50 protein-coding genes are annotated in these 57,671 nt (G+C 59.3%); 24 read left to right on the forward strand and 26 right to left on the reverse strand.

The features are described 5' to 3' along the window. Positions 1–329, forward strand: a 329-nt coding sequence (locus ACIQJ2_RS32870; RefSeq protein WP_400675866.1) for a hypothetical protein, incomplete at its 5' end; no start/stop codon positions are given. Between the two features lie 156 nt (positions 330–485). Next, positions 486–2,237, forward strand: a complete 1,752-nt coding sequence (locus tag ACIQJ2_RS32875; protein WP_400675864.1) for a phospholipase D-like domain-containing protein — start codon at positions 486–488, stop codon at positions 2,235–2,237. A gap of 140 nt (positions 2,238–2,377) precedes the next feature. Here the strand turns inward: ACIQJ2_RS32875 and ACIQJ2_RS32880 are convergent, their stop codons facing one another. The 6 genes from ACIQJ2_RS32880 to ACIQJ2_RS32905 all read right to left on the reverse strand — a co-directional run bounded on the left by ACIQJ2_RS32880 (position 2,378) and on the right by ACIQJ2_RS32905 (position 8,972). After that, entirely contained in the window at positions 2,378–3,289 is a 912-nt protein-coding gene (locus ACIQJ2_RS32880; RefSeq protein ID WP_400675862.1) for a carbohydrate kinase family protein, read from the reverse strand. Then, on the reverse strand, positions 3,286–4,320 hold the full coding sequence (locus ACIQJ2_RS32885) for an ABC transporter ATP-binding protein (RefSeq protein ID WP_400675860.1): 1,035 nt from the start codon (positions 4,318–4,320) through the stop codon (positions 3,286–3,288). The genes ACIQJ2_RS32880 and ACIQJ2_RS32885 overlap by 4 nt, the downstream gene beginning before the upstream one ends. After that, positions 4,320–5,834, reverse strand: coding sequence for an argininosuccinate lyase (gene argH, locus ACIQJ2_RS32890; RefSeq protein WP_400675858.1), 1,515 nt, complete (start codon positions 5,832–5,834; stop codon positions 4,320–4,322). The genes ACIQJ2_RS32885 and argH overlap by 1 nt, the downstream gene beginning before the upstream one ends. A gap of 3 nt (positions 5,835–5,837) precedes the next feature. Continuing rightward, a complete protein-coding gene (locus ACIQJ2_RS32895) occupies positions 5,838–6,689 on the reverse strand; it encodes a carbohydrate ABC transporter permease (RefSeq protein ID WP_199150153.1) in 852 nt (283 codons plus the stop codon). Continuing rightward, the gene (locus ACIQJ2_RS32900; RefSeq protein WP_400675856.1) at positions 6,686–7,630 is read right to left on the reverse strand and encodes a carbohydrate ABC transporter permease; all 945 of its coding nucleotides are present in this window, start codon (positions 7,628–7,630) and stop codon (positions 6,686–6,688) included. The genes ACIQJ2_RS32895 and ACIQJ2_RS32900 overlap by 4 nt, the downstream gene beginning before the upstream one ends. Before the next feature lie 94 nt (positions 7,631–7,724). Next, a complete protein-coding gene (locus ACIQJ2_RS32905) occupies positions 7,725–8,972 on the reverse strand; it encodes an extracellular solute-binding protein (protein WP_400675854.1) in 1,248 nt (415 codons plus the stop codon). Positions 8,973–9,266: 294 nt separating this feature from the next. On the opposite strand from ACIQJ2_RS32905, the gene ACIQJ2_RS32910 reads away from it, so the two are divergent. Continuing rightward, positions 9,267–10,475 carry an ROK family protein gene (locus tag ACIQJ2_RS32910; RefSeq protein ID WP_400675852.1) on the forward strand — a complete coding sequence of 403 codons (1,209 nt, stop codon included), beginning with the start codon at positions 9,267–9,269 and terminating at the stop codon, positions 10,473–10,475. Positions 10,476–10,492: 17 nt separating this feature from the next. Then, complete coding sequence (locus ACIQJ2_RS32915) at positions 10,493–12,895, forward strand: PIG-L family deacetylase (RefSeq protein WP_400675850.1); 2,403 nt, start codon at positions 10,493–10,495, stop codon at positions 12,893–12,895. Positions 12,896–13,165: 270 nt separating this feature from the next. Here the strand turns inward: ACIQJ2_RS32915 and ACIQJ2_RS32920 are convergent, their stop codons facing one another. Continuing rightward, positions 13,166–14,080, reverse strand: coding sequence for a DMT family transporter (locus ACIQJ2_RS32920; RefSeq protein ID WP_199150158.1), 915 nt, complete (start codon positions 14,078–14,080; stop codon positions 13,166–13,168). A 588-nt stretch (positions 14,081–14,668) separates the two neighbouring features. Here ACIQJ2_RS32920 and ACIQJ2_RS32925 point away from each other — a divergent pair. Beyond that, positions 14,669–15,361: a response regulator transcription factor gene (locus tag ACIQJ2_RS32925; RefSeq protein WP_400675848.1), complete on the forward strand. Its 693-nt coding sequence runs from the start codon at positions 14,669–14,671 to the stop codon at positions 15,359–15,361. A gap of 323 nt (positions 15,362–15,684) precedes the next feature. Continuing rightward, positions 15,685–17,640 carry a putative bifunctional diguanylate cyclase/phosphodiesterase gene (locus ACIQJ2_RS32930; RefSeq protein WP_400675876.1) on the forward strand — a complete coding sequence of 652 codons (1,956 nt, stop codon included), beginning with the start codon at positions 15,685–15,687 and terminating at the stop codon, positions 17,638–17,640. Between the two features lie 43 nt (positions 17,641–17,683). Here ACIQJ2_RS32930 and ACIQJ2_RS32935 read toward each other — a convergent pair whose 3' ends face one another. The 5 genes from ACIQJ2_RS32935 to ACIQJ2_RS32955 all read right to left on the reverse strand — a co-directional run bounded on the left by ACIQJ2_RS32935 (position 17,684) and on the right by ACIQJ2_RS32955 (position 22,243). After that, positions 17,684–18,775, reverse strand: coding sequence for a lactonase family protein (locus tag ACIQJ2_RS32935; RefSeq protein WP_400675846.1), 1,092 nt, complete (start codon positions 18,773–18,775; stop codon positions 17,684–17,686). Positions 18,776–18,839: 64 nt separating this feature from the next. Beyond that, the gene (kdgD, locus tag ACIQJ2_RS32940; RefSeq protein WP_400675844.1) at positions 18,840–19,742 is read right to left on the reverse strand and encodes a 5-dehydro-4-deoxyglucarate dehydratase; all 903 of its coding nucleotides are present in this window, start codon (positions 19,740–19,742) and stop codon (positions 18,840–18,842) included. A 37-nt stretch (positions 19,743–19,779) separates the two neighbouring features. After that, entirely contained in the window at positions 19,780–20,754 is a 975-nt protein-coding gene (locus tag ACIQJ2_RS32945; RefSeq protein WP_400675842.1) for a mannonate dehydratase, read from the reverse strand. A 64-nt stretch (positions 20,755–20,818) separates the two neighbouring features. Then, the gene (locus tag ACIQJ2_RS32950) at positions 20,819–21,535 is read right to left on the reverse strand and encodes a FadR/GntR family transcriptional regulator (RefSeq protein WP_400675841.1); all 717 of its coding nucleotides are present in this window, start codon (positions 21,533–21,535) and stop codon (positions 20,819–20,821) included. A 123-nt stretch (positions 21,536–21,658) separates the two neighbouring features. Beyond that, on the reverse strand, positions 21,659–22,243 hold the full coding sequence (locus ACIQJ2_RS32955) for an NADPH-dependent FMN reductase (protein WP_400675839.1): 585 nt from the start codon (positions 22,241–22,243) through the stop codon (positions 21,659–21,661). 401 nt (positions 22,244–22,644) lie between these two features. Here ACIQJ2_RS32955 and ACIQJ2_RS32960 point away from each other — a divergent pair, with 401 nt between their 5' ends. The 9 genes from ACIQJ2_RS32960 to ACIQJ2_RS33000 all read left to right on the forward strand — a co-directional run bounded on the left by ACIQJ2_RS32960 (position 22,645) and on the right by ACIQJ2_RS33000 (position 32,302). Next, on the forward strand, positions 22,645–24,123 hold the full coding sequence (locus ACIQJ2_RS32960) for a sugar ABC transporter ATP-binding protein (RefSeq protein ID WP_400675837.1): 1,479 nt from the start codon (positions 22,645–22,647) through the stop codon (positions 24,121–24,123). A gap of 55 nt (positions 24,124–24,178) precedes the next feature. Next, positions 24,179–25,183 carry an ABC transporter permease subunit gene (locus ACIQJ2_RS32965; RefSeq protein ID WP_199150166.1) on the forward strand — a complete coding sequence of 335 codons (1,005 nt, stop codon included), beginning with the start codon at positions 24,179–24,181 and terminating at the stop codon, positions 25,181–25,183. Between the two features lie 84 nt (positions 25,184–25,267). Beyond that, positions 25,268–26,257, forward strand: a complete 990-nt coding sequence (locus tag ACIQJ2_RS32970) for a substrate-binding domain-containing protein (RefSeq protein WP_199150167.1) — start codon at positions 25,268–25,270, stop codon at positions 26,255–26,257. Positions 26,258–26,319: 62 nt separating this feature from the next. After that, positions 26,320–27,093, forward strand: a complete 774-nt coding sequence (locus ACIQJ2_RS32975; protein ID WP_400675835.1) for an SDR family oxidoreductase — start codon at positions 26,320–26,322, stop codon at positions 27,091–27,093. Positions 27,094–27,126: 33 nt separating this feature from the next. Further along, positions 27,127–28,119 (forward strand): dihydroxyacetone kinase subunit DhaK, encoded by a 993-nt coding sequence (locus ACIQJ2_RS32980; protein ID WP_400675833.1) that lies wholly within the window; start codon positions 27,127–27,129, stop codon positions 28,117–28,119. A 12-nt stretch (positions 28,120–28,131) separates the two neighbouring features. Further along, a complete protein-coding gene (gene dhaL / locus ACIQJ2_RS32985) occupies positions 28,132–28,773 on the forward strand; it encodes a dihydroxyacetone kinase subunit DhaL (protein WP_199150170.1) in 642 nt (213 codons plus the stop codon). A gap of 125 nt (positions 28,774–28,898) precedes the next feature. Then, complete coding sequence (locus tag ACIQJ2_RS32990; RefSeq protein WP_400675831.1) at positions 28,899–30,995, forward strand: bifunctional sugar-binding transcriptional regulator/dihydroxyacetone kinase subunit DhaK; 2,097 nt, start codon at positions 28,899–28,901, stop codon at positions 30,993–30,995. A gap of 54 nt (positions 30,996–31,049) precedes the next feature. Continuing rightward, positions 31,050–31,712 (forward strand): dihydroxyacetone kinase subunit DhaL, encoded by a 663-nt coding sequence (gene dhaL, locus ACIQJ2_RS32995; RefSeq protein WP_400675829.1) that lies wholly within the window; start codon positions 31,050–31,052, stop codon positions 31,710–31,712. Between the two features lie 179 nt (positions 31,713–31,891). After that, the gene (locus tag ACIQJ2_RS33000) at positions 31,892–32,302 is read left to right on the forward strand and encodes a hypothetical protein (RefSeq protein ID WP_400675827.1); all 411 of its coding nucleotides are present in this window, start codon (positions 31,892–31,894) and stop codon (positions 32,300–32,302) included. 208 nt (positions 32,303–32,510) lie between these two features. On the opposite strand, the gene ACIQJ2_RS33005 is transcribed toward ACIQJ2_RS33000, so the two are convergent. Further along, a complete protein-coding gene (locus tag ACIQJ2_RS33005; protein WP_400675825.1) occupies positions 32,511–33,269 on the reverse strand; it encodes an SDR family oxidoreductase in 759 nt (252 codons plus the stop codon). A 169-nt stretch (positions 33,270–33,438) separates the two neighbouring features. Between ACIQJ2_RS33005 and ACIQJ2_RS33010 the strand changes: the two genes are divergently transcribed. After that, a complete protein-coding gene (locus ACIQJ2_RS33010; protein ID WP_400675823.1) occupies positions 33,439–34,329 on the forward strand; it encodes an SMP-30/gluconolactonase/LRE family protein in 891 nt (296 codons plus the stop codon). 100 nt (positions 34,330–34,429) lie between these two features. On the opposite strand, the gene ACIQJ2_RS33015 is transcribed toward ACIQJ2_RS33010, so the two are convergent. Next, on the reverse strand, positions 34,430–34,645 hold the full coding sequence (locus ACIQJ2_RS33015; RefSeq protein ID WP_199146619.1) for a hypothetical protein: 216 nt from the start codon (positions 34,643–34,645) through the stop codon (positions 34,430–34,432). A 331-nt stretch (positions 34,646–34,976) separates the two neighbouring features. On the opposite strand from ACIQJ2_RS33015, the gene ACIQJ2_RS33020 reads away from it, so the two are divergent. After that, the gene (locus tag ACIQJ2_RS33020) at positions 34,977–35,330 is read left to right on the forward strand and encodes a metalloregulator ArsR/SmtB family transcription factor (RefSeq protein ID WP_199146621.1); all 354 of its coding nucleotides are present in this window, start codon (positions 34,977–34,979) and stop codon (positions 35,328–35,330) included. 52 nt (positions 35,331–35,382) lie between these two features. On the opposite strand, the gene ACIQJ2_RS33025 is transcribed toward ACIQJ2_RS33020, so the two are convergent. After that, complete coding sequence (locus ACIQJ2_RS33025) at positions 35,383–36,489, reverse strand: aldo/keto reductase (RefSeq protein ID WP_400675820.1); 1,107 nt, start codon at positions 36,487–36,489, stop codon at positions 35,383–35,385. Positions 36,490–36,624: 135 nt separating this feature from the next. Between ACIQJ2_RS33025 and ACIQJ2_RS33030 the strand changes: the two genes are divergently transcribed. The 3 genes from ACIQJ2_RS33030 to ACIQJ2_RS33040 all read left to right on the forward strand — a co-directional run bounded on the left by ACIQJ2_RS33030 (position 36,625) and on the right by ACIQJ2_RS33040 (position 38,309). After that, on the forward strand, positions 36,625–37,524 hold the full coding sequence (locus ACIQJ2_RS33030; protein ID WP_400675818.1) for a LysR family transcriptional regulator: 900 nt from the start codon (positions 36,625–36,627) through the stop codon (positions 37,522–37,524). Positions 37,525–37,676: 152 nt separating this feature from the next. After that, entirely contained in the window at positions 37,677–37,925 is a 249-nt protein-coding gene (locus ACIQJ2_RS33035; RefSeq protein WP_199146627.1) for a DUF982 domain-containing protein, read from the forward strand. Between the two features lie 135 nt (positions 37,926–38,060). After that, entirely contained in the window at positions 38,061–38,309 is a 249-nt protein-coding gene (locus ACIQJ2_RS33040; protein ID WP_400675816.1) for a DUF982 domain-containing protein, read from the forward strand. A gap of 320 nt (positions 38,310–38,629) precedes the next feature. Here the strand turns inward: ACIQJ2_RS33040 and ACIQJ2_RS33045 are convergent, their stop codons facing one another. Further along, positions 38,630–39,871, reverse strand: a complete 1,242-nt coding sequence (locus tag ACIQJ2_RS33045; RefSeq protein ID WP_199146684.1) for a pilus assembly protein TadG-related protein — start codon at positions 39,869–39,871, stop codon at positions 38,630–38,632. A 536-nt stretch (positions 39,872–40,407) separates the two neighbouring features. Here ACIQJ2_RS33045 and ACIQJ2_RS33050 point away from each other — a divergent pair. After that, entirely contained in the window at positions 40,408–42,486 is a 2,079-nt protein-coding gene (locus ACIQJ2_RS33050; protein WP_400675814.1) for a putative bifunctional diguanylate cyclase/phosphodiesterase, read from the forward strand. Positions 42,487–42,567: 81 nt separating this feature from the next. Here the strand turns inward: ACIQJ2_RS33050 and ACIQJ2_RS33055 are convergent, their stop codons facing one another. After that, complete coding sequence (locus tag ACIQJ2_RS33055; protein WP_400675813.1) at positions 42,568–45,039, reverse strand: glycoside hydrolase family 3 C-terminal domain-containing protein; 2,472 nt, start codon at positions 45,037–45,039, stop codon at positions 42,568–42,570. A 317-nt stretch (positions 45,040–45,356) separates the two neighbouring features. Between ACIQJ2_RS33055 and ACIQJ2_RS33060 the strand changes: the two genes are divergently transcribed. Then, positions 45,357–46,031 (forward strand): transglutaminase-like cysteine peptidase, encoded by a 675-nt coding sequence (locus ACIQJ2_RS33060; RefSeq protein ID WP_400675811.1) that lies wholly within the window; start codon positions 45,357–45,359, stop codon positions 46,029–46,031. On the opposite strand, the gene ACIQJ2_RS33065 is transcribed toward ACIQJ2_RS33060, so the two are convergent. After that, positions 46,019–46,339 (reverse strand): hypothetical protein, encoded by a 321-nt coding sequence (locus ACIQJ2_RS33065; RefSeq protein WP_400675809.1) that lies wholly within the window; start codon positions 46,337–46,339, stop codon positions 46,019–46,021. The two genes, ACIQJ2_RS33060 and ACIQJ2_RS33065, sit on opposite strands and share 13 nt — an antisense overlap. A gap of 218 nt (positions 46,340–46,557) precedes the next feature. Between ACIQJ2_RS33065 and ACIQJ2_RS33070 the strand changes: the two genes are divergently transcribed. After that, complete coding sequence (locus ACIQJ2_RS33070; protein ID WP_400675874.1) at positions 46,558–47,526, forward strand: DUF1402 family protein; 969 nt, start codon at positions 46,558–46,560, stop codon at positions 47,524–47,526. A gap of 46 nt (positions 47,527–47,572) precedes the next feature. Here ACIQJ2_RS33070 and ACIQJ2_RS33075 read toward each other — a convergent pair whose 3' ends face one another. Continuing rightward, entirely contained in the window at positions 47,573–48,190 is a 618-nt protein-coding gene (locus tag ACIQJ2_RS33075) for a glycosyltransferase family 29 protein (RefSeq protein WP_400675807.1), read from the reverse strand. Between the two features lie 663 nt (positions 48,191–48,853). Between ACIQJ2_RS33075 and ACIQJ2_RS33080 the strand changes: the two genes are divergently transcribed. After that, a complete protein-coding gene (locus ACIQJ2_RS33080) occupies positions 48,854–49,732 on the forward strand; it encodes a glycerophosphodiester phosphodiesterase family protein (RefSeq protein ID WP_400675805.1) in 879 nt (292 codons plus the stop codon). 88 nt (positions 49,733–49,820) lie between these two features. On the opposite strand, the gene ACIQJ2_RS33085 is transcribed toward ACIQJ2_RS33080, so the two are convergent. The 7 genes from ACIQJ2_RS33085 to ACIQJ2_RS33115 form a co-directional block, all read right to left on the reverse strand. Continuing rightward, the gene (locus ACIQJ2_RS33085; RefSeq protein ID WP_184706998.1) at positions 49,821–50,276 is read right to left on the reverse strand and encodes an RpiB/LacA/LacB family sugar-phosphate isomerase; all 456 of its coding nucleotides are present in this window, start codon (positions 50,274–50,276) and stop codon (positions 49,821–49,823) included. 11 nt (positions 50,277–50,287) lie between these two features. Further along, positions 50,288–51,058: a triose-phosphate isomerase gene (locus tag ACIQJ2_RS33090; protein WP_400675803.1), complete on the reverse strand. Its 771-nt coding sequence runs from the start codon at positions 51,056–51,058 to the stop codon at positions 50,288–50,290. Further along, positions 51,055–51,831 (reverse strand): DeoR/GlpR family DNA-binding transcription regulator, encoded by a 777-nt coding sequence (locus tag ACIQJ2_RS33095; protein WP_400675801.1) that lies wholly within the window; start codon positions 51,829–51,831, stop codon positions 51,055–51,057. The genes ACIQJ2_RS33090 and ACIQJ2_RS33095 overlap by 4 nt, the downstream gene beginning before the upstream one ends. A 114-nt stretch (positions 51,832–51,945) precedes the next feature. Next, positions 51,946–52,884 carry a sugar-binding transcriptional regulator gene (locus tag ACIQJ2_RS33100; protein ID WP_400675799.1) on the reverse strand — a complete coding sequence of 313 codons (939 nt, stop codon included), beginning with the start codon at positions 52,882–52,884 and terminating at the stop codon, positions 51,946–51,948. A 127-nt stretch (positions 52,885–53,011) separates the two neighbouring features. After that, positions 53,012–53,944: a sugar phosphate isomerase/epimerase family protein gene (locus ACIQJ2_RS33105; protein ID WP_400675797.1), complete on the reverse strand. Its 933-nt coding sequence runs from the start codon at positions 53,942–53,944 to the stop codon at positions 53,012–53,014. A gap of 30 nt (positions 53,945–53,974) precedes the next feature. Then, a complete protein-coding gene (locus tag ACIQJ2_RS33110) occupies positions 53,975–55,486 on the reverse strand; it encodes a glycerol-3-phosphate dehydrogenase (protein WP_400675795.1) in 1,512 nt (503 codons plus the stop codon). 171 nt (positions 55,487–55,657) lie between these two features. Beyond that, positions 55,658–57,208, reverse strand: coding sequence for an FGGY-family carbohydrate kinase (locus tag ACIQJ2_RS33115; protein WP_400675793.1), 1,551 nt, complete (start codon positions 57,206–57,208; stop codon positions 55,658–55,660). Positions 57,209–57,671 lie beyond the last annotated feature (463 nt).

Consider the following 57,671-nt stretch of genomic DNA (forward strand, 5'->3'; position numbering starts at 1 on the left):
CATCAATCAGCATCGCAGCCAATCCAGGAAACACTAGAGCGAAGGACTTCGTCGCCAGCAGCGCCGCCGCCCTCGTCAGTGATCGGGCTTATAGAGAATGCACCGCGCCGCCGTCAATAGGAGTTCTGAGAGAAATTACGAAAATCTTACAAGATACTGATTTTATTATGTTTTCAAATGCACGTTTCAGACACCTCTCGCAAGGCGCCTCCCAGACGAGCTTTACAGGTGTTTGGAGCGGTCACCTCGCCGGCGATTGGGGCATCGCACATCGAAACTCGCCGAGAGCATCAGATATCCCGTCCTTCGCCGCACACCAATCCGGCTGATGCTTAGCCTTGAACTATCCCGGGAAGGAGACACATCTCAGTCATAGCCGGCACGGGACGGTATGCTTCGTCATCGGTCGGTCATGGAGCAGTGAGACGGTTTCATGAAGCGATGAAAGTGGAGGTTCATCGCGCAATCGCACGGAGGGCGATCCAATGTCTGATATTACAGTCTGGGCCAACAACGACGTCGTTCAAATAGCGTGGCGGTTCGAGAATCCAATCGCGGGCTGCCTTGGCTTTGCGATCGATCGAGCGGAGGTCTTGGCCGCGGGAGGAGATGGCAGCTGGGAAGCACTTCCGGCCTGGGTCGGCTTCACGGGCGAAACCAACCCGGCCTGGCAGATGAAGGACACCTGGATCTGGCCGATACAGAAGTTCAGCTGGAAGGATCTGACCGCAACACGGGGCAAAACCTATCGCTATCGCGTGACACCGGTCGGCGGCGAGATCGTCGAAGGACAGCGCCTGATGGCAATTACCGGGATCGGACCGCTCGAGAGCCAGCCAGTCACCCTCACGGAAAAGCATGGACATTGCAGCGCCTACTTCAACAGGGGAATTCTCTCGACCCAGTATCTCGCGCATCAGATCCCCGCCGGGCCGAGTGGCGCACCCAACTATATCACGCTGAAGGGCCGCATCGATCAGCCGGGAGATCCGTTGCGCGAGAACCTCGCCGGTCAGATTATCGACGGGCTGCTTTCGCTTCTGCGCCGAGCCGAGGCGGAGGGTGGCACATGCTATGCCGCATTATACGAGCTTAACGATGTGGAGCTGGAAAGAGCCCTACTCCAGGCTTCGAGACTGTCTATCATCCTCTCGAATACCGGTCCCGACGATCAGGAAAATCATCCGGCGCGGCAGGCGTTGCATGAAAAGGCCGCTAGCAATCCCAACCTGCAGATCTTCGATCGCTTCGTCCCCGGCGGCCATATCGGTCACAACAAGTTCATGATCTATGCGGACGGACAAGGGGTGCCCCAGGCAGTGCTTTTGGGCAGCACAAACTGGACAGACACGGCGGTCTGCGCCCAATCGAACAATGCGCTTGTCGTCGAGGACGCCACACTGGCGAAAGCCTACAAGGATTATTGGGATAGGCTCCTTGCCGACACCCAGAATGACGACGCCAAGCAAGGCCACGATTTGCGCAGCTCGGATGCGGAGGCCGGTGCGACGGATATCGCTTTGGACCAGGCAATGGCCACCGTGTGGTTTTCGCCGAACACGCCCCATCCGCGTCCAAGCCATCTGTCTGCGGATGCGCCGCCGCCACCCGATCTGTCAGTCGTGTACCAGCTCATGCAGCAAGCCAAGACGGCTATCGTGTTTCTCGCCTTCCAGCCGGGCAACCCCAGCATCGTGAACGAGCTTGCCCGCCTGGGAAATGCGAGGCCTGAATTGTTCATTCGTGGCGCCGTGACCGACCCCAACGCGGCTCAGACTTTCAATACGACATTGATCCACCGCTCGGGCGAACAGTCGGTCGATGTCGTGCCAGCCTCCGCCATCGACGATCAGTTCGGCTATTGGCAAAGGGAATTGCTCAAAGCAGGACCAAGCGCCCATGCCATCATCCATGACAAGATTGTCGTGATCGATCCGGGCCAACCAGGCTCTGTCGTGATCACCGGCAGCCACAATCTCGGATATCGTGCATCCATGAACAATGACGAGAACATGCTGCTCGTCTCGGGCCATGACGATCTTTCGAAGGCCTACGCCGTCCATGTTCTGGATGTCTATGATCATTATCGTTTCCGGTACATGATCCAGAAGGGCGGCACCCATGCCTTCTCCGGCCTAAGCCGCGATGCGAGCTGGCAGGACAAGTATTTCGCGCCCGACAGCAATGCACGCAAGGATCTGGACGTGTGGTTCCAGAACGGCATCGCAAAAGACTAGACATACGAGCCTTGCGGCCGATCGGAGAAGATCGAAACCATCCTCATCATGTGGAGGCTTTTCTAGCCTAGGTCCGCGCGAGGTTCATGACGGCTGACTTTTCAATCTGAAGTCAGCCGCCTACGGCTTCCTGCACCGTCTCAGCCCGTCGCCTTCTCTGGAGAGCGCAAGATCGCAGCGCCTCCCGCGGCCTGCACCGCGAGACTCCCATATTCGATGCCTGCGTCCAACGCCCTGTTCACATCGTGTCCTTCGAGCCAGGCATCGATAAAGCCGGCATTGAAGGCATCCCCCGCACCTGTCGTATCGATCACCGGAACATCTTTTGCCGCCAAGTGGGCCTGCGTGTCGGCGGAGCGAAGCCAAGCGCCCTCGCCGCCATCCTTCAAAGCAACGATCGGAAAGTGCCTTGCAAGAACGTCAAGAGCGGCGGCGGGTTCGCCGTGACCGGTAATCGCGTGAGCTTCCTCGCGATTGGGCAGGAATATATCGACGCCCTCGCAAGCCGCGAGGAGGTCCGGATCGTAGATCAGCGTCTCGTCCCAGCTCGGATCGAGCGAAACCGAAAGCCCCACAGACTTTGCCTGCCGCACCAGATCCGGTATTTCGTGCAGCGTTGCGAACTCGGCGATGTGCAGATGGCCAGCATCTTTCCACTGCAGCGCAGCCGAAAGCGTTGCGGGTAGCGCGGCACCGGCGCGGCGCGACAGGAATGCGCGATCATTTCCGATCACGCTTGCCACCGTCACCTGCGGACCGGCATCCTCGGCGCGCTCAAGAAAGCGCAGATCAAGACCATCGATCGCGAGATCCGGCTCGATCCCGCGCGACAGGCCGTCAAGGCCGAGACGGGCGACAAGCGCCGCCGCCCTGCCCGCGTGCGCGAGGTGTGCGGCCGAAATAAAGGCACCGCCGCCCGCTGCCATCTTCATGTCCTCGGCGAAAACCTCACGCCCCGCCTGCGGCAGAGACTGCAGGCCGGTGAAGATGAGGTCGCAGTATATCCGTCCTATGCTGAGGACCGCCGGACGCTTCAATTGTTGTGATGTCATAGACGGCCCAGGCTCTTTTCGGTCTTGGCATCGAAGAGATAGAGGCTGCCCGCAGGGGCAGAAACGGCAAGGGTGCTGCCGGTTTCCGGAATGACCTTACCCGGGGCAGTTGCGATCACCGATGCACCGTTGACATCGAGATGAACCAGTGTTTCCGCTCCGAGCGGTTCCACCGCCGTCACAGTGCCGCGCAGCGACAAGCCGCCAGATTGGCCCTCTTCAACCCTCAAGTCGTGCGGACGAACACCGACAAGCACATCACCGTCCGGAGCAAGTTCCACTCCCGTCCCGCTGCGGCGCCCCTTGGTCAGGTTCATCGACGGGCTGCCGATGAAGCGGGCTGTGAACACGTCGACCGGGTTCTCGTAGAGTTCGGTCGGCGTGCCGGTCTGTAGAATGCGGCCATCGCGCATGACGACGATGCGATCGGCCATGGTCATGGCTTCGACCTGATCGTGGGTCACATACACAGTCGTCGTCTTCAGGCGCTGATGCAGCCGCTTGATCTCGATACGCATCTGCGCACGCAATTGCGCATCGAGGTTGGACAGCGGCTCGTCAAAGAGGAAGGCGGATGGGTTGCGCACCATCGCGCGGCCGATGGCGACGCGCTGGCGCTGGCCGCCGGAGAGAGCGGCCGGACGACGGTCGAGATAAGGCTCAAGGCCGAGTGCCTTGCCGGCCTCTTCAATCCGCTGGTCCTTTTCCGCCTTGGACAGCTTCGATGTGTAGAGACCGAAACCGATATTCTGGCGCACGGTCATATGCGGATAGATCGCATAGTTCTGGAACACCATGGCGATGTTGCGCTGCTTGGGATCGCGCTCGTTGACGACGGCGCCACCGATCTTCAGGTGACCGCCGGAAATATCCTCAAGGCCGGCGATCATGCGCAGCGTCGTGGATTTGCCGCAACCCGAAGGCCCGACGAAGACGACGAATTCGCCGTCCTTGATCTGAAGGTCAATAGCCCGAACGGCTTCGACCTTGCCATAGCGCTTGACCAGCTTTTCGAGTTCGATGGTCGCCATCAGCGTGCCTCCACAAGTGCACTGAATTTCTCTTTAAGTTCCCGCGCAGCCGAGGCTTCGCTTGCTGCATGTTCGGACGCCAGCGCTTTGAAACGATCCGCCTCTGCCTTATGTCGGGCGAGCGCCTGGTCCATCGCCTTAGGCGACGGCCCGCCGAGCCGGTCGCGCACGGCGACGAAATGCTGCGGCGATACCAGCTCCTCGAACGTCTGACGGTCAAAAGACGGCTCGCGGGATGTAGCCTCGCGAAACGCATCGAGGAACGGCTCGAAGCCGTCCTTCTCCAGCCCGCCGCCACGCGCGACCACGGCGCGCGCCACTTTAGCCGCGATCTCATGGGCCTGCCGGAACGAGAGGTCCTCGATGCGGACCAGCGAATCCGCCAGCTCCGTGATGGTGATGCAGGAGCGACGAATATTTTCCGCAACGCGCAACGGATCGATGCGGATCGCACCGATAAAGGCCGCCAGCAGGTCGAGAACCCGGCCGGCCGAGGCAAAAGCTTCGTAGCCCATCTGCTGGGTCTCGCCCTCGCTGTCGTTCATGTCGGTGAATGGCGTGTTGTGCATGACGTCGAGAACCGTGCGTGCCCGGCCCATAGTCTGGCTCGCCAGATGCCGCATATGCTCGACCGGCACCGGATTGCGCTTCTGCGGCATGATCGATGAGATCTGCACGAAAGCATGGGGCACGTAGATCTGGCCAACTTCGAAGCTTGTCCAGAACTGGAAATCCTGGATGAGGCGGCCGAGGTGCAGGAACATCAATTCCAGCGCGGAATAGGTAGAGGTAATATAGTCTACAGCGGCGATGCAGCTATAGGAATTGGACAGGGGAGCCTTAAAGCCCAGCAGTTCGGCGACCCGCGCACGATCGATCGGGAAACCCGAGGTCGTGATCGCCGCTGCCCCCATGGGGGACAGGTCGACGATAGCGCGCGCAGCTTCAAACCGCTCAAGATCGCGAACGAGAACCTCTATCGCCGCCGAAAGATAATGACCGAATGTCGATGGCTGCGCCGGCTGACCGTGCGTATAGGCGACGATCAGGGTCTCCTTCTCACGTTCGGCAGCAGCGATCATCGCATCCAGAAGGTTGCGAACCTTTGATGTCAGCGTGTCGATACGCTCCTTCAGACCAAGCTTGAACAAGGTGTGATCGATATCGTTGCGCGAGCGCGCCGTGTGCAGGCGTCCTGCGATGTCGGCGCCGATGCGGGCCTTCAGTTCCTTTTCGATGAGGAAGAAAAAATCCTCGACCTCGCCGGTGTAGGTGAGCGTGGAGGGATCGATTTCCCTATCAATGGCCTCCAGCGCAACCGCGATTGCAGAAGCCTGCTCACGGTCCAGAATGCCTGTTTCGGTGAGCATCACCAGATGCGCACGGTCGATGCGGCGGAAGCCGTCGACGTGGTGGGTCTTGGCGCCATCGAAAAGCGGCCGAAGCACGGTTTCCTTGTAAACCGGATCGGGGAAGACGCTTTTGTCGGAGAGCCGGGGATCAAGATCGGACATGGTTCAACCCTTGAGGCCTGCGAGCATGACACCGCGGACGATGTAACGCTGTAGAAGAAGGAAGACGAGGAGCGTGGGAAGCGTGGCGATAGCGGCGCCCGTCATGATCATTTCCCACTGGATGGACTGCTCGACGGCAAAGCTCGAAAGCCCGACCGGCAGTGTGTAAAGTTCCGGGCTCGTGGATACGATCAACGGCCAGAAGAACGCGGTCCAGTTACCGAGGAAGGTGAAGATTGCGAGTGCCGAGAGCGCAGGTGTCACCAACGGCATCGCCACCTTCCACCAGATCTGGAATTCGTTGAGGCCATCGACGCGGGCCGCCTCGAGAAAATCGTTCGGAACGCCTTCGAAGAACTGCTTCATGAGGAATGTACCGAAGGCCGTCATCATGCCCGGGAACATGATGCCCCAATAACTGTCCAGCCAGCCGAGCTTGCTCGACATCAGATACCACGGGATCACAAGCATTTCCGTCGGGATCATCAGCGTCGAGAGAATGGCGAGGAAAATGAAATATCGACCGCGGAACTGGAATTTGGCCAGCGTGTAACCGACAAGGCTGTCGAAGAAGACGTTCGACAGCGTGACGACCACCGCGACGATCATGGAATTCATGAACCAGCGCAGGAAGCGCCCGTCGGCGAGAATGGTCACGTAATTCTGCAGCGTCGGTTCGGCCGGGATCAGGCGCAGATCGTAGACCTGCCCCGCCGTCTTCAGCGAGGTGGAGAACATGAAGGCCAATGGCGTGATCATGATGAGGCCGCCGATGAACAGCAGCGTCCATGTCAGGATGCGGCCGGGCCGCAGGTTCTGGAACGGCAAGGGCTTGGTTTGGGCTGACATTGTCATTTCTTTTCCCTCAGAATCCAGAGCTGCAGCAGCGAGACGCAAAGCAGGATGGTAAAGAGAACGACGGTCTGCGCAGCCGCATAGCCCATCGCATAGGAGGAGAATGCGGTCTGATAGATCATCAACACCAGCGGCTTGGTGGAGCCGAGCGGGCCACCCGGATCGTTCGTGGTCATGTTGTAGACCTGATCGAAGATGCGCAGGAAACCGATCGAGGAGAAGACGACGAGGAAAACCGTGGTCGGCTTCAGAAGCGGGATCGTGATCTTGCGCAGGATCGCCCATTCGCCGAGACCGTCGATGCGCGCCGCCTCGTAGAACGTATTGGGGATCGCGCGCAGACCGGCCATGAAGATGATGATCTGGAAGCCGAGGCCAGCCCAGATGGATGTTGCCATGATGGCATAGAGCCCTTGGTCGACCGAGCGCAGGAAGCCCTGCTGCGGCAAGCCGATAGAGTTCAGAATATTATTGATGAAGCCGATCGGCGCAGGCTGATAGAACCAGCGCCAGACCCATGCCATGGCGGCTGCCGTCGTCAGATAAGGCAGGAAATAGAGGGCACGAATGAGCCCATGCATGAAGTGCACACGATCCAGAAAATAAGCGATCGTGAACGACACCAGGAGGCTGATCGGCGTGCCGATCAACAGATAGGTGAAGGTGTTCTTGAACACCTTCCAGAATTCCGGATCGGAGAACAGCTTCTGGTAGTTGGCGATGCCGATAAATTTCGGCGGATTCATCAAGTCCCAATCGGTGAGAGAAAGCCAGAAGGCTTCCAGCGTCGGGTAGAAGCGGATCACCGAATAGAACAGGATCGGCAGAGCGAGAAAGCTCCATACCCAGATCAGCCGTCGCGTGCGCATGGAAAGGCGGTCCGTAAAGCGATTGCCCGAAGGCCTGTTCGCCATGCCGCCTGTTTCAGCCGTCATTGTCATGTTTCAAAACCCTTCGGCAGCGGAATATGCATTGCCGTGGACAGGCAGGAGAAGACGAAGCGGCATCCGCCGCTTCGTCGGGTTGCCGTGGCTCTTACTTTGCCGCGTCGAGTACCGTCTGCTCGGCCTTAGCGGCCTGATCGACGGAATCCTTGACCGGTTGCTTCTCGAGGATCACGCGGTTGGCCATATCGATCGCGATCTGGCGCTGCTTCTGCTCGTCTGCGAACATGGTCGTATGCGCATATTCCAGCCCCTTGAGGAATGGGCCGTAGATCGGGTCGGCCAAGTTCTTCTCGGTCATGGCAGCGGAGCGGCGGGCCGGCAGTTCACCTACATCCTGCAGCCAAATGTCCATGGCTTCCGGCGATGAGATGTAGTTCAGGAACTTCTCGGCAGCCTTCAACTTCTCGCCACTTGCCTTGGCGCTGATGCCATTGGCGAAATAGCTGGCATAGTTGGAGCGAACACCCTCGGCATTGGCCGGGAGTTCCGTCACACCCCATTCGAAGTCCTTGATGCTACGGAAGGATCCGAGGCGGAAGGTGCCGTCGATGGTCATAGCAGCCATACCGGCGCGGAAAGCCGCCTGGCCTTCGTCCATGAACTTGACTTCGCCGACCTTATGCTCCGTCTGGAGGCCGGTGTAGAAGGCGAGCGCCTTTTCGCCGGCGGCATCGTTGTAGGCGACCTTACGATCATGATCGGTGTAAGGCTGGCCACCAAACTGGCGTACCAGAACTTCGCGCCACCAATGCTGATCCTGACCTGGCATGTCGAGCGTGATGCCTTCGGCCACAAGATTACCCGAAGCGTCGCGCTTCGTGGTCTTCTTGGCGGCTTCGACCAGCTCGTCGAGGGTCTTCGGCGGCTTGCTCGGATCGATGCCGGCTTCCGTAAACGCCTTCTTGTTGTAGAACAGGGCGAGCGAACGCACGGCCGTCGGCAGCCCGTAATAGTCGTCGCCGCGCTTCATTGCCGAAACGATCGGGAAGAATTCGCTTTCGATCTTGTCGTGCGGGAAGGCATCCTTGGGCAGCGGCTGCAGAATGCCGCCAGCCACGAACTTGTCGAGCCAGCCATAGAAGAGCTGCATGACGTCCGGGCTCTTGCCCGCCATTTTCGCAGCGATCACGCGGGTCTGATAGTCATCGTAAGGGAACGTGACCTGCTTGACCTTAATGTCTGGATTAGCCTTCTCAAAATTTGCGATCAGCTTGTCCATCGCCTTGACGCGCGTCTCAAAGACATACTGCCAATATTCGATTTCAACAGCCTGAGCGGCATTGGCCGCAAGGGCACTGAACCCTGCAACCAGACCTGCCAATAACAGCTTACGCATAAAACCTCCCTTTTTGCCCCCACCCGCCGGTTTACCAAATGCGGTTGCCAGGCTTGGCTGCGGACAGGCGTTTCCCATCCGCACGTTCCACCACATGCCGCACAGCTAAAGCACGACACCAACTCCTTGCTCCATGCGAAAACCATCTTCCCGCAAGGACGCCAGGCAGCTTTCACCACCCTGTCCTTTACGCTTCAACTTTAGGTGCGCTTTGTCAATAAGATAATTTAGTTGAATTATTATATTGCTGTTAAAAACGCCCCGCGCTATTCGTTTGGAGAAGCAGGAGGACACATGACACAGCAACCGGCCAAGGTGCCGCTGGCCGTCACTCTCGGCAAGAACCCGGAGCGGATCCGCGACCACAATCGCCGCGTCGTGCTCGATGTGGTGCGCCGTCACGGCCCCCTGGGACGCATGCATATTGCCCGCCTCACTCACCTGACCGCGCAGGCCATTGCCAATATCGTCGACGAATTGGTGGCGGATAACCTCCTGATGCAGCTCGGCCGCCTCAAGACCGGTCGCGGCCAGCCACCGATCCAGTTCGCCGTCAATCCCGAGGGCGCGATGACCATCGGCGTCGAGATGGGCTCTACCCAAATGGTGACGACCGTGCTCGACCTTTCCGGCACACCGCGCCGACAACATGTTCGCCCCGTTCTCGATGTCAGTGCCGAGAAACTCTCGGCGCAGTTGCGGACTGAAGTCGATGCAGTCAAGGCAACCTTCCCCGCCCGGCTTCTCGGCATTGGCGTCGTCATGCCCGGTCCCTTCGATATTGAAGGCATGAGTTCAGTCGGCCCGACCACCTTGCCCGGCTGGTCCGGGCTCGATGCGGCCGAGGTTTTGAGCCAGGCCTGCGGTGAGCCAGTGCTCGTCGAAAACGACGCTAATGCCGCTGCCGTCGGCGAGCGCTTGTTCGGCGCCGGTCACGCGATCTCCAATTTTGCCATGATCTATTTCGGGGCCGGCATCGGCCTCGGCCTTATTCAGGACGGCGCGCCGTTTCGCGGCGCTTTCGGCAATGCCGGCGAAATCGGCCATGTCGTTATCACACCGAATGGCCGCCATTGCCCTTGCGGCCAGAAGGGGTGCCTGGAAACCTACGCCTCGCTCCATGCGCTGCGTGAAAAACTTCATGCCGCCGGCATTGAGAACACGGACTTCGACGGACTCGAAAAACTGCATGGCCAGCGCAACCCGGTGTTGATGGGTTGGCTGCAGGAGGCCGCCGACCACCTCGCGCCGATGATTGCCATGATCGAGAATATCCTTGATCCCGAAACAGTGATCCTCGGCGGCATGTTGCCGGATGCCATCATAGACGACCTGATCCGGCATATGGGCGAGCTGCCCATCTCGGTCGCAAGCCGCCGTGCTCGTGCTCTGCCGCGCGTCCTGCGCGGACAGACCGGCCAGTTCACCGCCGCACTCGGCGCAGCATCCCTGCCGATGTTCGAGGCGATGACGCCGAAGCTCGACATGAACTCAGAATTGTAAGAGATCCGCGAGGAACCATGCTCACCGCCCTTCAGCGCATCGACCGCCAGAAATCGTCCCCTGCCCTTGTCCGTCTGCACAGAGCCTTGAGCCGACTGCGATCGACGGTGACGCTGATGCATACGGGCGCGCATCCAGACGACGAGCAAAGCGGGCTGATGGCCTATTTCCGCTTCGCGCTCGGCATGAAGGTCGTTATCGCCTGCTCCACGCGCGGCGAAGGCGGCCAGAATGCGCTCGGGCGGGAACGCGGCGGCGCGCTCGGCGTGATCCGCAGCCGGGAAATGGAAGAGGCCGCACGCATCCTCGATTGCGATATACACTGGCTTGGCCATGGTCCTGATGACACCGTGCACGACTTCGGTTTTTCCAAGGATGGCGACGGCACCTTCGCACATTGGGGCGAGGAAAAGACCGTGGAGCGTCTGGTGCGCGCCTATCGCACCGAGCGGCCCGACATCGTACTTCCAACCTTTCTTGACGTCCCCGGTCAGCACGGTCATCACCGCGCCATGACACGCGCAGCAGAGAAGGCCGTGCGGCTTGCAGCGGATGAAAATGCCTTCCCCGAGCACTTTGCCGAAGGGCTGATGCCATGGCAGGTCGCGAAATTCTACCTGCCGGCATGGTCCGGCGGCGGCGATACCTATGATGACGAGCTGCCGCCGCCAGACGCAACCTTGAGCATTCGGGCAACCGGGCGCGACGAGGCGACAGGCGCGGACTATGACCGGATCGGCGAATGGTCGCGAGCCTGCCACGCCACACAGGGCATGGGTCGCTGGCCCGACGTGCCGAAATCCGAATGGCCGTTGCATCTGAAATTGCCTGCGAGCCATACGGAAGAAACGATCTTTGCTTCGCTCCCGCAGTCCCTCGCCACGCTCGCTGCCGCCGACGGACTGCCAGGGGACGTCAAGCAAGCGCTGCTCGGCGCGGACACGGCCATTGAAGACGCCATCGCCGCCTATCCGAGACGCGCGGTCATCATCGAGCGACTGGTCCATGCGGCGAAAAACCTGAAGTCCACTCTTTCCGGCTCACCTGACGATTTCCTGCAGCATCATGGACACCGGTTGAGGCGCAAGCTTCAGGAACTCGATGCAGCATTGATCGAGGCAGCCTTGTTGTTTGAGCGCGCTGGCCTCGACAGGCCCATCCTGGCATCCGGTGGCAAGACAAGCCTTGTCGTCGAATACGGAGCCGGCGCCAGCGATGTCGCTGTCACGGCCGAAGTCGTGTTGCCGGAGGGCTGTGCAGCTCTTTGCGAAAGGAAGAAAACGAGTCGCGAGGAATTTACAGTCTCCGTCTCGCAGAGGGCGGGGCTTTCACCGCTCTTTGCGCCGGCATGGCGCGCGCTCGGCGGCAATGGTCAGGGGTTTATCCGGCTCGAGGCGCAGTTTGGCGAGCACGATGCGGAGACTCTGGTTGATCTGGAGGAGCCCCTTATCGTCATCCCTGCGACATCGGTTCGACTGGATCCCTCTGCGCTTGTCGTTTCCACGCGCCAGCCTGAGATCGCCGAGTGGCGGGTCGAACTTGCCGTCGACGGGCTTGCGAACCAAATCACATTCAGGCCAGAGAACGGATGGCTTGCCGACGTGCAGGGGTCGGCCCTGACATTGCGCGCGCCTGAAGATGTGAAGCCTGGCCTTACGCGCCTGCTGCCTGCGATCGACGGAACACCCACCTGGCAGGCGACTGCAATGAACTATCGGCATGTCGGCACCGCGCTTTGGCGCGAACAAACCGCTCTGCAGATACTTGCGCTCGATTTGCGCCTGCCTGACGCCCGTATCGGCTATGTCGGCGGCGGCGCAGACAATACCGGTCTTTGGCTGAAGCGGATGGGCTTCGATGTCACCGATCTGGAAGAGCGTCATCTTGCAGGCGATCTCTCGCAATTTTCAACGATCGTGGTTGGTATCTTTGCCTTCGGACTACGCTCGGATCTGAACGCCGCCACAGACAGGCTGCACCGTTTCGTGGAGATGGGCGGACATCTGCTGACCCTCTATCACCGACCGTCCGATGGGTGGCATCCTGACCACACGCCACCGCGAAAGCTCGTGATCGGATCGCCTTCGCTGCGCTGGCGCGTCACCAATCCCGATGCCCCGGTCACCGTTCTCGTGCCGGAACATCCGCTGCTGACGGGACCAAATCTCATTGGCGAAGACGATTGGAATGGGTGGCACAAGGAACGGGGTCTATATTTCGCCTCGAGCTGGAACGATGCCTACCAGCCTCTGCTCTCCATGCACGACGATGGTGAGCAGCCTCTCTTCGGAGGGTTGGTTTCAGCAGAGATCGGCAGCGGGCGACACACCCATACGAGCCTTGTCTTGCACCACCAACTCGACCGCCTCGTACCCGGCGCCTTTCGCCTTCTCGCCAATCTGGTCCAGCCTGCCAGATAGAGCGTTTCTGCCTTTTTCTTGAATCGCGACAATGCGCTATCTTCTTATTTGCTAGCGCATTCCGGACGCAAACCTGCTGTGTACTTTTCCTGGACCGGCGGCCTCTCGGCACGGCTAGCGTGAGCTGAAACGCTCACCGACAAACGTCCTGCGATTCTCAGAGATCGTCACGGACGAGTTACGTCCACACGAAAAGAAGACGGCGCGCAGGGAGCGGCCTCCTTCGAGGGCGTTCATAACGGATGTGCTGGTTGGGCGACAAGCGCCGCGTCAATGCCCATCCCGCGCAATCGCATCCTTTGGAATGCTCTCGGTCAGACTCTTTCGATGGAAGATGAAAAGGCCGGCAAGCACGATGATGACGGATCCGACGATGATCTGCGCATCGGGAATATCGCCGAAGAACAGGAAGCCGAGCGCGATCGCCCAGATCAACAGGCTGTATTGGAGCGGTGCGAGCAAGGATGCCGGTGCAAGCTTCAAGGAGCGGGTGATCAGCATGTGGGCGGCGCCGGCAACAACGCCAAGCGCGAGCATGGCTCCCCAGTCGAGCGTCGACGCCGAGCGCCAGTTGCCGATGCTCAACACCAGACCTGCCGCAAGCGCGGCAACAGTCTGCCAGGCAACAAGCGTGGCATCGCTCGTATGCCGCAACCTTCGGCTGAGGACCAGCGTCATCGAGAAAGCAAGGCTGCCGCCCAGGCCGAAAATCGACGACCAGGACAGCATCGCCGCCGAAGGGCGCAGCGCGATCAGCACGCCGACGAAACCAACCAAAACCGCAAGCCAACGCCGCCAGCCTATTCTTTCGCCAAGGAAGAAATGCGAAATCGCCGCAACATAAATGGGGCCTGCCATGTAGAAGGTCATGACATCGGCCAGCGGCAGATAGGCAACGGCTGCGTAGAACAGAGCGACATCGGCGGTCGTCATGACGACCCGCAGGACCTGCAACGGCGGATGCTCGATCCGAAAGAGCGCGTCGCTTCCCTGCCGCATGATCATGGGTGCAAGGATGAGGAAGGCGCCGAACGAACGTATCACCAGAACCTGGCCGACGGAGAAACTCGCGACCAGCCATTTACCCATGGCATCATTCAGCGAGAACATGAAATCGCCGAGAACCATCAGAAGCACGCCGACAAGCACGAGATTGCCGTTCGTGACGGCCTTGCTGGGATTCATGATATGTCCTCTGCAGAATCTCGATTTATCTGGACGGGCTTTAGCCGGTTTTGCCCCGCTCCCGCAAGGCACGGCCGCACGCGGCGCAGTTGAAAGAAGCCCGGATACAGCCCGCTTTGCTGGAAGAGGTGCAGTCGGGCCTCAAATCCGGCTGAGCTCTCCGCTGCTTCGACTGTAAGGCGTTCACCTCGGTAACCATCCGCGATGAGCCGCCCGACCGCCAGCGGTTCGTCCCGCACCCCTTGATAGCGGCGATAGTTCCGATGCTAGCCGTACGGTTGCGACTGGACCGGTCTTCACCGGATCTCCTCCGTTTCTTGACAATGGCAAGCCACGATGCGGGCATTCCGATCTCCAGGAGAAGCAGCATGTGGGCATTTCCTTTGCAGTTTTCTGATCGCGTCACCGGCTCAGCCGAGCGGTGGCCGCGCAAGAGACGCCGGCGAGCCAACCATCATCGGCGGCATCCTCGTCCAGCCGCCCGCCTTCCAAAAAACAACCGGCCGGCTTTGGCGCGAGAGGCAACTCTCATCAACCGGCCGGTCTTGAACAGTGAACAACAGCTTTCACCCATCGAGTGAGACGCCCTTGAAAATTCTGCTACTTGAAGACGAACCCGGAATGAGCCGAGCCTTGCTTGAGGCGTTGAGGCGTCGTGATGTGCTGGCCGACCACGTTCGCACCATCGCCGACGCCGATGCGATGGTCTGCACGGGCACATATGATGCCCTCGTGTTGGATCGCTGCCTTCCGGATGGCGAGGGTCTGGATTTCGTCGTGACGCTTCGTCAACGCAGGCATCCCGTACCGATCCTCGTCCTGACCGCCCTCGGCAGTGTCGATCATCGCGTGGATGGTCTCGATAGTGGCGCCGACGACTATCTTGCCAAACCGTTTGCGATGGAAGAATTGCTCGCCCGCCTGCGGGCGCTCCGCCGGCGGGGTTCGATGGTTTCAGACCGGAACCTGGATTTCGGCAATCTCACCATCGATCCCAGGAGCAACGAGATCTGCATCGCCGGATCGGTGATCGAATTTTCACGACGCGAGTATCTGGTACTCGAGGCCCTGTTGCGCCGTCCGAACCGTATCGTCACGAGGCCTAGCCTGATCGAGGCGGTCTACACTTTGGAAGACGAAATCGAATCGAACGCGCTCGACGCTCACATCTCCCGAATTCGAAAGAAGCTTGTTCTTGCCGGTGCCGCGGTCGAGATAAGGGCCGTGCGCAATCTCGGCTATCTGATCCGATCGAGAGTACAGGCCGCCATCGCGTCCTGACGATCGAAAGCGCCCGGCGCGGAAATATTCCACCGCGGCAATCGGAGACGCGAACCTCAGCCCAACCCCAACTTCTCGCATATACGCTTTAACTCATTTTTTATGACAGCCTGAATCGATGCGCTTCTTTCACGGTTGAATAACTGGTTCTCGCTATTGTCTATCGACAAATGAGAGAGCCGCAGATGACGCGACAGCCGGGTAAACCGACGAAATCGATGAGCACTGGATCGAAAGAGGACGATCGGCGCCTCCGCCAACGGCTCGATGCACTGCAGGAGCAGTATCTGTCGCTCACCGAGCGATATGAATGGCTCGAAACAATGATCAACTATGTTCCGGACTTCATCTACGCCAAGGACAGAGATGGCCGTTTCCTTTTCGCCAATCGGGCCATTGTCACCAATAATGATTTCAACAACGTCGAAGAGCTGATCGGTCTTACCGACGCAGAAATCCATTCCGAGGCCGACGCTGAGAAAATCGACGAGGTCGAGCGGCGCGTCATGGAAACGGGCGAGCCCGATCTCGGTGTCGAAGAGAGGCGCATCCGGGGCGAAGGATGGCTGATGATGTCGCGTGTGCCGCTGCGGGACCGGAGCGGCAACATTATCGGCGTGGTCGGCGCATCACGGGATATTTCCGCTCGCAAGCGCGCAGAGGAATTGATGAGCGCGCAGACCAGGCTCCTGCAGGATGTGGCAAGAGGCGTCGATCTCGGATCATTTCTGAGGGACGCCCAAGCGCTTCTCGAGAGATTGCTCGATGGAAGGCGCGTCCATTTCCAAGTCGCTGACGGACAAGCGGAGGTCTTCACGGAGGAAGCCGGCGAATTTCCCATCCTATCGCGCGATGGCGGCCGGCATGGCGTTTTGATGGTCGCCAAGGCTGGAGACAATGATGATGCCGGCCTCATGGAATTCCTCGCAGGCGTGGCGCAAACAGCAGGGATTGCCATCGATCGGCACCAGGATATCACTCACATAGCCTATCTGGCGGAGCACGACGCTCTCACAGGCCTGCCGAACCGCACGCTGCTCGACCGCAAGCTCGGAGATCTCCTCGAAAAATCCTCTCGCCAGCAGAAATATGTCGCTGTCGCTTTCGTCGACCTCGATAATTTCAAGCTTGTCAACGACAGTCTCGGCCATGCGGCCGGCGACGAATTGCTGAAAGTGGTGGCAAGGCGAATATCGACACTGATCCGAAACGACGGCATCGTCTCACGGATCGGCGGCGATGAGTTCATCATCGTTCTGGAGGAAAGTTCCGACCCGATGTCCGAGCGCTTGCGTGCCATTCTCGACTCGATCTCGGCACCCTTGACGATCGACGGCGTCGAAATTCGGGTTACCTGCAGCATTGGAGTAGCATGTTCCGGCGAACACGGAGACACGGCGTCCGAGCTATTTGCCAATGCCGACATGGCGCTCTATCGCGCCAAGGAATCCGGCCGCGACCGCATTCAGCTGTTTACGCACGCCATGGGAGAGGAAGCACGCAACAAACTCCTCCGTATCGAGGAATTGCGGCGCGCCGTCGAGCGGGACGAGTTCGTACTCCATTATCAACCCCAAAAGGACATCCGCACCGGCAAGGTCGTCGGCGTCGAAGCGCTGGTGCGATGGCAGCATCCGGTCGAAGGCTTGTTGCTTCCGGGCGCATTTATCCCCCTGGCCGAGGAAACGGGGCTCATCGTTGCAATCGGCGATATCGTATTGCGCAAGGCTTGCCAGCAAAACCGAGACTGGCAAGACCGGGGCCTTGCCATGTTGCGAGTGGCGGTGAATGTATCAGCAAGGCAATTTCTCGAACGCTCGCTGACGGATCAGGTGTCATCAGCGCTGCAGTCCGCCGGGCTCGATCCCCGTTGGCTTGAGCTTGAACTCACGGAAAGTCTGATCATGCGCGACCTCGAGGGCGCCATAGAACGCATGCACGAGTTGAAGCTGCTGGGCGTCAGCCTTGCGATCGACGACTTCGGCACCGGATATTCAAGCCTCAGCACTCTAAGACGTTTTCCGCTTTCGCGGTTGAAGATCGACAGATCCTTTATCGCGGATATTCCCAACAAGGCTGGTGACATGGCAATTACCGCCGCCATCGTATCACTTGGCAGAACTCTCGAACTCGAAGTCGTCGCCGAGGGGGTGGAAACCGAAGAACAGGCGCATTTTCTCGCGGGCGCCGGATGCGAGATGTTCCAGGGCTACCTGCTTGCCAGACCCTTGCCTCCTTCCGAGGTCGAGGACCTCATTTTGGAGATGGCGACACGGTGAGATGGCGATTGACCATCATCACCGGCAACGCCAGCCGGCAGAGTTACTTAAACCTCACGATTTCGATCCAGTTAGCGCCGGCGCTGACCGGATATCGACCGACGACATCGAGTTCGCCACCAGCCTTATCTATCGCGTAGACCGAGAGCCGCTCTGACTTTTCGCCGGACGCCACCAGAAAGCAACCCGACGGGTCGATACGAATGCCGCGCGGCTGCTGCTCTGTCGGATAGCTGGTAACGTAGGTGAGCCTCCCGCTTTCCCCATGAACGCGAAAGAGTGCAATCGTGCTCGTGGTCCGCTCCGTCGTGTAGAGGAACTTGCCATCGGGCGTGATGCCGATATCGGCGGCCCAGACTTTCGGCTTGCCGTCATCCACCAGGCCCAAGGCCGACGGTGCGATGCCGGGAGACAGACCAGCCTCGCCTGGAACGGATGCGACGCTCTCGACTTCGGTCAGCGTTCCCGAGGACGCATCCAATGCATAGTGGATCACATGTCCCGTCAGCTCGGTCAGGACATAGAGATATTTGTTATCCGGCGACAAAACGATGTGACGCGGGCCGAAGCCCTGCCCTGTTGCAATCCTGGCCGGATCATTGGCTTCCAACATGCCGCTTTCCGGGTCGAAGACGAATTGCAATACGGCATCGGAACCAAGATTTGTCGCAAAAACGTATCTGCCGCTCCGATCGCAGAGGATCGAGTGGGCATTGCGTCCGGTGGGGACAATCTGTCGCTCGCCCTCTGCGACAAGCCCGTCCCTGCCGATCGGCAGGACCGCAACCTTGTTGCCACCGTAGGAGGCTGCGAGAAGCGTCCTGCCCGATGGTTCGGTCGAAATATACGCCATGCTATCGGACAAGGGCGCCTCTGCCCTCCGCTCCAACTTGCCGGTCGCCGGATCTATCGCCAAGGTCAACAGGCGATAGGGTTGTGAACGGATGGCGGCATAGAGATGCCTCCTATCCACGCCAACAGCCATCGGCATGACCATTTCACCGGCTTCGAAGGAGGATATCGGCGTGAGCGCGCCGGTTGCCTCCTCCATTTCATAGATGTCGATCATCCCTGCAGCCGATGCGGAAACATAGACGAAGGTCCGACTGAGGTCCGTGAGCGAAGACTGAAGCATTGTCCCTTTCCACAAGCTTTGGCGGTCGGCCGTTTGGTCGCTCGGGCGACCTTTCCAACGGATACTAGCTGGCGGCGGTGACGATTTTTTCCAATATCGCCATTTCCTCTGTGGTCAAATCGGTCAACGGAGGCCTGACGGGGCCTGGATCCTTGCCGAGAACACGCAACCCCGCCTTGATGATCGAAACGGCATAGCCTTTTCTGCGATTGCGCAGACTGACCAGCGGGAAGAAGAAGCCCTTGAGGATCGCGTCTACCGTTGCCTGATCTCCCCCGCGCAACGCCGCGTAGAATCGCTGAGCCAGCGCGGGCACGAAGTTGAATACCGCGGACGAATAGGTCGTCACGCCTGCGGCGAAATAGGCCTGTGCATAGACCTCGTGCGTCGGCATGCCGCCGACATAGACCAGCCGATCCTTGAGCGTCGTGGTAATCTCGATCACCTTGTCGACTTCTCCGACGCCATCCTTATAGCCAATGAGATTGGGGCACTCGTCGGCCAGTTTCGCCAGGCTCTCGGCTGTGAGTATGGCGTTGTCGCGATTATAGACGATGACGCCGATACCGACGGCCTTGCAGACCGCTTTCACATGCGCGATGAGACCTGCTTGCTCGGCGAACATCAGATAGGGCGGCAGCAACAGCAGGCCATCGGCACCCGCCTTCTCCGCCGACCTTGCGATTTCTACGGCAAGCGAGGTCCCGTAGCCGGTTCCGGAGATGATCGGCGTGTTGCCGGCCGCAGCCTTGGCGGCACGAACCACCTGCGGAACTTCCGCGGGATTGAGGGAGAAAAACTCGCCGGTACCGCCAGCGGCAAACAGTGCCGCAGCATCGTAGCCTGCCAGCCATTCGACATGATTGCGATATTTGGCCTCGTCGAATGAGAGATCCTGATTGAAATGCGTGACCGGAAAGGACAGCAGCCCACTGCCGACGGCTTGCTTCAGTTCATTCGGGTTCATGGCGAAATCCTCCTTTGTTCAACGGACAAATCCAGTCTCAGCCCTGACCGAGCGTCTGCAAAAGTGCGGCGATATAGCCATAGCAAAAGGCAAAGGCGACGCCTGTGGGATCGCGGCCGCTGATGGTCGGGACATGATCCGGCATCAGCATGTATTGATAACCGACCTCCTGATAGACCCGGACGGAACGGGCCATATCCATGTCGCCTTCCTCGGGGAAGGTTTCCATGAAAGACAGCTTGCCGCCCCGGATGTTGCGGAAGTGGACATTGAAGATCTTGTTGCGCGTACCGAACCAGCGAATGACTTCGTCGATCTCCGCGCCTGGATTGTCGAGCATCTCACCGACCGAGCCCTGGCAGAAGTTCAGTCCGTGATAGGGGCTCTCCCGCATGAGAACGAATTTCTTCAGCCCTTCCACGGAGCCCAGCACGCGTGTCACGCCGCGATATCCGGGAGGTGTATACGGATCGTGCGGATGACAGGCCAGCCGAACGCGATTGCTGGTCGCCACAGGAACGACGCGCTCGAGGAAATAATCGATCCGCTCCCAGTTCTCATCTTCCGACAGGACACCGGCAAGGCCGGATGCCGCCTGCTGATCGGTCCTGTTCCAGCGGAAACTTGCGTTCATTGAGCCGCCGCGGCCGGGCTCATCTGCCGTGCGTGGAATCCCGATGAGATTGAGATTGTATTTCACGGAAGGGATGCCAGCCGCCGCAACATCCTCGATCAGCTTGCACACCGCATCGATCTGTCGGTCACGATCGGGTCCAGCAAGCAGGATATCAGGATAGGAAGCTCTCTCGACAGGCTGTGACGGGAGGGGAAGCTGGATCATGTCCAGAATCAACCCGAAGCTCTCGATCTTGTCACGATGACGCTCGAGATCGGACAGCGCCCACGCATCGGGCGCCCCCGGAGGATCGGCGCAGATGTGCTTTACCCCAAGTTGCGCAAAGACCCGATAGTCATCGTCATCGCGCGCCTCGACTTGCGTTCCCAAATACACCCGCGGCATCTCCTGTGGAGCTCGTATCATATGACATAATATGACTTAAAAGAAGAGTCGAGCCCTATTGCGGCTGCCGATCCGCCAAGCGTCGATAGCGCCGCTGGCTGGCAATCATATGAGCCCGCATCGCCTGGCGCGCCCGATCGGGATCCTGTTCGGCGATTGCCGATAGGATTTCCGTGTGTTCGGCCTGGACCTTCTCGAGATAGGCGCGGTCATTGGCCTCCGGCAATGTCGGAAACTGGCCGCGCGGGATTGTGCGCAGCCCGAAATGCCTGAGAACGTCGACATAAAAGCGATTGTTCGTGGCAACCGCCACGGCCATATGGAACTCGTAATCCGCTTCGACCGTCGAAAGCCCCTGCTCTATCAGCGTCGCCATCTTGCGATTGGCGGCCGCAATTGCGGCTTCTTGCTCGGCGGTTCGGCGATAGGCGGCAATGGCGGCGGCTTCTCCCTCCGCCGCCATGCGAAATTCCAGCAATTCCAGCGTCTCCGGGATGCTTCTGATCTCAACCGGCGTCAGCAGCAGACCGGATCGTGCCGCCGCATCGGAAACGAATACACCCTTGCCTTGAACCGGAGTGACCAGCCCGGCGGCACGCAGATCGGCAATCGCTTCGCGCACGACAGTCCTGCTGACATCGAACGCGGCCTCAAGCTGCGGCTCCGTCGGCAGTTGGTCGCCTGCCTGGAGCTTGCCTGTCTCGATCTGCATCCGCAAATGGTCGATCACCCTTTGCGCCAGCCTTTGCCGCACCCGGGCATTTGTGGCCATTCAAAATCCTCAATTCCGCTGCCGCGATCGAAGTCCCACGGCCCTTCGCTTTCAACGAAAATTCATATTATGACTCAGTTTAAGCATGGTGCGTGGCGAATGCAAACAGAACGGATATCGAGACTAGATTTCCCAATCGGACGCATATGTTCTGGAGCTCAATCTGGATGAAAGCTCCAGCTTCACATCGACGGTTTTTCTCAGCCTTGCCGCCAGATTGTCGGACAGAATTGCTTCATCGTGCCAATCCCTATCCGTCGCATAAACGACATAGGGATTGATGACGCATTTGAAATCGAGCATCAGCGACATCGCCAGACTACCGTAAGCCATGTAGCTATGCGGAAGCCCGCCGGAACAGACGAAGGTGACGACTTGGTCGAACCAGGCCGACTTTCGCGCGCCCTCTCCAGTTGCTCCAGTCAACTCGATGAGGTTTTTGGCAGCGCTACCGACCGCCCAATTGTAAATCGGAACCGCGAGCAACACGCCGTCAGCATCGTGAATTGCATGATACAATCGTTCGTATGCGGGATGCACATAGCAGGTTGAGTTATCGAATGCCGGCAGCTCGATCTCGCGCAGGTCGATAAATTCGACCTCGCATCGCCTCTCCTGCAACAGCCTCTCCGCCTCGCGTGCAATCCGCCGGCTGCGACTTTCTGGATCCAGACTACATGACAGAATGGTGATCTTGGTTGGGTTCATCTCTGCCTCGTTGCCTAGTGATCGACATCAACTGGGTCGGCGCTGCACGCCAGAATTACGCAAAGTCTGCACGCCCACAATCAAATTTTCGGCACGTCCGATGTCGCGCATGCAAGCGAAATTCGCGACCGGCCTCCCTGCGCGAAACCCGCCGATTGCCGTTCTCCTGCAATTCGAGAAACCGAAATGCTCGAGAGAGCGTAATTATTACAATTAGTTACTCCATTCCTTCGAGAGCCGGCCTTGCGATCGTCGCCAGTGTCGAACGCCACGATTTGACGAATCCACAATCACGGTATTGACATTTGTCGAAAGCACTTCGAATATTGTCAACGTTGGTGCGGGACAAGGACGGACGACATGATCCGACTTGCTCCGGCATCCAGAGTGCGGAGGGGAACGTGGAATTCCTGCTTGAAGTAGAGGGGCTGAAAAAGTCCTTTGGCGGCGTCGCCGCACTGCGCGATGGTCGCTTTCAGCTGCGTCCCGGCTCGGTTCACGCCCTGTGCGGCGGCAATGGCGCGGGCAAGTCGACGTTCCTCAAGATCCTCATGGGCATCCACAAGCGCGATGCCGGCTCCATTCGCCGCCGCGGCAAGGAAGTGGAATATGCAAGCCCCGCCGAAGCGCTTGGCGCTGGCATTGCCATCATTGAGCAGGAACTCAGCCCCATTCCGCATATGACGGTTGCGGAGAATATCTATCTCGGTCGTGAGCCGTCCGCCCGCTTCGGCGGCATCGACTTCAAGACGATGAACCGCAACGCGCAGTCGCTGCTCGATCGGCTGCAGTTCAACATTCGCGCCACCCAATTCATGATGAACCTCTCGGTTGCCCAGGTTCAGCTGGTCGAGATTGCCAAGGCGCTCAGCCACGATGCCGAGGTGATCTTCATGGACGAGCCGACCTCGGCGATCGGCGAGAAGGAAGCGCAGCAGCTGTTTGCGACCATCGAAAGGCTGAAAGCGGAAGGCAAAGGCGTCGTCTACGTCTCGCACCGGCTGTCGGAGATCTTCCAGATCGCCGATTCCTACACTGCCTTTCGCGATGGCGCCTATGTCGGCAGCGGCGCCCTTGCCGATATCGATCGTCCCGGCCTCATCCGCATGATCGTCGGCCGCGAGCTTGGCGAGGAATACATCAAGACGAATGTGCCGACGGCAACGCCGGGGATGGAAGTCGCCGGCCTGACGGCCACAGGCAAGGTCAACGACATCTCGTTTACCGCCCACCAGGGCGAAATCTTTGGCATTTACGGCCTGATGGGATCTGGCCGCACCGAAATCTTCAACTGCATCTTCGGCGTGGACGCCGTCAGCAGCGGACAGATCAGGCTTGGCGGCGAACCCATCGTCGTGCGCAAGCCGGCCGAAGCCATGCGACACGGCATTGCCTTCGTGACGGAAGACCGCAAGCTGACCGGCCTCAACCTCATCGACAGCGTGCGCAACAATATCTGCTTGGCAAGCCTTCCCGAAATGAGCCCGCATTTCTCGATGGACCGCAAGGCGGAAGCCAGCGCCAGCCAGGATATGATTGAGCGCTTTGGCATCAAGGCGGCGCGCGACAGCATGCCGGTTTCCGGTCTTTCCGGTGGCAATCAGCAAAAGGTCGTGCTCGGTAAGTGGTTCCTGCGCAAGCCGAAAGTGCTGCTGCTCGACGAGCCGACACGTGGCGTCGACGTCGGCGCCAAGCGCGAAATCTACCGCATCATTTGTGAGTTCGCCGCCGAAGGCGGCACCGTCATCATGATCTCATCCGAAATAGACGAGGTTCTCGGCATGTCCGACCGCATCCTGGTGATGCGCCAGGGACGTGCTGCCGGAATTCTCAAGAGGGAGGAGGCCGACGCGCAATCGCTCGTGCACCTGTCGACCTGAACGCGGCAGAAGACGAAGCCCAGAATTAAGCGCCCGGCAACAAGAGGTATTTGCAATGTCCGCCACCGACAACAATCAGTCCAACTCCTGGTTCAGCTCGGACCGCCGCAGATTGATCATTCAGGAATACGGGATTTTTCTCGCCTTCCTGCTGCTCGCAGCCGTCCTCTCATTCTCGAACCAGTACTTCCTGACGGCCGGCAACATCTCCAACGTTTTGCTGCAGACCTCGATCAACGGCGTATTGGCGATCGGCATGACATTCGTCATTCTGACCCGCGGCATCGATCTTTCCGTTGGCTCCGTGGTCGCATTGACCGGCATCGTCAGCGCGAGCTTCGCGACGACCTCGGCGACGGCCGGGATCCTCGGCGCGCCCTACCCGCCCTATGTCGCTCTCGCAGTGGGGCTGCTGGTCGGCATCGCCTGCGGTGCCATCGTCGGCCTCATCGTTTCGCGCTTTGCAGTGCCCGCCTTCGTCGCGACGCTCGGCATGCTGTCCGCCGCCCGCGGCCTCACCCTCATCTATGGCGGCGGCAAGCCGGTTCCGGCCCTGACCCCCGATTTCCGCTGGATCGGCACCGGTAGCGTCCTGTCCATCCCGATGCCGGTCATCCTGCTTGCCATCGTCTTTGTCGTCGCCTGGTGGGTCCTCAACCGCACACGATTTGGCCGGTACATCTATGCCGTTGGCGGCAACCCGCATGCTGCCATCACCTCGGGCATCAACGTCAGCAAGCTGCGCTTCCTCGTTTATGTCATTTCCGGCGGTCTTTCCGGCCTCGCAGGCATGATCCTTGCAGCCCGTACCGGCTCTGCTCTGCCACAGGCCGGCATCGCCTACGAGCTCGATGCCATCGCAGCCGTCGTCATCGGCGGAACCAGTCTTTCCGGCGGCGTCGGTCGCATTACCGGCACGCTGATCGGCGCACTGATCATCGGCGTCATGAACAACGGCCTCGATCTGATGGGGATCCAATCCTACTACCAGCAGGTCCTCAAGGGCGCGTTGATCGTCGGCGCCGTCATGCTCGACCAAAAGAGAAATCTGGGCGGCTAGGCCCGAAGAAACTGCAGTGTTCGCACTCGCAAACCGAACGGCGCGTCACGATGGCGGCCGGACTTCCAACGGAGGAGAATTATAATGAAGAAATTACTTATAGCTCTTGCTGCTGCAACCGCGCTTCTCGCCTCGCCGTCCTTGGCACAGGAGAAGAAGCTGAAGATTGGCGCCGCCCCTTATGGCCTCAATGCCGAGTTCATGCAGATCTGGTCGGCAGCGCTGAAAGAACATCCCGCCGTCAAGAACGGTGACGTCGACCTGACGATCTTCGATGGCCGCTACGACGCGCTCGTTCAGCAGGAACAGGTCAACACGATGATCACGCAGAAATTCGACGCGATCATTTTCGTCCCGATCGATATCGAAGCTGCCGCAACCGCGGTTCAGGCAGCGCATGACGCCGGCATCCCCGTCGTCGGCTCCAACACCCGCGTGAACTCCGATCTTCTGACGTCCTATGTCGGCTCCGACGACACGATTTCCGGCTACATGGAAGCCAAGACCGTGCTCGACAAGATCGGTTGCAAGGGCAATGTCGTCATCCTCGAGGGCCCGATCGGCCAGTCGGCGCAGATCTCGCGCCTGGAAGGCAACAAGAAGGCTCTTGCCGAGTGCCCGAACGTCAAGGTCTTGGAAGACCAGACGGCCAACTGGTCGCGCGCCGAAGCCCAGACCCTTATGGAAAACTGGCTGACCTCGCATCCGGGCCAGATCAACGGTGTCATCGGCCAGAACGATGAGATGGCGCTTGGCGCGATCGAGGCGATCAAGGCTGCCAAGCTCAACGTCAAGGACTTCGCCATTGCTGGTATCGACGGTATCACCGATGCGCTTCATGCCGTGAAGGAAGGTACGATGACCTCCATCCTGCAGGACGCCAGCGCGCAGGCTCAGGGCGCGCTCGATCTCGCGATCTTTGCCGCCAAGAAGGGCAGCTACAAGCCGGAGTCGAAGATCTGGGAACAGTATCCCGCCATGCCCTTCAATGATGGCAAGGACAAGAACTACAATGTTCCGTGGACCCCGGTAACGGTCGACAACGTCGACAAGCTGCTCGAAACCCGCAAGTAACATCGATGCGGATGGGGCGAGATACTCGCCCCATCCAGTCCCCAGCTAGAGGCATGAACAAGATGACCGAGACATCCCCAGACATTGATTTGAACTTCCCGTTGTCAGGCAAGATCGCCCTCGTGACCGGCGGTGGCTCCGGCATCGGCGCAGCCGTTGCGGCGGCGTTTGCATCCAAGGGCGCCAAGGTCGCCGTTCTCGATATCAATGTCGACATGGCAAAGGCGAAAGCCGCCGAGATCGGCGGCGGAGCCGCGTCATTCGTCTGTGATGTCTCTGATCCTGCTTCCGTCAACAAGGCAGTCAGCGACGTCGTCTCGCATTTTGGCGGCATCGATATCGCCGTCAACAGCGCCGGCGTCGTCTTTCTGGCACCAGCTGAAGATCTGTCCTTAGACTATTGGGATAAAACGATAAATATCAATCTGAAGGGCTCGTTCCTGGTAACGCAGGCGGTCGGTCGCGCCATGATCGCTGCCGGTAAGGGCGGCAAGATCGTGAACCTTGCCTCGCAGGCCGGCACTGTTGCCATCGAAGAGCACGTCGCTTACTGCGCCTCCAAATTCGGCGTCATCGGCATGTCCAAGACCTTCGCTGCCGAATGGGGCAAGCACGGAATTTGCGTCAATACCCTGTCGCCAACGATCGTCCTTACCGAACTTGGCAAGAAGGCCTGGGCCGGGGAAAAGGGGGAAGCGGCGAAGAAGCGCATCCCGGCCGGCCGCTTCGCCTACCCGCAAGAAATCGCGGCTGCAGCCGTTTTCCTCTCCTCGGCAGGAGCGGACATGATCAACGGCGCCGATCTTCTGATCGATGGCGGTTATACAATTCTCTGAGCGCAAGCGCGCAATAATTCTACAGGAGGCACCATGCAGCGGTTCATCAACAATCCGGATGAAGTCGTTGAAGACACTGTAAAAGGCTTCATCAAGGCACATTCGGACATCGTCCGTTTGGCAGACAACCCGCGCGTCGTCGTCGCCAAGGATGCACCGCATGCCGGAAAGGTCGGTGTGATCACCGGCGGCGGTTCGGGTCATGAGCCGGCATTCATCGGCTATACCGGCAGGAACATGCTGGACGCAGTCGCAGTCGGCGAACTTTTCTCCTCTCCGACGGCCAAGAGCTTTCACGACGCCATTCGGGAAGCCAATGGCGGCCGTGGCGTGATTTGCCTCTACGGCAACTATGCCGGCGACAACATGAACGTGAAGATGGCCATCAAGCTTGCCGCCAAGGACGGGATCGAAGTTGCGACGGTTGTTGCCAACGACGATGTGTGCTCGGCACCGCCAGAGGAAAGGGAAAAGCGCCGCGGCGTGGCCGGCGAGATCTTCATGTGGAAGGTCGGCGGCGCCAAGGCAGCAACTGGAGCCAGTCTCGAAGAGGTTCGTATCACCGCGCAGAAGGCGATCGACAGCTGCCGCTCCGTCGGCATCGGACTTGGTCCCTGCACCCTGCCCGCCGTCGGTCATCCCAACTTCCAGATCGAGCCCGGCACGATGGAGGTCGGCATCGGCCATCACGGCGAGCCGGGCGTACGCGTCGAGCCGTTGAAGACAGCGGCCGAGATTGCAGACGCCATGTGCCAGATCGTTCTCGACGATCACAACCTGCCGGCTGGCTCCGAAGTCGCCGTGCTCGTATCGGGCCTTGGTGCGACGCCGGTGAACGAACTCTACATTCTGAATGACACGATCGAGACGAAAATCTCTGAGCGCGGTCTGAAGATCTACAAAACCTATGTCGGCAACTACTTCACATCGCTTGAAATGGTCGGCGCAACGCTGACCGTGATGGCACTCGACGAGGAACTGAAGAAGCTTCTCGACGTCGAAGTTCAATGCACGACGTTGCTCTGAGGGGATCGACTTATGCAGACATTCAAGAATGCGACGGCCGGCGACATCGTCTTGGCGATGGCCGACCGCATCATCGAAAACAGGGCCTATCTCAGCGAAATCGACGGCAAGATCGGCGATGGCGATCACGGCGTCAACATGGCCAAGGGCTTCGGCATGGCTTCGGAACGCCTGAAGGGCCAGAACCAGTCGCTGTCGGCTTCCCTCGACACGCTGGGCACCGTGCTGATGACCGAAATCGGCGGCTCCATGGGTCCGCTCTACGGCGTCATGTTCACCGAGTTTGCCGAAAAGCTCGATGGCATCGAGGCAATCGACAGCGCGGCGTACAGCCGGGCGCTTCATGCCGGACTTGAAGGCATTCAATCGATCGGCTCGGCGAAAGTCGGCGACAAGACCTTGCTCGACACGCTGGTTCCGGCCATCGAGGCCTTCGATGCTGCGAATGCGGCCGGCAAATCCTTCGCCGATGCGCTTGATGCGTTGGTGGCTGCCGCTGAGGCCGGCCGCGACTCCACGCTCAATCTGGTCGCCAAAATCGGTCGCGCCAGCAGGCTGGGCGAGCGCTCCCTCGGCGTGCTGGATGCAGGTGCAACCTCCTGTGCAATCATCCTGAAAGAACTTTCCGAGGGCGCGCGCGCTCGGCTCCAATAAGCGGGCTCTCCCAAGGCCGCGCGATCCGGCAATCTGCTGCGGGGTCGCGCGCCGTCCGAAGAAGCATTTGCAAACACGCATCATTGCTTCCATGTTCGGGCGGGAAAAGGGATATGTGACTCGTCATGACAGGCAAGGCAACTTCGGTCGGCAAAACTGGTGCAGGCAAAGCGGGCGCTCCGGATGCGATCGACGTCATGCCGTTGCGCTATGGCGACGATCCCTATGTCTGGGCTTGCTGGCTCTATTACGAAGACGGCAAGACTCAGGGTGAGATCGCCGACATCATGGGTATTTCGCGGGCAACCGTGAACAGCTACCTGGCCGATGCGCGCAGCCGCGGCATCGTCAACATCTCGCTCGAACCGTCACGGCTGAGCTCCCTTTCCATCGCACTGGAATTGAAACGCCATTTCGGGTTGCACGATTGTCTTGTCGTCCCGAGCGACGATGGGACACGCCCCTTGATCGATCGTCTGGGAACGGCAGGGGCGCAAGCCATCGCCAAGCTGCTCAAATCCGGTGATACTCTGGCCGTCGCGTGGGGGCGCACGGTCCTTGCCATCGGTGAACAGTCGAACGTGCCGAACCTTCAGGATGTAACCGTGGTCCAGGCGACGGGCGGCACGCGCGCGCGATTTGCTTATACGCCGGAGCTTTGCGCTGCAGCCTTTGCCAACGCGACAGAAGGCAGGCTCGTCAACATCACGGCTCCCGCCATCGTTTCAACCGCCGACGTGCGCAACATCCTGTTGGCGGAACCGTTGATCGAAGACCAGTTTGCCGTGCTTTCCAGAGCCAACAAGGCGGTCTTCGGCGTATCGTCCTTGCGGCCGAATTCGACGATCCACAGCAGCGGTTTCTTCGAATCCGTCTCGCTGCAAGACTATCTGGCCAAGAATGCGGTCGGCGTCGTCGCCGGCCGCTTTATCGATGCCAAGGGTCAGGCTGTCGCCGGCCCCCTCGATGACCGCACCATCGGCATATCGCTCGACATGCTGAAATCGATCGGGCTGCGCATCGCCGTTGCCGGCGGTTTCGACAAGGTGCCTGCAATCCTCGCCGCGCTGCGCGGCGGCTATATCAATGTGCTCATCACGGATGCCGCTACGGGTCGAGGCATTTTGAACGCCGATGGCGTTACCGCCCTCGATCAGAAGGCGACCCAGCGTCCACGGGCAGACAACAGCGTGGCGTTGCCGAGCAACTATCGCACACACATCAAGAAGTTCCTCAACAATCCCGATGACGTCGTCGACGAGATGCTGGACGGCGTCGTCAAGGCGCATACTTCCTACCTCACACCGATCAAGGGGTCGAACCGGGCGCTGGTGGCGCGGAATGGGCCGAGGCCCGATAAGGTCGGGCTCGTCATCGGCGGCGGCACGGGCCATGAACCCGGTTTTCTTGGCTATGTCGGCAAGGGCTTGGCGGATGCCGTTGCCATCGGCAACATCTTCTCCTCGCCGCCCCCGACACCGATCCTCGAATGCGCCAAGGCAGCCTCCGGCGGAAAAGGCGTGCTCTTCGTCTACGGCAACTATGCCGGCGACGTCATGAACTTCGAAATGGCCGCGGAAATGGCGCAGGAGCATGGGATCGACGTCCGCACAGTGCTGACGACCGACGACATCGCGTCGTCTCCCATAGAAGACAAAGAGGGGCGGCGCGGCGTCGCCGGCAATTTCTTCATTTTCAAGATTGCCGGCGCTGCCTGCGACAAGGGCTTGTCGCTCGATGCCTGCGAAGCCGCGACGCGCAAAGCCAACGATCGAACCTTTACCATGGGTGTCGCACTGGAACCCTGCTCAATGCCGCAAACACGGCGCCATAATTTCGAGATCGGCCCTGACGATATCGAGTTCGGCATGGGCATTCATGGCGAGCGTGGCGTTACCCGCGAGAAAATGATGAGCGCCGATGAAATCACGGATCGCGTCATGGACCGGATCTTTGCCGAGATGAAGCCGGCCGCCGGGGACCGGGTCGCGGTGCTGATCAACTCCTTCGGTGCCACGCCAATGATGGAACTCTTCATCCTGTTCCGCCGCGTCGAACAGAGGCTAAGCGCCAAGGATATCAAAATCGATGCAAATTGGGTGGGACACTACTGCACATCGCTCGACATGGTCGGCGCATCCATATCCATAATGCATCTTGACCAGGAGCTGACTGCGCTGTTGCACCATCCATGCGACACTTTCGCTCTAAGGGTCGGATGATCGTATAAGAATGAGCCCGGCAGCGACAGAACTGCTGGGACCGGGAGGAAGACGATGTCGGAAAATGCCGCTCGATGCCTGGGCAACATGTTTCAGCGCATATCCATCGCAATCAATGCCGAGAAAGACCGTCTCTCCGAGCTGGATGGCGCCATCGGCGACGCGGATCATGGGATCACCATGTCTCTCGGCTTCATGGCGGTCAATGCGGAACTCGCCAAGCTCGATCCAGCGCAAACGCTGCCTTCCGAGATATTTGCCGTCGCGGCATCGGCATTCCTGGATGCCGTCGGAGCATCGACAGGCCCACTTTACGCGACCGCCTTTCGGCGAGCATCGCAGGCGCTAAAGTCTGATGAATCGCTGTCGCCAGCATGCCAGGCCATGATCGTCGACGAAATGCGAGCCGGTATTCAGCAGCGCGGCAAGGGCCAACGCGGCGACAAGACCATGCTGGATGCGTGGATCCCGGCGGCCGAAGCCGCCCTCGACGCCAGAGCACGTTCGCTCGATGCCGCCGGCATGTGGAACGCCATTCTGGACGCTGCGGAAGACGGTGCGAACTCGACAAGCTCCATGGTTGCCGCCCGCGGCCGGGCGGCCCGCCTGGGGCAAAGATCGCTCGGACACATCGATCCCGGCGCTGCGTCGGCGGTGACTATTTTGCGCGCGATGCGCGACACCTTTGCAGAAGACCAGACGGGAGATCGATCCTGACGGGACTGATATCCGGTGCTTGCCTTGAGCTCAGGCTGCCTCCGCTTCAGCAGCTCTTTGACGCGAAATCCTCCCTTTATGCGTGATGTCGAAGATAGACATATTCCCGGTACGATAGTATCAATCTCACCTCGCTGATTTGCCCACCCCCTAGGTTCAATCAAAAAGGCTGTCAATTGATGCATACAAGGATAGGTTTTGCTTTCGCGCTCGCGCTTCTTTCAGCCTCCCCGGCTCTGGCTGATGCTTGCGCCAGCCACTACGAAAGCGACGGCGTCCCCTTGGTCACCGGCATCACCTACAAGACATGGGTGGCCTTTCCATCGGTCAATCCGAACACCGCCTTTGACAAGATCCACCGCGCCATTCTGGCCGATGGGTTTCTGGAGGTGAAGGCAGAGAAGAACCTCGGGACATTGACTGCCCAGCAGGAAACGAGCGGCTCCGGCCGACCGCAGACCCTACGCGCCGTTATCCGCAAGAACGGCAAGGGCAGCCGCGTCGATGTCCTCTTCATTGTCCAACCGGGACAAGTGGCTCCGAACATGAGCAAGAACCTCTGCCGCATTGCAAACGCAGCAGGCGAATGAGCCGCGCAATTCGCGCTTTCGGACGCGAATGCCGGAGATCGCGAACCAAGATACCGCTCAATGAAACGTGGCGCCGGCCATTGTCCGCGCCTCATCTTCGATCGGTGGCGCGTCACCGATGACGCGTGCTTCCCGGATAGGGGCAATCTCCTCTCGCCAAGCGACGGGGCTACCTCATGCGTGGCAAGCACCAGCTCCGTTGCAATGGTCAGAGCGACGCGGTAATGCCGCCATCGACGTAGAGGACATGACCGTTGACGAAGGAGGAGGCATCGGACGCCAGGAAGATACAGGCACCGATCAATTCCTCTACCCGCCCCCACCGGCCGGCTGGTGTGCGCTTTTCGAGCCATGCCGAAAAATTGGCGTCTGCAACCAGCGCGGCGTTCAACGGCGTATCGAAATAGCCGGGTGCGATGGCATTGCATTGCAGCCCGAAGCGCGCCCAATCGGTCGCCATGCCTTTTGTCAGATTGCCGACGGCACCCTTGGTCGCCGTGTAGGGTGCAATCGACGGGCGCGCCAGTGCCGTCTGCACGCTCGCAATATTGATGATCTTGCCGGCGCCACGCTTGATCATTTGGCGCGCAACCGCCTGACCGACATTGAAGATGCTCGAAATGTTGGTCCGCAACAACTGCTCGAAGGCGTCGGCCGGAAACTCCTCGAGCGGCGCGCGGAATTGCATGCCGGCATTGTTGACGAGGATGTCTATCGCGCCCGTCTCTTCCTCGAAGGCATCGACAGCCTGCCGCGCAGCCTGATGATCGGTTGCGTCGAACGCCAGTATGCGCGCCCCGCCCTCAAAGCCTTCCGCTGTCCTGACGAGCTTCTGTTCGTCGCGACCGTTGAGGATGACCTCCGCGCCGGCAGCCGCCAATCCCTTGGCAAGCGCAAGCCCGATACCCTGGGATGAGCCCGTGACAAGAGCACGTCGCCCCTTCAGATCAAAGAGACCAACAGACATCGTTTCCTCCGTTTGCCCGATTGCGATACCAGAGAGGGATCAGGGTGGGCACTACCATTCACGGCGGAATATGGCACATGCGCCATGCTCTTGGCTTGCGGAGTCATTTGAATACGGTATCGATAACACAACGAACGGACCGTGTAACTTTGCGGGAGGTATTGTCGCTATGTCGTTCTTCGAGACCATGGATCCCTTGTTCGGCACATTCGTCCTCGGCAATGCGCCTATCAAGCAGCTCGCTACAGGCTTTGACTGGGTGGAGGGACCGGTCTGGTTCGGAGACCAGAATTGTCTGCTTTTCTCGGACATTCCCAACAATCGCATCATGCGATGGATCCCCGGTCTCGGTATCAGCGTCTTTCGCGAGCCGTCCAATTTCTCCAACGGTCACACGCGCGACCGACAGGGTCGGCTCGTCAGTTGCGAGCACGGCGCACGACGCGTGACGCGCACGGAATATGACGGATCGATCACGGTGATCGCAGATCGCTACCAGGGCAAGCGGTTGAATTCGCCCAATGACGTCGTGGTCACATCGGACGGCGCCATCTGGTTCAGCGATCCGCATTATGGCATTGCAACGGACTACGAAGGGCATCGCAGCGAGCAGGAACTGCCTTGCAATGTTTACCGCGTCGACCCGTCCGGCGCGATGCAGGCGGTGCTGACCGACTTCAATTGCCCGAACGGCCTCGCCTTCAGCCCCGATGAGCAAAGACTGTTTGTCGCCGATACCGGGCGCATGCACCACAGCGATCCCCAGCATATCCGCGTTTTCAATGTCGGCGAAAACTGGCGGCTATCCGGCGGCGAGGTGTTTCACGTAATTTCGCCCGGCTGCGCTGACGGCATGCGATTCGATAGCGATGGCAATCTCTGGTCATCGGCGGCCGATGGCGTTCATTGCATCGCGCCCGACGGACACCTGATGGGCAAGATCCTGGTACCGGAAACGGTATCCAATCTGTGCTTCGGCGGCCGCGGCAAGCACAAGCTCTTCATAACGGCGACCACCAGCGTCTATGCGATTTCACTAAACCGCAGCGGCGCGCTCTAGGATCGGACAGCGCCAGAAATGGCGCCAATGAAGCGGTCCGCTCGACCGGCCACCCAACGCCAGCTACGGCGCTGGACCCGGCAAGCAGAGGACGGCGCCATCAGCGCAAATCAGCCTGCGGGATGGTTTGCGAAGCTGCGTTGGCGATCGGTGCGAGGTCGGCAAGCAGGGCGAACTCTTTCGTGCGCTTTTGCCTGCGCGCTGCATCCTGCAGCAGATTTGCCATACCGGTTACAGAGATATGGTCGGCGCGCATGATCTGCCGGATAAGCGGATCTTTGAGAACTTCGGTGATCGTCAGGTCCCTATGGGTCATCTTTATCTCCTGTTCGATAAGACACAAGATAAACGGCTTTATTTGCAGCGCGATGTCAGAAGCCTGACAAAAACAAGGCAGTTCGTTCGATTTTGTTACAGAATAATTGCAAAACCTCTCGCTGACATATTCACAAATCACAATACGACCCTAGTTGTCGATTAACGAAGGCGTGTTCCGTCGTGATCAGCCTAAGTGGGAGGTTCAGCCGTTCCGGGAGGATGCAATATATTTGCAATAGTTCGGAACACAATTTTGCGACTTTTGTGTTTATTGTCATCTGACGCCTGAACTTCGAAGATTAAACTTTTATCAGCGATCGGCCCGCGTCATGTACTCAGACCAAACTACAGAAGATGAGCGCCTCATCTACCATGCAGATCTCCTCAGCCAACTGTCGAATCCAAAACGCCTTGAAGTTTGTATTTACCTTTCCGGCCACGAAGAAGACGTCAATAGTCTGGCCAAGAAACTTGGAATATCGCAATCAGCGCTCAGCCAACATCTGACACGGCTTTATCATTCAGGCATAGTCAAAGTGCGCCGTCAGGCACAGTTCAGGTATTATACCTGCGATCATCCGGGAGTATTGCGGATCCTGCAAACTCTGTCGGAGGTCTTCGACCCCAACGCCGAGCGGTCGGCATCGAAGGCTGCGGACGAGGATGCGCATGACGAGCCTTGAGGTGACGCAGACCAACCTTTGAACCGACGTCCGGCCGTTGCGGCCTGTCGCGTCAACTGACTCCGGCGAATTTCCCGGAGATGGTGAGATCCGGATGGTAGCCGGACGGTTTGTCGCCGACCGTCTGTCCGCCGGTCATCGAGCCCTGGATCTCCGGCCCAAAGAAGGAATAGGGGAAGGTTGATTCCAAGGCACTCACCTCGTCGAGCCTTTGGCGCAGGTGCGACGGGATCACAAAATCCAACGCGCCGAGATTGTCCTTCAATTGCTCGAGCTTGGTGGCTCCGACGATGACCGAGGCGATGCCTGGCTGCGTCATCGTCCAATTGACCGCCACCTGCGCCATGCTGCGTCCGAGCTCGACCGAAACCTTCTCCAGTTCTGCGACAACAGCCCAATTGCGCTCGGTGAATTTCTGGAAGCCGGGATTGGTGGTGCCGCGGACCGTCTCCAGCCGGCCATCCACCTGCCCAATCTCGCCTGTGCGATATTTTCCGCTCAGAAGGCCGCTCGCCAATGGGCTCCACGCCATAATGCCGGCACCATACCGTGTCCCGAACGAAACGAACTCGTTTTCGATATGGCGCTCAGCGAGCGAATATTCGAGCTGAAGCGCCGATATCGGTTCATAGCCGCGATATTCTGCAACCGCTTGAGCGCGGCTGGCGTACCAGGCAGGTACATCGGACAGACCGACATGCAGCACTTTTCCCGACCGGACCAGATCGTCAAATGTCCGCATTACCTCTTCGGGTGGAGTAAGGCGGTCCCAGCAATGCAACAGATAGAGATCGATATGATCCGTGTTGAGGCGCTTCAATGAACCCTCGACGGCACGCAATATGTTCTTGCGGCCGTTCCCGGCTGCGTTCGGTGATTGCGCGGTCAGGTTCATGGTGAACTTTGTCGTGATGACCGCATCATCCCGCACTCCCCGTTCAGCGATGAATTCGCCAAGCCATGCTTCCGAGGTGCCACCCGTATAGGCATCGGCCGTATCGAAGAAATTGCCGCCGGCATCGACATAGGCATTGAAAATGGCGCGTGCGGCTTCCTTGTCTGCGCCCCAGCCCCATTCCGTACCGAATGTCATCGTGCCGAGCGTGAGCCGGGTTACTTTCAGGCCGCTATTGCCGAGGGTGTAGAAATTCGTGCTCATGAGCGCGCTCCTCTTTGACGTCCGGCGTGATGGGATCGTGGTGGCGCCGGGCAATTCGATAGGCATAGGTTCGCCGACTTTCATCACGTTTATAAGATCATTTAATTCGCATGCATTATGCGATATTGCTCAGCAATGGATCGCGATCTGCTGACACATCTGCCCATCATCGTCGCCGTTGCTCGCCGCGGCGGCTTCGCCGCCGCCGCCAATGAGCTCGGAATGAGTGCCTCGGCCGTGAGCCATGCTGTGCGGCTGGTCGAAGAGCGGCTAGGCCAGCCGCTCTTTGCGCGCACGACCCGTAGCGTCGCGCTGACCGAAGCTGGCAGGAGCCTGATTGCGACCATCGCGCCGGCCCTGCAGGACATTCATGAGCGAATGGAACGCATTAGAGCCATAAAGGGGAGACCAAGCGGGCTGCTGCGGATCAACGCGGCTCGTGTTTGCCTGCCGCTCGCCGTAACGCGCGTCATTGCGGCCATGAGCGAGCGCTATCCGGAAGTCGAAGTGGAGATCTTTTCCGACGAAAGGCTCACCGATATCGTGTCAGAAGGTTTCGATGCCGGCATTCGCATCGGCGAGATGATCGCTCAGGACATGGTGGCGGTTCGCCTCACTCCACCCTTCCCTTCGGTCGTGGTCGCTTCACCGGATTACATCAGCCGGTTCGGCCGACCGATGACGCTCGGCGATCTCTCGCACCACAATTGCATCGGCTATCGGCTTATCCGTTCAGGAGGGCTCTATGAATGGGAATTCGTCGAGGACGGAAGGGACGTTGCCGTCGCCGTGCAAGGCCAGGCGATCGTTACCGAATCTCATTCGGCAATCGAACTCGCTCTGGCAAGCGTCGGGCTAGCTTATGTTTTTGAACCCCTCGTGCGCTCGGATATTGCCGCTGGAAGGCTGATCCAGGTGCTGGTCGATCATGCTGTGATGGAAGCCGGTCTTTTTCTTTATTTTCCGCGCCGCGCCGAATTGGCGCCGAAGCTCAGAGCCTTCATCGACACGGTCCGCCAAGTCTGCCGCGAATAAAAGCAAACGGTGCCCAACCTGGCAAATGTCGCAAGGATGAGGTCTATAACCGATCACATCCCTCCCAAAACCTGAGCTGGGGTTAATAAAGTTAAATGCGCTCTCGCCGATAAAGGCCCAAGAAAGGCTCTGCCGTGTTGGAGTCTTCTATCATGAACACCATGCCACGCTTCTCTCCTGTGCGCGTTGTTCGCCACAGCACGGGCGAAATCAAAACAGTCGGGAATGCCGACGACGCCTGGAAGACACTTCTGGACGACTGGCCGGCGGACGAAGGCAGCTGTTTCATGTCCGCGCTCCTGATCTGCATGGACGTTCAACGCGGTGAGCGGCCCCCGGAAGAGGCCCGTCTTGCCTTCATAGCCGCGGCGGTCGAGGCGGGCGTCCCCCTGTTGTCTTGAGGAAGCCGCTTCCGCCCGAATTCTCCCCGGAACATCGCACGGAACGGCGGGCCCGGCCGAAACCGGCTCGCCACTCGCGCTGAATCGGCCTATGAGACAGGCGATTAGCGCCCTCAAGTTTGAAAGCTTGCGACAATGGAAAGAAAATGGAGCAAGGCGGTTACGATCGCCCTTGAAAGTCCAGAAGAATGGATAGTCATCGACACCACCCAGGCAGCGTCCTGGGCCTTGATCGAAGACTGGCCCCTCGATGAAGCACCCGCCCTCGACCGAGCACTGCTCGTCTTCGCCGACGTGATCTCCGGGAAGCGTACGCCCGAAGATGCCCGGCGCGCGTTCATTGCGGCGGTCAAGGAGGCTGAAATACCGATGAAGGACGAGTGAGACTGCCCTCATCCGGATTTTGAATATCGCTCTTCGCCGATCGTTTGACCTGCCCCCAACCGTAAGGTTTGCCGCTTGGAACCGCATTTCGGGGCACGCGGCAGATGTGCGAACCGCGTCCGCTCAAGCCATGAGACGATCGAGTTGGTATCCGAGATCTCTTGGTGCTCACGGAATGACGCGGAGACGATCATAAGAGGCCCAAGCCCGCCCCCAAGGTCCCACCACGGGCTTGTGATTGACATGCCGCTCGGTTGTCTGGCCCTCGCCACACCAAATATAGCGCGTGCCGCATCCGATGAATGCTCGACACCGAGCCTTCAGCTTGTAAGTCGTGGCGTCCGGATGACCTTTAGAAACAGCGCATTCATCGCATCGTTGATGCCTTGCGTTGGGCTGACTTCAAAATAGAGGCCCGGCGATGCGCAGTTCTGCAGGTTCGTGCCGATCTGGGATTGGAATGGCGCAATCCATGAATTGTACCAGGGATTCTGCGGCAACGGCAGATAGGTCGTGTAGAGGATCGCGATCTTGACGTTCTGGTTTTTCAGAGGCTGGCAGAAGGATGTATCGAGCGGCTCCTGGCAGCGGCCGCCGGTGGTTGGTTTCGTGCAGGTTGTCGGCTTATAGCTATCACCAACACCATCAGTCACGAAGAACAGTACCTTTTGCCGGTCCGAACCGCTCGTACCGCCGCCGCCAGTCCCGATTATTGGTTTCAGCTGCGTCAGCATTGTATCGAAACTCGTATCCTGATCGTTATTGTCGCCTTGGCCTCGAACAGCCATCAAATCAACGGCGCTGGTGGCTTGCTTGACTTGCACCATATTCGACGAAAGTCCGGACACGGCCGTCAAACCCGCTTTGTCGGCTTCGGTTCCGAATGTGTAGACGGCCATACGATACTGGTCTGGCGACTGGCTATTTGTCGTGGCCGTGTCGGTCAGTGCCTGCGTCGCCTGACGCACGACATCGATGCGCAGATCAATGTTGAGAGTTTTTTTCGCAAGATTGTAATAGTTGTTTGGGTCGTTCAGGTCGTGGCAAGCAAATGCACATGTGTCGCTGGTATGTGACTGCATGATTGCGATACCGCCGGCCGTCGCAGCGACGCCCATCGACGGCGTGTTGTCGAGCAGCATGTAGAAGTCGATGAAACTCGCCGTCTGATATTGTGCCGATGCAACTCCGCTGATCGGGATCGTGGTCTGGCCCAGCAACTGCATCAGCGTCGTCGGCACGGTCGCGGAAAAACTGACTTGGGCGGACAGGATGTTCGAAGCTCTCGTCACCACAATGTTCACGTTGACCGGCACGTTTTGCAGGTCGCTCGACGCCTGACCATAAAAGAGTTTGTTGGCGTCATTCTGGCCAATGGTAACCGTGCCGTCACTGGTCATGGCCATAGCCGCAGCGACTGCCGGCGAAGACGTTGCAACGGCGCCCACGGCCGCCGCGTCGGCGGCATTGTAAAGTTCGTTCCTAACCACGAGCGCATTGGTGATATCGATGGCAAGGCCGGCCGCTCCGATCAGTGGGATCGCCAGCAGCGCCGTCATCATCCCGAAATTTCCTGACCTATCGGCCATGAATTTTCGTGAATGCTTATATATAGATAAGAAGGATCTCGCGCCGGCCTTCAATATTTTCACGAACAAACTCTCTATGGTAGAAGTTACAAGAACAAATACCGCATAAGTCGAAAGCAACAGTACTTTCAAATATACTTAATAATAGTATCGCCAATAAATATTGATATTCCGATAATGGAAGAGAATCTATTTTAGACATATTGAATTTAGGGAATATTTACCGAGAGTCAAAATTATACTTTGGTATAATTGAAAATATTTTCATCTAGAAAATCGGCGCGGCAAATGAGATCTAATCCGTTCTAACAATTGATATTTTGGCGGCGAGGGCCAGTACTGGCCACCTTGAAAATCGCCTGAATTAAGGCCTTTTCCGGCAATTCCTACGGACGCCATTTACCCGATTTTTAGTGTTTACCCGCGAAAGCGTCGCTTACCTATTTCAGTTGTGGCGGGTGCAATATCAAATGGCCGTCATTCCAGTGACCAGATTCGGGATTTTCTGAGTGCGCGTCCTTTCATGCATCGTCACAGCACATAATCTGTGGCTCGTTTTCCTTGCGGCGTTTGTTTGTGTCAGCGGCGGATGGATAACGCTCAACCTTCTACGACGGGCAGAAATGACGCACGGGCTTCAGCGCGGCGGATGGATCTTTCTGACCGGGGTAGCTGCGGGCGCCTCCATATGGTGCACCCATTTCATCGCCATGTTGGCCTATGAGGTTGGCGCGCCCGTGGCCTTCGACCCGATCCTGACCATGGCGTCGTTTCTGTTGGCCGTCGCCGGCTGCTCCGCCGGCTTTGCGATCACATTGTCGCGCATGCCGAAGGTGGCACCGGAACTGGGTGGCGTGGTCGTCGGTCTTGCCATTAGCATCATGCATTATACCGGCATGATGGCCTACCATGTCGATGGCATCGTCGATTGGGACAGGACTTATGTTTTTGCCTCCGTCGTGCTCTCAGTGACATTTGCCGTCCTGGCGCTTAATCAAGCCATTCGCCGCCCCTGGCGCTTCGCTCCCCTGGTCGCACTCGGCTTTTTCGTGCTTGCGGTGATCCTCCTGCATTTCACGGCAATGACCGCCGTCTCCGTCACGCCGCTGGCAACCGGTGCCGGCATCGTTGATTCCTATGCGCTGCAAGCCATGGCCGTCGCGGTCGCGGGCGGCGGATTGCTCGTGATCGGCACCGGCGTCGCGAGCTACATGATCGACGAACGCGCCTCGCGCGAGTCCATCCAGAAGCTCCAGCACATGGCGCTGAACGACATCCTCACAGGCATGCCGAACCGTGGCAGCTTCAGCGACTATCTGAGCAGCGCCCTGGAACATGCCAAGGAAGACGGTGCAAAGCTCGCCGTCGTCGGCATTGACCTTGATCGCTTCAAGGAGATCAACGATCTGCGCGGCCACAAGGCTGGCGATCAGGCGCTGAAGGCCATCGGGCGCCGCCTGCTGCGCCTCGTCAAGGACGGCGAGTTCGTCGCCCGCGTCGGTGGCGATGAATTTGCCGCCGCCAAGCGTTTCGAAAACCAGAGCGAGCTTCTCGATTTCGTGGCGCGGCTGGAAAAGACCCTGTTCGAGCCAATCCGCATCGATGATTTCGAAACGGTGACCGGCGCAAGCATCGGCGTTGCCGTCTATCCCGACGATGGCAACGACCAGGAACGTCTCATCAGCAATGCCGATCTGGCGATGTATCGCGCCAAGGCCGATGTCGGCCGTGCCGTGTGCTTCTACGAATCCAAAATGGATGAAGCGGCCCGCGCACGCCACACGCTGGCGCAGGATTTGCGCCGCGCCGTCGAGCTCGATCAGCTCGATCTGCACTATCAGGTACAAACCTCGGTTCAGACGGGCGAGATTTGCGGCTACGAAGTCCTGCTGCGCTGGAGCCACCCTGAGCGAGGTGCGGTTCCGCCCTCCGAGTTCATCCCGATCGCCGAGGAGAGCGGCACGATCCTCGTCATCGGCGAATGGGTCCTGCGCAACGCGTGCAAGCAGGCCGCCGCCTGGAACAAGCCGTACAAGATCGCCGTCAATCTCTCGCCGGTACAATTCGCCCATGCGGATCTTGCCAAGCTCATTCAATCGATCCTGGTGGAAACCGGCCTCTCGCCGTCGAGGCTCGAGCTGGAGATCACCGAGTCGACGATCATCGCCGACAAGACCCGCACGCTGCACGTGCTGCGGCAGATCCGGGCGCTTGGCGTCACCATTGCCATCGACGATTTCGGCACGGGCTATTCATCGCTCGACACGCTACGCTCCTTCCCCTTCGACAAGATCAAGCTCGACCGCTCCTTCATGAACGAGGTCGACAACAGCATACAGGCAAAGGCGATCGTCCGCGCCGTGCTGACGCTCGGCAAGAGCCTTGACATCCCGGTTCTGGCCGAGGGCGTGGAGACCAACCATCAGCTGGAAATCCTGCGCGTAGAAGGCTGCGACGAGGCTCAGGGCTTCTTCCTTGGACGACCGAAACCGGTCGGGCAGATCTTCCAGCTGGAACAGATGGCGGAGAAGGAGTTGGCATCTCCGTTCTCGGGTCGGGTGCCGCCGCAACGCATGCGCCGTCGCTGAGGCGGCAAGCTGAGCTGCATCGGCGAGGCTGTAGCACCGCGCCGATGTAGATAGAGTATGCTTGCGATTGCATTCAGAACGTCAAACCAGACGATCGGAAACCTCGCCAACCCAATCGTTTGCGAGCTCGATCATCACTGACGAACGGATATCGGCAGCATTGGCGGCGACCAGAAGTTCGTAGTGGCCCGCAGTGGCACGAAACGCTTTTGCTTCCACGTCGAAATAGCTCAGATCGCGGGGATGGACGACGAGCGAGGCCCTGCCCGTCTCGCCCTTCGCCAATTGAAGCTTGGCAAAGGCGCGCAGTTCCTTGTCCGGTCTCTCGACCGCCGAAGCGGGCGGCCGGACATAGAGCTGCACGAGCTCCGATCCCCTCCTGTCCCCGATATTGGTGACATCAACGGTGACGGTGATGCCGTCAGGACCCATTCGTGTCGCCGATGCCTCTGCACTGCCCCAGGAAAAATGCGTGTAACCGAGGCCGAAACCGAAGGGAAAAAGCGGTTCCACACCTTGCCTGTCGTGATGGCGGTAGCCGACGAAAACACCCTCGGCATAGCGAACATGCCCATCCTTGCCCGGATAGACGGTCACGTCGCCGGTCATCGCGGAATTGTCAGACAGCTGCCTTGGGAAAGTCTGCGGCAGCCGACCACCCGGCTCCGCCTCGCCGAACAGAACGTCGGCAACCGCATGACCCAGCTCCTGGCCCGGATACCACATCTGCAGGACGGCCCTCACCTTGCCAAGCCACGGCATTTCGATTGGACCACCCGTTTGGAGGACGACGACGGTATTGGCGTTGACAGCCGCCACCTTCTCGATCAGCTCCTCCTGTCGCCCGGGCAACCGCATGTCCGGCAAATCAAGCCCTTCCGTATCCCACTGCCCGTCGCGGCCGACGAACAACAGCGCCACATCCGCATTGCGCGCGGTCTCGACCGCCTCCGCCAGATCCGGCTCTCCCAGAGGCTTCTCGACGCCAAAGCGCACCGCCGTCAGATTGATGCCTTCCTCTGTTGCCGCCGAAGAGCAATATTCGACGACGACCTGGTATCGTCGGCCCGCCTCCAGATAGAGGCTTTGGCGCTGTTCGACATTGGCAGTGCCAAAATAATTGTCACCGCGGGTCCAGCCGTCAAAGCCGTTCACCACCAGGTCGCCATCGACATAAAGTTTGGCGAGACCGGCGTTGGTCATGCCGAACACATGCTCGCCGCCTTCCGTAGGCACGTAAGAGGCCGTCATGCGTGCGGAAAAATCTGCCGGGTCAAGTTCGGCTGACGGCAAGTCGAACCAGAAAAACTCGCCGACATGGGCTGGCTCGGCAATGATAGGCATGCCGGCCAGGCTCCGCCCCTTGAAATACTCGACCCTCATGTCTCCCGAAAAGACGTTGATCAGCCTGTTGTTACGGCAACCGACCGCGTAGCGGATGCTGTTGGCATTCGACAGCGCCTCGCGGATCCCTTCGAGCGGGCTGATCCGGTAATGTGCGGCAATCTGGGCGCTCCCACCACCCATGACGCGCGCCTCCGCGGCGTTTGGCCCAAGGACGGCCACGTGTCCAAGACCGGCCCTCTGCAGCGGCAGGATACCGTCATTCTTCAACAGTACAGCGCCTTCAGCCCCCAACTGGCGGATCAGCGCGCGGTCCTCGGGCAAATCGAGCGCATGTTCGGCAAGGTCACGGGCTGTCTCAAATGCTCCGACGCGCTCCAGCAGCTTCAAAATGCGACCCGCCGCCGCACGCACGGTCTCAGGCTTGACTTCACCGTTGCGCACGGCGGCAACCAGCTTCTCGCCACGGTCCCGCGCGGGTCCCGGCATTTCCAGATCGAGCCCCGCATTGACGGTCGCGGCAGTCGAATGCGAGCCGAACCAGTCGGACATGACGATCCCGTCGAAACCCCATTCGTCACGCAGGACCTTGGTCAACAGCCACGGGTCTTCACTCGTATAGGTGCCGTTCAGCCTGTTGTACGAAGACATGACGGCCATGACGCCGGCCCTTTTGACAGCCTTTTCGAATGGCAGCAGATAGATCTCGCGAAGCGCGCGCTCCTCGATGTCCGACGAAATGGTCTGCCGCTCGATCTCGGATTCATTGCCGACGAAATGCTTGATCGTCGCGGCAATACCTTGGCTCTGCACGCCCTGAATATAGGCAACGGCGAGCTCCGCCGTCAGCATGGGGTCTTCGGAATAGCACTCGAAATTGCGCCCATTCAGGCCGGAGCGATGGATATTGACCGTCGGCGCCAGCAAGACCGACGCGCCCTTGCTCTTGGCCTGACCGGCAATGGCAACCCCCATGCGCTCGACCAGAGCCGGATTCCAGGTCGCGCCAAGCGCAATGGCAACCGGGAAGCAAGCGGAGTTGACGCCGGCCACCAGCGAGCCCGCGCCCCGCGCGCCATTCGGTCCATCCGTCACCTTGATCTTCGGAATGCCGAGGCGCTCGATGGGGACGGTGGTCCAGAAATCGGCGCCAGACAGCAGCGAAACCTGCTCCTCAAGCGTCATCCGGTCGAGAATATCGTCGATCATAGGGCCTCCCGCTCTGTTTTCGGTTCTCTCCCCCGCATCCCATCTCGGGGAGATCCGCATTTGAAGTAACCAAATCATAAACGCGTTGAGGGTCCTCAAGCAATCGCCATATGTCGATGAAATATCATATGTTTTCGGCGCCGCTATCGCGATTGTCCGAGCGGACGCGCCTATTTTCGGCAAGGCGATACCACCAATCCGGCGCTGAAATCCAAGCGGATTCTCACCAAAGCTCGACTTCACTAAAATGCGAATGATCTTTTTCCGAATAAATTTGACCGCATCGGATTTCATGAGCTCAATTCATGGAGCCGAGTATGCGTTCATTCCTCATCGCTGCAAGCTTTATCCTCGTTGCCGGCCTGTCGTTTTCGACAGCCACCACCGCAAAGCCGGTGACCAACGCGGTTGACGCACCAGTCCACCAATTCGCCCGCGTGGTCACGGAAGCGAGCGCGCCGGTCGGCTGGGCGGGTTTTTGCTCCGCACAGCCGGCCGAATGCATGGAGACCGAAAAGAGCGACGAATTCATCACGCTCGGCAAGGAGCGCTGGGCGCAGCTGCAGCAGATCAACAATCTCGTCAATCATGAGATCCAGGGCGTTGGCGACAACGATCACTACGGCATCTACAAGCTCGGCATCATCAACTGGTGGACCTATCCCGACGATGGCGCCGGCAACTGCAACGACTATGTTCTGCTGAAGAAAAAACTGCTCGTGGAGGCCGGATGGTCCCGCTCAGCGCTGTTGCTGACTGTGGTGCTCGACAAGAACAATGAGGGCCATCTGGTGCTGATGGCGCGAACGAACGATGGCGATCTCGTTCTCGACAACCTCACCGACTCGGTCAAGACCTGGGAAGGGACCGGCTACACGTTCATCAAGCGCCAATCCGCCGACAATCCGAACAATTGGGTTCGGCTTGAATCCGGCCGCACTCCTGAACAGCTCGCCATGATCAGCAAGGCTCTGGCCAGTCACTCGCAGTGATTGGCTGACCAGTAGGTATCGACGAGGCCCTTGCCATCCTGATCAAGGATGGCAAAATTCCCCGGTATAACCACGAAGAAACGTTCACCGTCCGCCATACCGGGGGAGGTTTCGATACGGCCGCAAACGACAAAGCCCGGCATTCGCTCGCTCGGCTTGGCGGTCAGAATATGAACGGCTGAAGACGGAACGTCGATCCGTCGCGCAACGGCTGCCTTGGCGAGAGCCGGAACGTCGGCCATCGTCGGCAAGGCTTCGCCTGGCGCGGCTGCAAGCAAGATACTGCCTGTCACAACGAGATGTTTCAACGCAATCCCCTCGAAAACCATGCCCCTCGAAAATCAGGGCGGCAAATCCGAAACTCGCCTTGGCAGTATTGTCATCCGCGATTACAGCCAGAGGCTGCCTGACGCAAAGTTTATTGTGATTCGCCGGGCAGAAGAAGCGCTCGCCCTTGCCTTTGCAGGCTGATCGACTATGAAGATCATCCCCGTGCCGGGGAAAATTTTTGAAAGTCAACTTGCGAATGCTTACAAGCCTGTCGAGAATTCCGGCACTCTGTCTTCTTGTCATCCTCACGCTGACCAGCGCCTGCTTCGGTCACGAAATGGTGCGCGTGCCACCCGGCAATCGTAATGGCACGCAGCCTCCGGTCCCAAACACGTCGGCATTGCGGGCCAAGGCCTTTAACACGACCTATGAAGAAAAATACCAGAAGATCGTCGGCGTACTTCGCGAAGACAAGGATCTGATGGCTTCGATCAAGAAGGCCGCGCTGGCCTATAAGATCGATCCCATCCATATCGTCGGCGCGCTTGTCGGCGAGCACACCTACAACATCACGATCGTCAACAGGGTGAAGTCCTACTACGTCAAGGCGCTTGCCTATTCCCAGGCGGACTTCAAGTTCAGCTACAAGGACATGAACGTCCAGTCCTTCGTCAAGAAGCCGGAGTTCGCCCATTGCGATGCCTTCACTGGCAGCGCCGAATTGTGGGAATGCCGCGACGAGACCTGGGACAAGAGCTTTCGTGGCAAGGTGGTCGATGGCGTCACCTATGAAAACATGACGTTCCAGCGCGCCTTCTTCCAGCCCTTCTTTGCCGGACAAACCTTCGGCCTCGGCCAAATCAGCCCGCTCACGGCCCTTGAGGTCACCGATCTCGTGCATGCGACCAGCGGATTGTCGAAGCTGTCGGCTGACGATCCGCAGGCGATCTATCGCGATATCATGGATCCGGATCGCAGCGTGATCTATATCGCGGCCATCGTCCGAGACGCCATGGACGTCTATCGCGCGCAGGGCTTCGACATCAGCGAAAATCCCGGCCTGACGGCGACGCTCTACAATGTCGGCCAACCGCGGCGACGCGCCATTGCCCTGCGGCAGGCCGCAGATGCTTCAGGCGGCAAGAAGCTGCCGGAAGAGAACTATTATGGTTGGCTGGTGAATGACAGGCTGCCGGAATTGCGCGGCTTGCTCGGGCAGAAATAATAGAACTTCACCGATGGGCAGCGACCGTTGAATGGTGCTGCCTGTCTCAGGCGGCCATTCCGATGAGTCCGCTTGCGATCTTGCTCTCGACCCAGCTCCGCTCGTTCTGCCAGTCGTGGCGCTTCCACCCCTGCCAACCAAAGCCGCACAAGCTGATCTGCCACTCGGAGGTCGGGAGGTTCGCCAGAGCATAGCGGATGCCCAGGAACCCGGTACTGGGAAAGACCTTGCGCATCCGGCTAGCCGCAATGCCGAGTTCGGCACACCCATCGGCGTAGAATTGCGGTGGCATGATGCGGATCTCTTTGCCGGCATGCCCCATGAGTTCGATCGCCTGCGTCGTCCAATCGGCCCTGCGGCCTCTCAAACGCTGAAAAATGTTGGGCCGGGGATGATATTTGCGGATCACCTCAGGGTGATAGGCGAGCATGAGGATCTTCGCCGACTTGAGCGCCGCATTCTCCAAAAACGCTGGATCGGCCATCCGCAGATGCAGCGCCTTGCTCGATGCAGCCAGCATCAGAACATCGGTCCGCGAGCCGCTTTTGTCGTCCGCGAGGTTCGGCTCGTTGAAACGCATGACAAAGTCAGCGTTGTCGATGGCCCCGGAGAGATCGTGCTCCAGACTTCCATTGCCGATGATAAAAGCAGTCTTGCGCGCCAATTGCGGTTGTCCAGCAAATCCCGACGCCGAAGTATCAGCGCCCTCCGACAATACGCTGAACTGATGGGGGAGCGGAACCCTGATCTGGCTTCCTCTCGCGACGGGGGGCCGGTTTTGAGAGGTGGTTGGTCCGTCCCTTCACACTTCGGCGGGGGTTGGGAGCAACATTGCCCACCCAAATGCGCATCGATTAAGGCCGTAATGTTACAAAACGTAAACGAGCCTTAACCGGCGGCGCATCGCCCGTATACTGGCTGAACATCGCAGGTTCCCGGAATAACACCGCCCGCTCGTCGCACCAATATACCGCGACGATCACGGCATTCTGAAGGCGCACGCCCCCTTCGGACCTCGTTCTCTGCCAATTCATTCGGTCGCCGGCTTCCTTCGAAAATCAGCTGTGGATTGGGCATGGTTGCCAGCGTCGCGCGCAGGCAATTGGACGTCAAAGAGCCACAGCGGCGCTTTCTGAGACCGATTCGGGTGTTCTCGCAGGACTTTGGCGGAGCCTATGTCGCTCAGATTTCGCGCGATTGTCATAAGGACTACACCTTGCGCGTATTAATGATCGAAGCGCCGTCGCCGCCTTAGGTCGACGAGCCGACACAAGAAAGTCTTGTGTTTCCCACCCGCCAGAAAATCCCCGCCGAAGAAAGTCTTCCCATGTCCGGCTCGACCGCTGTCGCCATCTCCAACTCATCCCGCTCTTCCGAGATCTACGATCTCATGTCGCGCGCCAATCGGGGGATCATTACCATTGCTCACCGCGCATTATGGTCGGCAGCGCCGGAAAATTCGCTCGCGGCGATCCGAGGAGCTGCCGAGCTTGGTGTCGAATTCGTCGAGATCGACACGCAGGCAACCGCCGATGGGCATCTGGTCGTCATTCATGACAAGACGCTCGACCGGACGACGTCGGGCAGCGGCATAGTTGGAGCAACCAGCTTCTCCGCCGTTCGCGAGCTCCGCCTTCGCGACGGCGCAGGCGGAGAGGCAGCCGCACTCACCGACGAGCGAGTGCCAACCTTGGAGGAGGCGCTCGAGGAAGCACGCGGGCGAGTGTTCGTCAACATCGATACAAAGTTTCCACATGAACTGCCGCTGGTGATCGCGACCGTCCAGCGGTTGGGGGCAGAGGAACATGTGATCATCAAGTCGGATGTCGTGCCGGAGAGCCGCGACTTTCCCGTGAGCACAGCAGACTGGTTTGGCTCCATTCCGCATATGCCGATGTTCCCCGTCAGACCGGGAAAATTTGCCGCGGACCTCAGATTGATCGAGCCGCTTGGCGCGCCGATGATCGAGGTCAAGTTTACCGATCTTGCCGATCTCGCAGCCGGCCGGGAAGAACTGGAGCGCCAGAACATCCGCTTGTGGATCAATACGCTCGACGTTTCCCACAATCTCGATTTCAACGACAGCCGGGCCATCAGCGATCCCGAAGGCGTCTGGGGCGCGCTCGTCGAAGCTGGCGTCGGCGCCATCCAGACAGACACCAATATCGAGTTCAAGCGCTGGCTTTCGGGCCGCAAGCAGGCGTGAATCCCGCCACTTTTTCCTGGGCACAAAAACAGACAGGCCCGGTCGATCGCAGGGATCACCGGGCTTGCTGCGTCTTGGGAGACTGGTCTTAGCGAGCGTTGTACTTCGCGTCGACTTCGTTGATGGCGTTGACGTTGCCGGCCGAACGGCCCTTCTCGTCGAAGGTCTGAGCCAGGAAGGCATCGGCGATGGCCTTGGCAAGCTCAGTGCCGATGACGCGGGCGCCCATGGTGATGATCTGGGCGTTGTTCGACAGCGCGGCGCGTTCGGCAGAATAGGTGTCGTGCGTTAAAGCTGCGCGGATGCCCGGCACCTTGTTGGCAGAGATGCAGACGCCGATGCCTGTGCCGCAGACGAGAATGGCCTTGTCATAGGTGCCGTCGATGACGCCGGAGGCGACACGGTCGGCGAGATTGGCGTAGAACGCATCCGGACCTTCCTGGGTGCGCGACACTTCGCTCACTTCGAAACGATCCTTCAGATGATCGGCGAGAACCTTGGCGAGGCCTTCGCCGGCGCTGTCTCCAGCAATAGCAAGTTTCATGATGATCTCCTTCAGAGTTTGGCGGCGCACTTGGCGAGGATGTCGAGATAGCCCTCGACGTTCCAGGCGGAGCGCCCGATGAAAAGCCCGTCGACGTTCGGGCAGGAAATGAGTTCCTCGCAGTTTTGCGGATTGACCGATCCGCCGTAAAGGCATGGGATTTTTCGGCCAAGCACCCTTTGCGCGACCGCGATGATCTCGGCCTGGCGTGCATCGGCATAAGACGGCTCGGCGGGAATTCCCTTTTCGCCGATCGCCCAGACCGGCTCATAGGCGAGCAGGATGTCCGCCTGCTTCTGCGGCTCGGAAAGCTTCGAGAGCGCACCGACCACCTGTTCGCTCAGGATTTCCGTGGCACGACCGCTCTCGCGATCGCTCAGCGTCTCACCGATGCAGATCAGCGGGATCAACCCGTGACGAATAGCGGCCTCGGTTTTCAGGCCGACGGTCTCGTTGGTTTCGCCGAAGAACTCGCGACGCTCCGAATGGCCGAGCTCGACAATGTCGAGATTGCAATCCTTGAGCATCAGCGGCGAGATTTCCCCGGTCCAGGCGCCCTGATCGGCCCAATGCATGTTCTGGGCACCGACCTTCACGGAACTTTCCGACAGAATGGCCTTCACCTCGCGCACGGCCGTGAACGGGGGAATGATGAACCGCTGTATACGCGGATCCCGAAGAGCATCGGCGGCACGCAGGGCTTCGGCGAAGGCCCGTGCTTCAGCAAGGGTCTTGTTCATTTTCCAGCTGGTGCCGATCCAATAGCGAGGCGTCTCTGTCATCTCATATCCTGGGTAGAAGCAATGGTTAGGGTGATGCCGTCACGGCGAAACTGCTCGACGATTGCCTCATCCGGGGCGCGATCCGTAATGATTGCGTCGAAATCGGCGAGATCGGCCATCACATGCAGGGCCGTGTGCCCTATGCGCTGATGGTTGACGAGCAAGCAGCTCCTGGCGGCCGATGCGATCATGGCGCGTTTCGTGCGCACGACGTTGTCGTCCATATGATAGGCGAGCCTGCCGGAGATGGCCGGTGTCGACAGAAATGCGATATCGGCTCGCAGACGCGACAGGGCCTCTTCGGTGACGACGCCCAGGAAGGCGTTGAACTTGGCGGAATAGATACCGCCAAGCGCGATGAGCGTTATGCCGCTTTCGTTCCTCATCCTGTCGACGATGGCGGCATTGTTGGTGATCAATGTCAGTGGTCGCTTCTCCAGCGCCATCTCGCCAAGAACGGCCGCCATCGAGCCATCATTGATCATCACGGTCATACCCGGTTCGACCAGCTCCAGCGCCCGGCGCGCCATGGCAAGCTTTTCCTCGTGGCCCTGACGCTCGCGAAAGCGGAAATCGCTCTCGAACTGCGTGCCGGCATCGATCGTTGCGCCACCGCGAACCTTGCGCAGCACGCCCGCCTGCTCAAGGTCATCCAGATCGCGATGAATGGTCATCTTGGACACGATGAAGCGATCGGCAAGATCGTCGAGGTCGACGGTCTTGTGCTCGACGAGCAGATTGATGATCGATTGCTGGCGCTCTTCCCGCTTCACCTTACCCTCCGGCCATTGCCTGAGTGGAGTTGAAAGGAATATAACATTAAAACATCACAATTCAACATTTGGTTTGTGATATTGTCGTGAAATCACATTCCGAACGTGCAGCGACTATGTTTTCAGCAAAGCCCGCGCTGTGCGTTCATCCGTGATCAAACCGTAGAGACAACGGCTTTTCAGAACGGCTCGAATGGCTTCGACCTTCGGCAGACCGCCGGAGAGCGCAACCAGTCGCTCCTCTTTCGAACGCGGTAGCGATGCCGAAAGCGTGCGCGCCGTCAGCGTCGTCTCGAGAATATTGCCCTCGGCGTCGAAGAAGTGCCCGAGAATTTCGCCGACACCGCCGGCTGCGGTCACTTCCTTGATCTCCCGCGGTTCAACCATGCCGGACAGGACGAGCTGCGCATCCGTATCGACGGTGCCGAGACCAACGAGCTTCAACTCGGCGCCATTGGCCAGATCGAAGACTTCCTTAACGCCGCGCTGAGCCAGAAGAACGTCGCGATCCTCACGCGTATTGGCAAAGAACGGCACGGGCATCACATGCGCCTGCATGCCGGTTTTCTCGGCGATGCGGTGCATGACGTCATAGGGGTTGGCGGCATAGTTTCTGGTCAAACCACCGAGCAGCGACACGAAGCGCAGGTCCTTGGCGTTGACTCGCGCCAGATGATGAACGGCAGACGAGAGCGTACGGCCATGGCCGAGGCCGATCACCTTGTTGTTGCCGCTCTCGATCTCCCGGCGAAGGAAGCCGGCACCGGCCTGACCCAGCGCGCGAAATTCAAAGCCTTCTTCGCCAAGGTCAGGAGCGACCTCGCAATATTGCAGGCCGAACCGCGCCGAAAGCTCGGTTTCCAGCTCGACGCATTCGACGATGTCGCCGTCGATCGTCACTTTCACGACACCATCGGCGACAGCGCGCGCAATCAATCGGTGTGCCTTGACCGAGGGAACGCCGAGGCGCTTTGCCACCTCGGATTGGGTCAGTCCGCCGGCATAGTGCAGCCAGGCCGCCCGCACGGCGAGCGAAGCATCGGCATCCGTCATCGACCGTTCCTCTTCATCATCTCACGCATATGATTCCGCCTGCTTTTATTTAAGTCCCGATCAGCGCCCCGCGGCCTCGCCGTATCGCTGACTGGATTGTAGAATCGGGACTCAGTTACCTCTGCGGCTAGATATGCAAGTCACCGACGCCCGTGTCGATATGAGGAGCCCAGAAGGCGACGCTTTCGGCGATCTGAGAGATGACCTGCCGATCGTTCGGTTCGCGCTCCTTGAAGGACAGTTCAAGGCAGATCTCATTGTCCTTGGCGCCACCTTGAGCGAAGGCCTCAAGAAGCGGTGCCGGCTGGATGCGGCCTTTGGCGTTGAATTCTGCGGTAAAGGGGCGGTGCCCACCCTTGTCCATAAGGCTCTGCTTGATGTGAATGATCGGCGAAACCGTCGGCACCGCGCGCGCCCAGGCATAGGGATCAAAATCGTCAGGGTTTGCGGACGTGACGTCTCCGTGGTCGATGTCGGCCATCATCCACATCGGTATGGCAAATGGCGCCTTCGTCAACCGGTCCTGCAAGGAAAGACAGGCCTCGATCGTCTCGCCGAACTCGCGACCGACGCTCATTGGCTCCCAGAAAATATAGGAGAGACCGGCGGCGCGGGCGTGCTCCGCCACTTCGCCCCAGCAATCGATCGCGATCTGAAGGAGTTCCTCGCGTCGCGCCGGATTGTCATAATCCTTATAGGTGAAGATCGCGAACTGCGTGCCCACCGACTGGCCGCCGAGATCGGCCGTGATATCGGCAAAGGTTTTGAACCAGTCGACATAATAACGGCGAACGTCCTTGTCCGGGTGGCCAAAGTGGTTGAGCCGGCCGTAGGGACCGGTCATGCCGGAGGTCACGCGGACGCCGGTGCGCTTCAATGCCGCCTGCATGTCGCGCGTCAGGCGGCGAATGACCGGCGCCTGCCAGCTGGGATTGATGAACTCATGCGTCAGTTGCAGGTCGCGGATGCGCAGGTCCCGCGCCACCGTTTCGATCAGGTCGGAAGGCTCCGCAAAGCGGTTCACCAGCGGATTGGTGTTGAGCGATAGGGTCAAAGGCATCGATATTGTCTCCCGGCGATGTCGGTTGGGTCAGGCGGCCAGCGCCAGTTCGGTGTCGAACCAGGCGGAAAACGCGGCCTTCTCCTCGATCGTCATGCGCAACCCTTCCTTGGTACGGCGCATCATCACGTCCTCTGCCTTCTGCGCCCATTCGGAAGCGGCCAGATACCGAGCTTCGGCCTCGTAGAGATTGCCACCGAAATGACGGCCAAGCCCGGCGAGCGACGTCGCATCACCGACGATGAGTTTGGTGCGTGCGCCGTAAAGGTGCCCGTAATGATTGATGAGCGCGCGCGGCATCCATGGATAGGCGCTGCGCAACGTGTCCGCGAAAGACACATAGTCGGCATTCGGAATTTCACCGCCGGGAAGCGTGGCGCCACGCGTCCAGTCGCCGCCCATTTTCGGGAAGAACCGAGCAAGCTTCTGCATGGCATGTTCGGAGAGCTTACGGAAAGTCGTGATCTTGCCGCCGAAAACATTAAGAAGCGGCGCACCGCCGGTCTCATCGAGATCGAAGACATAATCGCGCGTCACGGCAGACGGGTTGCCCTTGCCATCGTCGAAGAGCGGCCGCACGCCGGAGAAGCTTTCCAGCACGTCGGAGCGGCGCAGCTTTTCCTTGAAGTAGCGATTGACGGCAGTGATGAGATAATCGATCTCCTTCTCGTCTGCCTTTACCTCTTCCGGCTTGCCTTCATAGGGAATGTCGGTCGTGCCGATCAGCGCCTTGTCGCCCTCATACGGATTGATGAAGATCACGCGCTTGTCGTGGTTCTGCACCAGATAGGCCTGCTGACCGTTCCAGAATTTCGGAACGATAATATGGCTGCCCTTCACCAGACGGACACTGCGGCTGCTGTTGGAGCCGGCGACCCGGTGAATAATATCGTTGACCCAGGGACCCGATGCATTCACCAGCGCCTTCGCCCGCACCGTGCGCACCTCGCCCGAACGCTCGTTCCGCATCTGGACGATCCAGCCGCCCTGGTCGCGACGGGCGCTGATGCAGGCCGTCCGCGTCAGGATCTGCGCGCCCTTGGCTGCGGCATCGAGCGCATTGAGGACGACGAGACGTGCGTCATCAACCCAACAGTCGGAATATTCAAAGCCCTTGGAATATTGATCGAGGATCGGCGCGCCCTCGGGATCACGGTGAAGGTCGAGCGAGCGTGTGCCCGGCAGCTTCTTGCGGCCGCCGAGATGATCATAGAGGAAGAGCCCGAGGCGCACGAGCCATGCCGGACGATCCGACGGGCTGTGCGGAAGCACGAAGCGCATCGGCCAGATGATATGGCTCGCGGAATTGAGCAGGACTTCACGCTCGATCAGAGCTTCACGCACCAGACGAAACTCGTAATATTCCAGATAGCGCAGGCCACCATGCACAAGCTTGCCGGAACGCGAGGACGTTCCCTCGGCCAGGTCGCCTTTTTCGCACATCATGACCGAAAGACCCCGGCCGGCTGCATCGCGGGCGATGCCGGCACCGTTGATGCCTCCGCCGATGACGAAAAGATCAAAGATTTCCGGTTCCATCATGTCATGCTCCTTCGGATGCCTTTGGCATCATCAAATCAAATCTGAATACGGCGCCCGCTCACGGTGCCGGCTAGAGCGTGCGCTTCCTTCCGGAAGCAAAAAGGCGCTCTATCTCCTTGAATCCACGCATCAGGCTTTCAGAAAATCGGAACCGATTTTCGGGCCGATGCTTTAGTGCTGCGCCAGCTTGTCCCAAGCCGGCGCGATCGCCTGCCGCACATCCTTGTAGGCGTCGAACAACCGGTCATAGCGATCGGCATTTTCGGCATGGGGCGCCTCGGCGTCGCCCAGCAGCGGCGTCACCCAGTCGGCAATACAGCTATCCATGTCGGGATAGGCGCCGATGGAGACCGCCGCCATCATCGCCACGCCGGCGGCGCCGGCCTCTTCACGCTCCGAAATGCGCACCGGCGCCCTGACGGCCGCAGAAAGCGAGCCGCGAAGCGCGCGCGAACGGGCAGCCCCTCCGGTGATGCGCAACTCCGACGGCATGTCGCCCATGGCCGCATAGCAGTCACGCGTGGCCATGCCGAGCCCTTCGACCACTGCCCTCAACATGTCGGCAAAGCCATGCCGTGTCGAAAGCCCCGTGAACCCGGCGCGGGCATGAGCGTTGACGAAGGGGCCACGCTCTCCCGCCTCGGAAATATAAGGATGATAGAGAAGGTTCGCCGGACGCGCTTCGGCAAACCAGGCGTCGATGCGCGGAATGAGGTCGGAATAGGAGACCTTATTGCCACCCTCCGACATCAGATCCGCCGCGATCCGAAGGACCCAGTCGATATTGATGGTCGCGCCCATATTGGTCTGGACCTGGGTGACGATACCCGGGATCGGCAAGGCGATGACATAGCCGGTTCCCTCGTCGTTGAGCTGGACATCAGGCACGGCTTTCGCGCGCATGTGGACGCCAGTTGAACCGATCGTCGAGCAGGCGGCATTCTGACCGCCGGTGCGCACGCCCGCGCCAAGCGCGGTCATGACCATGTCGACATAACCGAGGCAGACAGGCGTTCCCGCCAGCAACCCGGCCGCTTTTGCCGCCTCTGCCGTCAGCGGGTGGCTGATCTGCGTGCCGTCGATGATTTCAGGCAAAAGCGAACGCCGGCGCGCAAGGCCGAGCGCATCGATAACAACCGGATCATATTGCCGATTGCGGAAATTGCCGAAGGTAAAGCTTGCTTCCGATGGATCGGTCGCCCGGATGCCCGTCAGGTTCAGATAAAGCCAGTCCTTGCAATGAAGCGACGCCTCGGCCCGATCGAGGAGCTCCGGCATGAAGAGATCCATATGGGCGAGCTGCGTGCCCTGCTGGCAGGTATTGAGGCCCGTGCCGGTCGCCTCGAAGCGCGCACGGTTACCCGAGCCGGTACTCAGCCGCGTCACCGTCGGCGCGGCGCGCGCATCGAGCCAGAGCCAGGCTTCTCCCACCGGAGCATTCCCTGCCCCAACGAGCCAGGTGCCATCACCCTGCCCCGTTACGGCGATCGCCACCGTTCGCGTGGCAAGATCCGGCAGCTTCTCGCCGAGACCGCGCAAGGCGCTGACGCAATCCGCCCAGGTTTGCCCAAGTGATTGCGTGACAGAACCGTCATCGCCCGTCTCATATCGGTTTCGTGCGGACGCCGATGCGATCTGCCGCCCAGACAGTTCGAAAGCAACCGCCTTGAGAACGGAGGTTCCCGCATCGATCCCGATGATGATCCCATCACTCTTAGGCATTGCGCACCAGCTCCATTGTTGCACGCCCCATGCCGGGGGCGCTCGCATTCACCAAAACCATCATCGCTCCTCCCGGCTTTACTCTTTGCGCTCGTCTTCATTTTCAATCGCCCGCACCTACACCCGCGCGGGGACGACCCTAGATAGAATGCCAGTCGGATTCGGCGCCAGAGCCGCCGCCAAATCATGCGCCGACGCAATCATCATAGCGATGTTCAATTTATAACACAGAGATATCATGGTTGCAGTAATTTTTTTCTAGCATTGTAATTTTTTTCATATAAAATGATCAGCGTCAAATCTCAGGCAACTCAGCAGGAAAAGTGCCGGAGCAGGCCAGAGCAGAGAGACGCTAGGACGAATACGTCAGACAGAGAAGTCAACCCGAGATGCAAATGCTCCGGGCATTCTCTCTATATAATTGCATTATATCAGTATCTTATGAGAGATACCTCGATCCCCA

The organism is Rhizobium sp. NPDC092011, assembly GCF_044756305.1.
Taxonomy (GTDB): domain Bacteria; phylum Pseudomonadota; class Alphaproteobacteria; order Rhizobiales; family Rhizobiaceae; genus Rhizobium.

Coding starts and splice junctions, on each gene's coding strand:
- ACIQJ2_RS33085 (WP_184706998.1), bottom strand. CDS start 50,276: ATGAAACTTGCTATTGCTGGAGACAGCGCCGGCGAAGGCCTCGCCAAG.
- ACIQJ2_RS32955 (WP_400675839.1), bottom strand. CDS start 22,243: ATGAACCCAACCAAGATCACCATTCTGTCATGTAGTCTGGATCCAGAA.
- argH (WP_400675858.1), bottom strand. CDS start 5,834: ATGTCCGATCTTGATCCCCGGCTCTCCGACAAAAGCGTCTTCCCCGAT.
- ACIQJ2_RS33010 (WP_400675823.1), top strand. CDS start 33,439: ATGTCGTTCTTCGAGACCATGGATCCCTTGTTCGGCACATTCGTCCTC.
- ACIQJ2_RS32920 (WP_199150158.1), bottom strand. CDS start 14,080: ATGAATCCCAGCAAGGCCGTCACGAACGGCAATCTCGTGCTTGTCGGC.
- ACIQJ2_RS32915 (WP_400675850.1), top strand. CDS start 10,493: ATGCTCACCGCCCTTCAGCGCATCGACCGCCAGAAATCGTCCCCTGCC.
- ACIQJ2_RS32980 (WP_400675833.1), top strand. CDS start 27,127: ATGCAGCGGTTCATCAACAATCCGGATGAAGTCGTTGAAGACACTGTA.
- ACIQJ2_RS33060 (WP_400675811.1), top strand. CDS start 45,357: ATGCGTTCATTCCTCATCGCTGCAAGCTTTATCCTCGTTGCCGGCCTG.
- ACIQJ2_RS33090 (WP_400675803.1), bottom strand. CDS start 51,058: ATGACAGAGACGCCTCGCTATTGGATCGGCACCAGCTGGAAAATGAAC.
- dhaL (WP_199150170.1), top strand. CDS start 28,132: ATGCAGACATTCAAGAATGCGACGGCCGGCGACATCGTCTTGGCGATG.
- ACIQJ2_RS33025 (WP_400675820.1), bottom strand. CDS start 36,489: ATGAGCACGAATTTCTACACCCTCGGCAATAGCGGCCTGAAAGTAACC.
- ACIQJ2_RS32950 (WP_400675841.1), bottom strand. CDS start 21,535: ATGGCCACAAATGCCCGGGTGCGGCAAAGGCTGGCGCAAAGGGTGATC.
- ACIQJ2_RS33015 (WP_199146619.1), bottom strand. CDS start 34,645: ATGACCCATAGGGACCTGACGATCACCGAAGTTCTCAAAGATCCGCTT.
- ACIQJ2_RS32885 (WP_400675860.1), bottom strand. CDS start 4,320: ATGGCGACCATCGAACTCGAAAAGCTGGTCAAGCGCTATGGCAAGGTC.
- ACIQJ2_RS33000 (WP_400675827.1), top strand. CDS start 31,892: ATGCATACAAGGATAGGTTTTGCTTTCGCGCTCGCGCTTCTTTCAGCC.
- ACIQJ2_RS32900 (WP_400675856.1), bottom strand. CDS start 7,630: ATGACAATGACGGCTGAAACAGGCGGCATGGCGAACAGGCCTTCGGGC.
- ACIQJ2_RS33005 (WP_400675825.1), bottom strand. CDS start 33,269: ATGTCTGTTGGTCTCTTTGATCTGAAGGGGCGACGTGCTCTTGTCACG.
- ACIQJ2_RS33030 (WP_400675818.1), top strand. CDS start 36,625: ATGGATCGCGATCTGCTGACACATCTGCCCATCATCGTCGCCGTTGCT.
- ACIQJ2_RS32935 (WP_400675846.1), bottom strand. CDS start 18,775: ATGCTTCAGTCTTCGCTCACGGACCTCAGTCGGACCTTCGTCTATGTT.
- ACIQJ2_RS32880 (WP_400675862.1), bottom strand. CDS start 3,289: ATGACATCACAACAATTGAAGCGTCCGGCGGTCCTCAGCATAGGACGG.
- ACIQJ2_RS33020 (WP_199146621.1), top strand. CDS start 34,977: ATGTACTCAGACCAAACTACAGAAGATGAGCGCCTCATCTACCATGCA.
- ACIQJ2_RS33035 (WP_199146627.1), top strand. CDS start 37,677: ATGAACACCATGCCACGCTTCTCTCCTGTGCGCGTTGTTCGCCACAGC.
- ACIQJ2_RS33040 (WP_400675816.1), top strand. CDS start 38,061: ATGGAAAGAAAATGGAGCAAGGCGGTTACGATCGCCCTTGAAAGTCCA.
- ACIQJ2_RS32975 (WP_400675835.1), top strand. CDS start 26,320: ATGACCGAGACATCCCCAGACATTGATTTGAACTTCCCGTTGTCAGGC.
- kdgD (WP_400675844.1), bottom strand. CDS start 19,742: ATGAACCCGAATGAACTGAAGCAAGCCGTCGGCAGTGGGCTGCTGTCC.
- ACIQJ2_RS33100 (WP_400675799.1), bottom strand. CDS start 52,884: ATGACGGATGCCGATGCTTCGCTCGCCGTGCGGGCGGCCTGGCTGCAC.
- ACIQJ2_RS32910 (WP_400675852.1), top strand. CDS start 9,267: ATGACACAGCAACCGGCCAAGGTGCCGCTGGCCGTCACTCTCGGCAAG.
- ACIQJ2_RS32930 (WP_400675876.1), top strand. CDS start 15,685: ATGATCAACTATGTTCCGGACTTCATCTACGCCAAGGACAGAGATGGC.
- ACIQJ2_RS33055 (WP_400675813.1), bottom strand. CDS start 45,039: ATGATCGACGATATTCTCGACCGGATGACGCTTGAGGAGCAGGTTTCG.
- ACIQJ2_RS33070 (WP_400675874.1), top strand. CDS start 46,558: ATGCTTACAAGCCTGTCGAGAATTCCGGCACTCTGTCTTCTTGTCATC.
- ACIQJ2_RS32905 (WP_400675854.1), bottom strand. CDS start 8,972: ATGCGTAAGCTGTTATTGGCAGGTCTGGTTGCAGGGTTCAGTGCCCTT.
- ACIQJ2_RS33105 (WP_400675797.1), bottom strand. CDS start 53,944: ATGCCTTTGACCCTATCGCTCAACACCAATCCGCTGGTGAACCGCTTT.
- ACIQJ2_RS32895 (WP_199150153.1), bottom strand. CDS start 6,689: ATGACAATGTCAGCCCAAACCAAGCCCTTGCCGTTCCAGAACCTGCGG.
- ACIQJ2_RS32990 (WP_400675831.1), top strand. CDS start 28,899: ATGACAGGCAAGGCAACTTCGGTCGGCAAAACTGGTGCAGGCAAAGCG.
- ACIQJ2_RS32970 (WP_199150167.1), top strand. CDS start 25,268: ATGAAGAAATTACTTATAGCTCTTGCTGCTGCAACCGCGCTTCTCGCC.
- ACIQJ2_RS32875 (WP_400675864.1), top strand. CDS start 486: ATGTCTGATATTACAGTCTGGGCCAACAACGACGTCGTTCAAATAGCG.
- ACIQJ2_RS33115 (WP_400675793.1), bottom strand. CDS start 57,208: ATGCCTAAGAGTGATGGGATCATCATCGGGATCGATGCGGGAACCTCC.
- ACIQJ2_RS32965 (WP_199150166.1), top strand. CDS start 24,179: ATGTCCGCCACCGACAACAATCAGTCCAACTCCTGGTTCAGCTCGGAC.
- ACIQJ2_RS33080 (WP_400675805.1), top strand. CDS start 48,854: ATGTCCGGCTCGACCGCTGTCGCCATCTCCAACTCATCCCGCTCTTCC.
- ACIQJ2_RS33110 (WP_400675795.1), bottom strand. CDS start 55,486: ATGATGGAACCGGAAATCTTTGATCTTTTCGTCATCGGCGGAGGCATC.
- ACIQJ2_RS33045 (WP_199146684.1), bottom strand. CDS start 39,871: ATGATGACGGCGCTGCTGGCGATCCCACTGATCGGAGCGGCCGGCCTT.
- dhaL (WP_400675829.1), top strand. CDS start 31,050: ATGTCGGAAAATGCCGCTCGATGCCTGGGCAACATGTTTCAGCGCATA.